The sequence below is a fragment of the Sphingopyxis sp. EU05-FHT14B03 genome (assembly GCF_058790875.1).
On sequence record NZ_JBYTDC010000004.1, the window covers coordinates 1 to 57671 of the forward strand.

51 protein-coding genes and 1 tRNA gene (1 of these 52 running past the window's edge) are annotated in these 57671 nt (G+C 63.9%); 23 read left to right on the plus strand and 29 right to left on the minus strand.

Annotated features, from left to right (window positions below):
- Window positions 1-217: 217 nt before the first annotated feature.
- From AC3WS4_RS21455 to AC3WS4_RS21525, 15 genes are all read right to left on the minus strand, one after another.
- Window positions 218-505, minus strand: a complete 288-nt coding sequence (locus tag AC3WS4_RS21455; RefSeq protein WP_039575639.1) for a DUF5983 family protein — start codon at window positions 503-505, stop codon at window positions 218-220.
- A gap of 95 nt (window positions 506-600) precedes the next feature.
- Window positions 601-1476, minus strand: a complete 876-nt coding sequence (locus AC3WS4_RS21460; RefSeq protein WP_228383923.1) for a hypothetical protein — start codon at window positions 1474-1476, stop codon at window positions 601-603.
- Between the two features lie 235 nt (window positions 1477-1711).
- Complete coding sequence (locus tag AC3WS4_RS21465) at window positions 1712-1918, minus strand: hypothetical protein (protein WP_039575641.1); 207 nt, start codon at window positions 1916-1918, stop codon at window positions 1712-1714.
- Between the two features lie 39 nt (window positions 1919-1957).
- Window positions 1958-2389: a hypothetical protein gene (locus AC3WS4_RS21470; protein ID WP_039575644.1), complete on the minus strand. Its 432-nt coding sequence runs from the start codon at window positions 2387-2389 to the stop codon at window positions 1958-1960.
- Window positions 2390-2463: 74 nt separating this feature from the next.
- Complete coding sequence (locus tag AC3WS4_RS21475; RefSeq protein WP_039575647.1) at window positions 2464-4149, minus strand: ATP-binding protein; 1686 nt, start codon at window positions 4147-4149, stop codon at window positions 2464-2466.
- A gap of 110 nt (window positions 4150-4259) precedes the next feature.
- Entirely contained in the window at window positions 4260-4742 is a 483-nt protein-coding gene (locus AC3WS4_RS21480; protein ID WP_039581098.1) for a hypothetical protein, read from the minus strand.
- 68 nt (window positions 4743-4810) lie between these two features.
- On the minus strand, window positions 4811-5272 hold the full coding sequence (locus AC3WS4_RS21485) for a hypothetical protein (protein WP_039575651.1): 462 nt from the start codon (window positions 5270-5272) through the stop codon (window positions 4811-4813).
- An 11-nt stretch (window positions 5273-5283) separates the two neighbouring features.
- Window positions 5284-5928, minus strand: coding sequence for a hypothetical protein (locus AC3WS4_RS21490; RefSeq protein WP_039575653.1), 645 nt, complete (start codon window positions 5926-5928; stop codon window positions 5284-5286).
- Window positions 5929-5994: 66 nt separating this feature from the next.
- Window positions 5995-6264, minus strand: coding sequence for a hypothetical protein (locus AC3WS4_RS21495; RefSeq protein WP_039575656.1), 270 nt, complete (start codon window positions 6262-6264; stop codon window positions 5995-5997).
- Window positions 6261-6803: a hypothetical protein gene (locus tag AC3WS4_RS21500; RefSeq protein WP_039575658.1), complete on the minus strand. Its 543-nt coding sequence runs from the start codon at window positions 6801-6803 to the stop codon at window positions 6261-6263. Before AC3WS4_RS21500 ends, AC3WS4_RS21495 begins: the two co-directional genes overlap by 4 nt.
- 31 nt (window positions 6804-6834) lie before the next feature.
- Window positions 6835-7344: a hypothetical protein gene (locus tag AC3WS4_RS21505; RefSeq protein WP_310255457.1), complete on the minus strand. Its 510-nt coding sequence runs from the start codon at window positions 7342-7344 to the stop codon at window positions 6835-6837.
- A 99-nt stretch (window positions 7345-7443) separates the two neighbouring features.
- The gene (locus AC3WS4_RS21510; RefSeq protein WP_081997376.1) at window positions 7444-7683 is read right to left on the minus strand and encodes a hypothetical protein; all 240 of its coding nucleotides are present in this window, start codon (window positions 7681-7683) and stop codon (window positions 7444-7446) included.
- Window positions 7684-7744: 61 nt separating this feature from the next.
- A complete protein-coding gene (locus AC3WS4_RS21515) occupies window positions 7745-8599 on the minus strand; it encodes a Mom family adenine methylcarbamoylation protein (RefSeq protein WP_039575664.1) in 855 nt (284 codons plus the stop codon).
- Entirely contained in the window at window positions 8596-8985 is a 390-nt protein-coding gene (locus AC3WS4_RS21520) for a hypothetical protein (RefSeq protein ID WP_052208316.1), read from the minus strand. Before AC3WS4_RS21520 ends, AC3WS4_RS21515 begins: the two co-directional genes overlap by 4 nt.
- Before the next feature lie 56 nt (window positions 8986-9041).
- Window positions 9042-10235, minus strand: a complete 1194-nt coding sequence (locus AC3WS4_RS21525) for a hypothetical protein (RefSeq protein ID WP_039575666.1) — start codon at window positions 10233-10235, stop codon at window positions 9042-9044.
- A gap of 371 nt (window positions 10236-10606) precedes the next feature.
- Here AC3WS4_RS21525 and AC3WS4_RS21530 point away from each other — a divergent pair, with 371 nt between their 5' ends.
- Window positions 10607-11995, plus strand: a complete 1389-nt coding sequence (locus tag AC3WS4_RS21530; protein ID WP_039575668.1) for a hypothetical protein — start codon at window positions 10607-10609, stop codon at window positions 11993-11995.
- Here the strand turns inward: AC3WS4_RS21530 and AC3WS4_RS21535 are convergent, their stop codons facing one another.
- Complete coding sequence (locus tag AC3WS4_RS21535) at window positions 11996-12265, minus strand: hypothetical protein (protein ID WP_148309134.1); 270 nt, start codon at window positions 12263-12265, stop codon at window positions 11996-11998. It lies immediately after the preceding gene.
- A 254-nt stretch (window positions 12266-12519) separates the two neighbouring features.
- Between AC3WS4_RS21535 and AC3WS4_RS21540 the strand changes: the two genes are divergently transcribed.
- The 5 genes from AC3WS4_RS21540 (at window position 12520) to AC3WS4_RS21560 (ending at window position 19311) form a co-directional block, all read left to right on the plus strand.
- Window positions 12520-12714, plus strand: coding sequence for a hypothetical protein (locus AC3WS4_RS21540; RefSeq protein ID WP_039575676.1), 195 nt, complete (start codon window positions 12520-12522; stop codon window positions 12712-12714).
- A gap of 164 nt (window positions 12715-12878) precedes the next feature.
- Window positions 12879-14645, plus strand: a complete 1767-nt coding sequence (locus tag AC3WS4_RS21545) for a PIN-like domain-containing protein (protein WP_039575678.1) — start codon at window positions 12879-12881, stop codon at window positions 14643-14645.
- A gap of 107 nt (window positions 14646-14752) precedes the next feature.
- A complete protein-coding gene (locus tag AC3WS4_RS21550) occupies window positions 14753-16249 on the plus strand; it encodes an ATP-binding protein (RefSeq protein WP_492740581.1) in 1497 nt (498 codons plus the stop codon).
- 36 nt (window positions 16250-16285) lie between these two features.
- A complete protein-coding gene (locus AC3WS4_RS21555; RefSeq protein ID WP_039575682.1) occupies window positions 16286-17908 on the plus strand; it encodes a radical SAM protein in 1623 nt (540 codons plus the stop codon).
- A complete protein-coding gene (locus AC3WS4_RS21560; RefSeq protein WP_052208318.1) occupies window positions 17905-19311 on the plus strand; it encodes an ATP-binding protein in 1407 nt (468 codons plus the stop codon). The genes AC3WS4_RS21555 and AC3WS4_RS21560 overlap by 4 nt, the downstream gene beginning before the upstream one ends.
- A gap of 223 nt (window positions 19312-19534) precedes the next feature.
- Here AC3WS4_RS21560 and AC3WS4_RS21565 read toward each other — a convergent pair whose 3' ends face one another.
- Window positions 19535-22198, minus strand: coding sequence for a TonB-dependent receptor (locus AC3WS4_RS21565; protein WP_081997377.1), 2664 nt, complete (start codon window positions 22196-22198; stop codon window positions 19535-19537).
- Here AC3WS4_RS21565 and AC3WS4_RS21570 point away from each other — a divergent pair.
- From AC3WS4_RS21570 to AC3WS4_RS21580, 3 genes are all read left to right on the plus strand, one after another.
- The gene (locus tag AC3WS4_RS21570) at window positions 22100-22699 is read left to right on the plus strand and encodes a Crp/Fnr family transcriptional regulator (protein ID WP_310255448.1); all 600 of its coding nucleotides are present in this window, start codon (window positions 22100-22102) and stop codon (window positions 22697-22699) included. The genes AC3WS4_RS21565 and AC3WS4_RS21570 overlap by 99 nt on opposite strands.
- Before the next feature lie 299 nt (window positions 22700-22998).
- A complete protein-coding gene (locus AC3WS4_RS21575) occupies window positions 22999-23835 on the plus strand; it encodes a dienelactone hydrolase family protein (protein ID WP_158514389.1) in 837 nt (278 codons plus the stop codon).
- Between the two features lie 5 nt (window positions 23836-23840).
- Window positions 23841-24854, plus strand: a complete 1014-nt coding sequence (locus AC3WS4_RS21580; RefSeq protein ID WP_158514388.1) for a taurine ABC transporter substrate-binding protein — start codon at window positions 23841-23843, stop codon at window positions 24852-24854.
- A gap of 553 nt (window positions 24855-25407) precedes the next feature.
- Here the strand turns inward: AC3WS4_RS21580 and AC3WS4_RS21585 are convergent.
- The 3 genes from AC3WS4_RS21585 to AC3WS4_RS21595 form a co-directional block, all read right to left on the minus strand.
- The gene (locus AC3WS4_RS21585; protein WP_039575694.1) at window positions 25408-29703 is read right to left on the minus strand and encodes a strawberry notch family protein; all 4296 of its coding nucleotides are present in this window, start codon (window positions 29701-29703) and stop codon (window positions 25408-25410) included.
- A 133-nt stretch (window positions 29704-29836) separates the two neighbouring features.
- Window positions 29837-31855, minus strand: a complete 2019-nt coding sequence (locus AC3WS4_RS21590) for a ParB/RepB/Spo0J family partition protein (RefSeq protein ID WP_039575697.1) — start codon at window positions 31853-31855, stop codon at window positions 29837-29839.
- 32 nt (window positions 31856-31887) lie between these two features.
- A complete protein-coding gene (locus tag AC3WS4_RS21595; protein WP_456114829.1) occupies window positions 31888-32877 on the minus strand; it encodes a DUF7146 domain-containing protein in 990 nt (329 codons plus the stop codon).
- Between the two features lie 150 nt (window positions 32878-33027).
- Between AC3WS4_RS21595 and AC3WS4_RS21600 the strand changes: the two genes are divergently transcribed.
- Window positions 33028-33228, plus strand: a complete 201-nt coding sequence (locus AC3WS4_RS21600) for a helix-turn-helix domain-containing protein (RefSeq protein WP_039575699.1) — start codon at window positions 33028-33030, stop codon at window positions 33226-33228.
- On the opposite strand, the gene AC3WS4_RS21605 is transcribed toward AC3WS4_RS21600, so the two are convergent.
- Both AC3WS4_RS21605 and AC3WS4_RS21610 read right to left on the minus strand, forming a co-directional pair.
- Window positions 33225-34460: a tyrosine-type recombinase/integrase gene (locus AC3WS4_RS21605; protein ID WP_039575702.1), complete on the minus strand. Its 1236-nt coding sequence runs from the start codon at window positions 34458-34460 to the stop codon at window positions 33225-33227. The two genes, AC3WS4_RS21600 and AC3WS4_RS21605, sit on opposite strands and share 4 nt — an antisense overlap.
- A gap of 173 nt (window positions 34461-34633) precedes the next feature.
- Window positions 34634-34720: transfer RNA gene (locus AC3WS4_RS21610), tRNA-Leu, on the minus strand.
- Between the two features lie 195 nt (window positions 34721-34915).
- Here AC3WS4_RS21610 and AC3WS4_RS21615 point away from each other — a divergent pair.
- The 8 genes from AC3WS4_RS21615 to AC3WS4_RS21650 all read left to right on the plus strand — a co-directional run bounded on the left by AC3WS4_RS21615 (window position 34916) and on the right by AC3WS4_RS21650 (window position 46525).
- The gene (locus AC3WS4_RS21615) at window positions 34916-35854 is read left to right on the plus strand and encodes a complex I NDUFA9 subunit family protein (protein ID WP_492740582.1); all 939 of its coding nucleotides are present in this window, start codon (window positions 34916-34918) and stop codon (window positions 35852-35854) included.
- 82 nt (window positions 35855-35936) lie between these two features.
- Window positions 35937-36827 carry a hypothetical protein gene (locus AC3WS4_RS21620; RefSeq protein ID WP_492740353.1) on the plus strand — a complete coding sequence of 297 codons (891 nt, stop codon included), beginning with the start codon at window positions 35937-35939 and terminating at the stop codon, window positions 36825-36827.
- A gap of 106 nt (window positions 36828-36933) precedes the next feature.
- Window positions 36934-37734 (plus strand): undecaprenyl-diphosphate phosphatase, encoded by an 801-nt coding sequence (locus AC3WS4_RS21625; RefSeq protein WP_492740354.1) that lies wholly within the window; start codon window positions 36934-36936, stop codon window positions 37732-37734.
- A 158-nt stretch (window positions 37735-37892) separates the two neighbouring features.
- Window positions 37893-39335, plus strand: coding sequence for an NAD(P)-dependent oxidoreductase (locus AC3WS4_RS21630; RefSeq protein WP_492740355.1), 1443 nt, complete (start codon window positions 37893-37895; stop codon window positions 39333-39335).
- Between the two features lie 23 nt (window positions 39336-39358).
- Window positions 39359-40519, plus strand: a complete 1161-nt coding sequence (locus AC3WS4_RS21635; RefSeq protein WP_492740356.1) for a DUF2059 domain-containing protein — start codon at window positions 39359-39361, stop codon at window positions 40517-40519.
- Between the two features lie 31 nt (window positions 40520-40550).
- Window positions 40551-45080, plus strand: a complete 4530-nt coding sequence (gltB, locus tag AC3WS4_RS21640) for a glutamate synthase large subunit (RefSeq protein WP_492740357.1) — start codon at window positions 40551-40553, stop codon at window positions 45078-45080.
- Between the two features lie 264 nt (window positions 45081-45344).
- Window positions 45345-45782, plus strand: coding sequence for a hypothetical protein (locus tag AC3WS4_RS21645; protein ID WP_492740358.1), 438 nt, complete (start codon window positions 45345-45347; stop codon window positions 45780-45782).
- Window positions 45783-45853: 71 nt separating this feature from the next.
- Entirely contained in the window at window positions 45854-46525 is a 672-nt protein-coding gene (locus AC3WS4_RS21650) for a glutathione S-transferase family protein (RefSeq protein WP_187140240.1), read from the plus strand.
- 96 nt (window positions 46526-46621) lie between these two features.
- Here the strand turns inward: AC3WS4_RS21650 and AC3WS4_RS21655 are convergent, their stop codons facing one another.
- A complete protein-coding gene (locus tag AC3WS4_RS21655) occupies window positions 46622-47215 on the minus strand; it encodes a YdeI/OmpD-associated family protein (protein WP_492740359.1) in 594 nt (197 codons plus the stop codon).
- Window positions 47212-47937, minus strand: coding sequence for a bifunctional 2-polyprenyl-6-hydroxyphenol methylase/3-demethylubiquinol 3-O-methyltransferase UbiG (gene ubiG, locus AC3WS4_RS21660; RefSeq protein WP_492740360.1), 726 nt, complete (start codon window positions 47935-47937; stop codon window positions 47212-47214). Before ubiG ends, AC3WS4_RS21655 begins: the two co-directional genes overlap by 4 nt.
- 158 nt (window positions 47938-48095) lie before the next feature.
- On the opposite strand from ubiG, the gene AC3WS4_RS21665 reads away from it, so the two are divergent.
- Window positions 48096-49343, plus strand: a complete 1248-nt coding sequence (locus tag AC3WS4_RS21665) for an aspartate kinase (RefSeq protein ID WP_492740361.1) — start codon at window positions 48096-48098, stop codon at window positions 49341-49343.
- A 6-nt stretch (window positions 49344-49349) separates the two neighbouring features.
- On the opposite strand, the gene AC3WS4_RS21670 is transcribed toward AC3WS4_RS21665, so the two are convergent.
- Entirely contained in the window at window positions 49350-49928 is a 579-nt protein-coding gene (locus AC3WS4_RS21670; protein ID WP_492740362.1) for an inner membrane-spanning protein YciB, read from the minus strand.
- 98 nt (window positions 49929-50026) lie between these two features.
- On the opposite strand from AC3WS4_RS21670, the gene AC3WS4_RS21675 reads away from it, so the two are divergent.
- Both AC3WS4_RS21675 and AC3WS4_RS21680 read left to right on the plus strand, forming a co-directional pair.
- Entirely contained in the window at window positions 50027-50614 is a 588-nt protein-coding gene (locus tag AC3WS4_RS21675) for a TetR/AcrR family transcriptional regulator (RefSeq protein ID WP_492740363.1), read from the plus strand.
- An 86-nt stretch (window positions 50615-50700) separates the two neighbouring features.
- Window positions 50701-51624 (plus strand): alpha/beta fold hydrolase, encoded by a 924-nt coding sequence (locus tag AC3WS4_RS21680; RefSeq protein ID WP_492740364.1) that lies wholly within the window; start codon window positions 50701-50703, stop codon window positions 51622-51624.
- Here AC3WS4_RS21680 and AC3WS4_RS21685 read toward each other — a convergent pair.
- From AC3WS4_RS21685 to AC3WS4_RS21695, 3 genes are read right to left on the minus strand one after another with little or no spacing between them, the layout of a single operon-like run.
- Window positions 51621-52730, minus strand: a complete 1110-nt coding sequence (locus AC3WS4_RS21685) for an HlyD family secretion protein (RefSeq protein WP_492740365.1) — start codon at window positions 52728-52730, stop codon at window positions 51621-51623. The genes AC3WS4_RS21680 and AC3WS4_RS21685 overlap by 4 nt on opposite strands.
- Window positions 52727-53143, minus strand: a complete 417-nt coding sequence (locus tag AC3WS4_RS21690) for a PaaI family thioesterase (protein ID WP_187140232.1) — start codon at window positions 53141-53143, stop codon at window positions 52727-52729. The genes AC3WS4_RS21685 and AC3WS4_RS21690 overlap by 4 nt, the downstream gene beginning before the upstream one ends.
- The gene (locus AC3WS4_RS21695; protein WP_492740366.1) at window positions 53140-53733 is read right to left on the minus strand and encodes a TetR/AcrR family transcriptional regulator; all 594 of its coding nucleotides are present in this window, start codon (window positions 53731-53733) and stop codon (window positions 53140-53142) included. The genes AC3WS4_RS21690 and AC3WS4_RS21695 overlap by 4 nt, the downstream gene beginning before the upstream one ends.
- A 55-nt stretch (window positions 53734-53788) precedes the next feature.
- Between AC3WS4_RS21695 and AC3WS4_RS21700 the strand changes: the two genes are divergently transcribed.
- Entirely contained in the window at window positions 53789-55402 is a 1614-nt protein-coding gene (locus AC3WS4_RS21700; RefSeq protein ID WP_492740367.1) for a DHA2 family efflux MFS transporter permease subunit, read from the plus strand.
- Between the two features lie 376 nt (window positions 55403-55778).
- Window positions 55779-56204: a hypothetical protein gene (locus AC3WS4_RS21705; protein WP_492740368.1), complete on the plus strand. Its 426-nt coding sequence runs from the start codon at window positions 55779-55781 to the stop codon at window positions 56202-56204.
- 101 nt (window positions 56205-56305) lie between these two features.
- Here AC3WS4_RS21705 and katG read toward each other — a convergent pair whose 3' ends face one another.
- Window positions 56306-57671: the 3' portion of a catalase/peroxidase HPI gene (gene katG, locus AC3WS4_RS21710; protein ID WP_492740369.1), read on the minus strand. Its footprint extends 827 nt past the window's final position; only the last 1366 of its 2193 coding nucleotides appear in the window; its start codon lies beyond the right edge, outside the window; the stop codon is at window positions 56306-56308.

Sequence of the window (57671 nt, forward strand, 5' to 3'; positions counted from 1 at the left end):
TCGCCGCCAACTTCCTGTCAGCCGTCGCGCTGGTCACTACCTTGGCCTTCTGGCTCTGAATGAGTCTCAGCCCTAGCGTTTCGGAATCGTCCATGAGTTCACCCTTCAGAATACCAAGCTATCTAACTTGTCCAATAGCAGGCATTTTGCCGGGAACAAATGCAAGTAAAACCGCAGTCCGATGCTGAACCGTAACGAGGCTGCCAATTTCTGTGCCCTACCACGGGAAAGTCGGGAGCAAGTCTTCGGTCGGGCCGTCGCTGTCGAGCAGCACATAATCGCAGCCGTTGTCGCGGCCGAACGCAAGGATCGGGGGCAATTCTTTGGGGAGGCGGCGCTGCGCTTCGGGCGGCGGCGTCATCGTATGAAGGAACCAGCCATATTGCGTCGGCGCCACTGGCAACGGTTGCTTGTGTGGCGGATAATCCGCCCAGGCGGTGAGTATCTGCCCGGTCGCACAGCGAATATGTGCGGTACTGAGCACAAGATATTGTCCAGTTTCCATAGTGAGTTCCTTGGGTGGTGAGCTCGGATCAGAAACCATCCGATGAACAGAGTCTGCGGTTCGGGCGACGAAGTCGGGTCCGCGGTTCTCGACGGTCACGCAGCGAGCCGCATGACACCTTCGTTGAACCGGTCGATCCATTCGCGCAGCGGCGGGCGCGCTTCGACTGGAAACTGTGCCGCGACGGCTTGGAATTCGACGAGGGCGACGGGGGCGCCGTTCACGATCGCGGCAATCTCGAGGGGCGGCAAAAGGCCGCGTCCCCGGATAAATTCGGTCATCGTACCGGGACGCGCACCAGTGGACCGTCGCCACAGGCCTTCGACATTGATCAGTCGGGGTGCCGCGCGCGCTTCCATGAGAACGATCAGTCGCAGACACCAGGCGGGCAAGGTCTGCACTTCGTGCGGCTTCATGGCCGCACAGAAGAAGCAGCTCGACTTGACGGGAACGGGAAGACCTTCGGCTTTGATGCGAGCCGTGCATTGATGCCGGTCCCAGCCCCAGTCGCGTAAGGGGTAACAATAGTCATAGCGCGGGTCGACATGTCCCTCGCGGTGCGCATACCGGCGGCTGTCCGCTGGCGAAGCGTCGTAGCCGATGAGCTTGATCACCTTGTCACCGCGCGCCCAAGCCTGTTTCGCGAGATCCCAGCTCTCGACCCATTTGTCCTGCGGCTGGATCTTCCATTTCTGGCTGCAACTGTGCCGTCCGAAACTGATCGAGGGTAACGTCGCGTTGGTCAGGCAGTTTTCAAGCAACGAGAAATAGGGTGGCCAATGCTTGAAGCGCTTCGGCGCGTAGCGGACGATCTCGTGCGCGATGCCGCGGACGTCCATCCAGCGCTGGAATATCGGGAGATAGTCATAGGTTTCCGGACGCTCGCTGCCGGTATCGGCCGTCAATACGAGGTCGAGGGGCCTGCCGCGCGCGACCCACTCGATGATCATCGCCGTGCTGTCGAGTCCCATACCCCACGCGGCGATGACCGGCGTGCGTGGCAGCGCAGGATCGTCCGTAAGGCAGGGGCGTAGCCAGACACCAGACGCGAGGCGGGCGAGCGCGGCAGCCATATCAGCGGTTCCGGCAGTCGAGCGATCGCCGCAAGAAGTGGTGCGAATGATGTGGGCGTGAAGATGTCATCGGCGAAAACCCTTCAGAGGATCGTGCCAATGACCCCGCCTTCCCTCCTCCGCTTCGGGCCGGTCAGGCTACGAGGGTTGTCAAGTTTTCGCCCTTTTCGGGCGGCCGCGACGAAACCCTGAAGGGCCGCAGCGCCTCCCCGGTGCTCACGATGAACTGGATACAGCCGCTGGCGAGGCGGTTCCTGACAGCGACCGCATAGCAGCGCTCGAACGAGGCGAGTTCCGCGCGCCGCGGCGACAATTGGGTCGATGGTTCAGCGTTCGCCATGACAAGGTCCAGTCGAAGGGAATGAAGGGAGGCCCGCCTTCAGGCGCCGACGCGTTCGATCTTGAGCCGGAAGGCATCGCCGCCTTCGAGCACGATATGAATATGCGCGGCATCGATCCTCGAACTGGTCGCGATGCTGGCGATCTGGGCCTGCGTACCGAATGTCTCGGACACGATGTGCGCCGGGCGCTCGTCCGGACCGCACCCGACGTCTTCGCATTTGTCGACATGCGTCTCGATCAGTTCGGAAATGAAGGTGGCCATCGTCGAAAGGCGCGTCCTCGCGGAGCCAGCGTCGCCACCCTCGGGAGGACCGAGGTCGCGCAAGATGGGCGCAAGGGCATCGTTGATCAGGATCAAGAGATTCGACCGCCCCTCGGCATCCATTCCGGCGAGCAGCGAGGATGGGATCAAATTGTTGACCGCATGGGTCGCGTTGTCGATGAGATTGTCGAATTCATCTTCCGCCACGGGAGTGACTCCTCGGGAATCGGGCCGAGCGGGCGACCACCGGTTCGCCCGCTCGGATCAGGGTTTGGGCATGGTCATGCCGTGGTGATTTCAGGGTCAGCGTCATTGGCCGTCAGCGCGACCCGCACATCGCCTTGGTGGGCCTCGAGCGTGAGCCGCCGCCCGATCGGGATCATCCATTGAACCTCTTCGGCGAAGACGGCGCGGATATTCTCCGCCAGCGCTTCATCGGCTCCAAGAAGCAGTTCATTTGCAAATTTTCGGGCATCGCGCTCGAAATCGCGTTGCTGGGTGCGCCAGCTGTCGCTGATGCAATCCTCGTCGTAGGCGAAACAACAGTCCTCGATCTTCTGCGCAAGCGCCGCCGGTGCGATAGAGGCTCCTTCGCGAACGAAGACATGGGTTTCATCAAGACTCGTTCCGCCATTCGCGCAGACCAGCATATCGACCGGGAAGCACAGCGTCACGATCGGCTCGTCGGAGGCGGCGCAGCGGACGACTGGAACTTCGAGCGTGATCATTGGAACGCGTCCGGACAAAATGTCCGGGAAAATCACATCGCCGTCGGCGTAGTGAATCTGCCGCCCGTCAATCTCGGTCGCAAAGGACAGGCCCGTGACGCGGGGAAGGCCATCATACCATGTGTAGCCCGAGAAAGCGTCCTCGGCGCGGACGGCACGCAAGCCGAGCCGATCTTCGGTCAGCAGCGGCGCCGCGCATTGCTCGATATCGGCGTCATGATCGGGAACCAGGATCATCGGGACGGCCTCGATGCGGGCGCCCTCGGCGCCGCCACGATCGTCCGCGGTGCACGGGCGCCATTCGTAGAGCCAGGCGCTGGCTTCGGGAAGTTCGATGCCGAGGTCCGCGGCGCGCTGCCAGTTCTGGAATGAGAGACGATGGCTGCCCTCGGATCCAATCGTTCGATAGATGGCGGTCTGAACGGCGGCCCGCAGCGCGCCCAGTGCGGCATTGTCGACCACTTCCTTGCGCGCGGGGAGCACGAGCTGCAACGATGGGGCGTCGACGATATCAATCCGGGCGGTCCACGGATACGAAGCATCGACTTCTTTGACCGACGGCAATCGACAGGCGACCTTGACGCCGTGAAAATTGATGCGCGGCTCATTCACGAGGTCATAGCTGCCCCGAAAGATGCCGATCCGGCAACCATTCCATTCCTCGACGCGATGGGCTCCCTCGAGGAAATCTTCGCGCGGCAGAAGTTCGCCGTGAAAATGGATCGGAAGCGGGAAATGCCGCGCAGCGGCCTCGACCTGGGCGCGAAGATTGCAGAGCCATTCCTTGGGCATGGCGATGATGATCTCTGTCCCCGCCCGGATCCGACAGCTTTCAACAGCCAGAGGCTGCGTTCCTTCCCAGGCGTCCGCTGGGATGGTCATTGCCCAGCCCTCGTCTGCGACCCGCGAGAAGGACCGCACGGTCACGGTCCTGCCGGCAAGGCTGAACACACCCATGCCGGCCGGGTCCTCGCGCTGCGCGATCTCGTCACTCCAGCCAGAGCGCCCAAGCGTGACGAAGGAAGCAGGGTCGTCGACACCGCGGCCATCGTCGGCGATGTGGAGGCTCGAGCCGCCCTCATGATCGCGCACATGAACTTCGATCCGTCCGGCGCCCGCGCGGCGGGCATTCTGGAACAGCTCGTTGAGGACATCGGTGATCGTCCCGTTGAACAGGCGCGATACCTTCGTGATGAGTTCATCGCCGACTGATGGACGAATCTCGCTGGGAAGCGCCATGTCAGGATCTCCGGTTGCCCGGCAACATCATTGCTGCCGCATCGATCCGCTCCCCCCTTCCCTCCCGGCATTCGGGAAGCAGGCGCATAGGCCCGCCAAGATGGCGCCCGTTATCGGCTGCGGCGAATGGCTCGCTCGGCTTCGGTTTCGACATAGACCTGTTGTGAGCGACCGCGGCGGCGCTTGCGGATGCGGCCATCGACATGGGCCTCGGCCCAGCGCCGCGCCTCGGCGGCGCGCATGCCCGCCGCGCATTCGTCGGCCTGCTCGAAGATCGTATAGGCAAGCGCATATTGCTCGCGCTCGGGAAGAGCGAGCAGGGCCGAAGCGACCGGCAAAAGCCCCTCGTAGAATTCGAGAACATGGCGGCCGCCGCCATGGTGCATCAATATGGCGAGGCGGCCCTTCTTGCCGATGCCGGTCGGCCTTGCGACCATCACATCGTGCGAGGCATAGGTGACGCCTGCGCTGCAGCTGTCCGGTTCCGTCGGATAATAGACGCGTTCATCGCGTGCCGGTAGCGGGTGCGCGATAATATCGTAGCCGTCGAACGTTTCGACCTTTCGTATGTGATTATGTCCGATAACGGTCATTTCAGACCCTTTCTTTTTGAGTGACTTCATGACGAGGTTGCAGGTTTCGTGGACTCGGCCGGCCGACATCAGGCGGCGCGCAGATTGTCGCCCTGACGCAGACCGAGGTCGAAGGCCGTGAGAATGTCGAGGTTGGACTCAAGGCGATCGAATGCGGCCGTGAGGTCCGCGATTTGGATCCAGACGCACGCATCGCCTGGGTCATGGTCGAGCTCGAATATGATCGGCACCGAGTCCGCGGTCATCTCGGGGAAGATCGAGCGGATGATCAGCAATTCGATCCTGCGGCTGAGCGCCCCGATGCGCGGCGCGAGGGCCGCACGTTCGACGGGGCTCATCATCAAATAGCGCTCGGGCGCCACGACGGGCGCCACGCGAACACATGCGATCCGCCCCGCGACCCTGGGCGCTACCGAAACGCCGCCCATTGCGCGGCGTTCAGCCGCCACGCCGTCGACGGGGACCAGGACGCGGTAGACATAATGGGGCGGCGTCCCCGCGAGGCGGGAACGGGAGACAAGGATTTCCATCGATTTACTCCTCAGGCGACGAGCCGCAGGGGCGGCGTTCCGGGATTGGGGAGATGGAGGTCGCGGCGGATGCGGACGGCGAGGCGATCGGGCTCGAGCAGTTCGCCAATGGCAGCCCAATGATTGCGGTCGCCGCAATAGTCGCGTCGTCCTGCAACACGGCGGAACATCACCTCGCGGCCCGACCCGATGCCGAGGCCGAGCTGGACATAGATGTCTTCGCCATGAAGGATGATCTCGCCGCTGACGGCGATGCCGCCCTTGTTCGAGCGCAGGTCATAGCTTCCGTCGGCGAGGCAAAGGGCGTCGCCGAGTCGCTTCAACGCCTTGCGGCCATCGCTATGGAAGAGCTTCTTGGCCTGCTCGTCATAGCTGACGCCCTTCTGCGCGAGCACCGCAAGGGCGGATTTGCCTCGCATGTCGGCAATCCGGTCCATGCAGACGCGGCGAAGCAGACTGTCATTCTCTCCCAAGTCTCTCGCTACGGCGCCGAGATGGCGCGCGAGCAAAATCACGGCCGGATCGAGATCGTCGGACTTACCGGCGTTCCGGCAATCTTTGATCGCGGTGGTCAGCGCGTGGAGACAGGCCGGAAGCGTCGACAAGCCCGAAGGATCGAGCGCTTGCTGGAATCGGAACGCGATATCGTAGGCCATGGAATAGGCTCCTGCCTCCGGACGCCCCATCGCGCCCGCCCACGCCCATCCCCCTCTCCTCCCGCTTCATTCGGTCAGCTCCGGTCCGCTATTCTCGATCAGCTCGGCGCAGCAATCCTCGTTCTGGACGCCCATCGGGCTGGTGCCGGGATCGAAGATCATCTGGAGGCAGGCGCAGATATCGGGCTTGTGCTGCGTCCCACACATCAGTTCGAAATCGGGCTGGTCGGCGATTCCGTTCGTCTTTTCATAGGCGGAAAAGGCCGATTGCCACATGATTTGCTCGTCCCACACATCGACATAGTGCGTCACGCTCGCGCTGGCGATGCCGGTCACGTCCTCACTCCCGGGCGGAGCGATCGAAGGGTTTCGTCCATCATCTCGCGGGTCGAGGCGCCGAGAATTTGCGTGTCGCTGATCACGAAATATCCGCCGCCATGCTGGCCCGGCCTGAACTTGTCGCAGGTTGAGGCCCACTCGAAACCGAATGGCAGCGCGCTTTTGCAGACCTTCTGGATCAGCGATGCGATCGCCTGAACATCGGCTTCATGTCCGCGAATGAACGCGACGAGGCCCGTATCGTCGCGCTCTTCGTCGATTGTAATGTCCGCATCGAAAGTAGGAACATCAGGATCGAGCCAGAGTTCGAGGAAGGACGCGAACGGATTTTCCTCCTGATCTTGCTTTGGGAATGTTTTGCGGAAGGCATCGCTGCAAGCGGCGCAGAGTGACTCGAGCGCCTGCATCGCCGCGCGCGATGATTTGCTGAAACCGGGGGACAGTTTCTCGGCGACAAGAAAGCATTCCTCGAGCAGCGATGCTTCTTCGGGCGTGACGGGCACATTGAAGGCCGTCTCGACATAGTTGTTGGCCATGTTCGGATTCCTTGGGGTTCGTGGCGACAGGTCATTTCTGTGAGAGGAGAACCTCGACGGCCTGGGCGAGCACATCGCCGCTCGCGCCATTGACGATGACCGCATCGGGATTGGTCGCCCGGACCGCGCTGATGATCGTGTCCACCGGGCGCTTGCGAAGCGGGAACTGGTAGATCTGACCGCGCTCGATCGTGACGAGACAGGTCCGCATCAGCCGCTTCAACCGGCGGCGTTCGAGTTCGCGGGCCAGGAGATCGCCGACTTCGACCTCGAGGTCGTGATCATAGCTGAACCTGCCGAAGGATCGCGGCGGCCGGTTCGCGAGCAACCACTGGTTGACTTCCATCTCGGTCCAGCGGCCGATCTTGTGGAAGAAGTCAGCGCCGCCCTTCCCCTGGTTGCGGGCATGGAAGGCCAGTTCGCCATCGATATAGACGTCAGCCGTGTAGGCGCTGGTTTCCTGAGACAGAGCGGAATTATAGGTGATGCGGCGAAGTTCGATTTTCATGGGTGGCGCCTCCTGAATTGGACGATCACCCAAGCCCCATCCCCCTCTTCTCCATGCAGCTGCCACGATGGCTGCGCTATCGGTCGCTGTTTGCCGAGAATTTCAGGCCGTGCTGGATTGTCGAGCCTGAGCTCAATTCGATGTGCGGAGAGTCGCTGTTCGATCGTACAGGTCGAGGAGGATTCCCATGCTTGCGGCTTCCGAATAGGTGAGATCGCGGTGGTCATCCGTATCGGGACCGATTGCCAGTTCGATTACAGGGTGAACTGAGGCAATTTGTCCTGAAGGAAGCCGAAACTGGTTCTCGATGCCTGGTATTGGAGTGGTGCCGTCAGGCACGTCGATCCGACCTTGAATCTGGATGATGTGCATTCGCTTTCTCCCTGAACGAACGGATTTTGGGGCCGCCAGCACCGATCGCTGAAGGGACCGCCTAGGCAGCGAGGTCGAGGAGCGGGAGCTTCGTGACGTCGCCTTCTGTCGCCGCCCGGTCGAGAATGGGATACGGCAGGCTCGGCACCGCCGCCTTCGTCAAAGGAAAGAGATAGGCGTGGCAGCCAGGATGGCGCCGCCGTGTCAAAAGGCCGGTGCGTTCGAGGCTGGCCAGCCATTCGCCGCGGTCCTCGCCGAAGCGCGGCGCGCGGGCACCGGCTCGGATCAAATCCTCCATCGCATATCTCTGACCGCATTCGGCATTGCGGATCTTGGATATTGCCCGCGACGATATGGGGCGGCCATCGGGCAGGATGAGGTCGGTGCACGCGCTCGATCGGCCGATATAGCGGCTTCCCATCACCGAATAGAGGCCGCCGACATGGCCAGGAAGGAACACGTGTCCGTCTGCATCGACGCGCCTGACCGGGTCGGCATAGGATATGACCGACAGAATTTCGGGTTTCTCACGGCGGAGCAGCCGGAACGCCCGTGCCACCAGGAACGATTCCGAATTGGCGCCCTGACTGTCGAGTATGACGAGACGTCCAAGATCGCACGCCGCGCGCGGATCGCCGAGACCCGCCGTTTTCGGAACGCTTGCATTATTGACCGGGTGCGAGAAGACGCAAACGCCCACGAGTTCCGATCGTCCACCGCGGCCATTGGCGAAGAGGCCGACCGAGAGCCGTGCGACCGGCATCGACCCCGCATAATGATGTTCCCTGACGAACGGCGCGGCCTCGCGCCGGGTATCGATTATATCGACGGACAGGGTTGCGGGGTCGATTTCCGCAGTGCCCGGCACCCAGCGGCACCGGCGCTTGCGCCACCGCTGGGTCCGGTCGGTGATCATTCCGGGCTGCCCGCGCCGTCATCGGTGGACTGGGCCGAAGCCCTCCTTGAAAGGTCAGGAACGCGCGGGTCATTGTAGATGCTATCGAGCGACAGATCGAGCGCGCGGTGCTGGGCGCCATTGGGCGTCGAAGCGTCGATCGTGAAGACCTCGGTCGCGAAGCAGTCATCGCCGCTGTAGAAATCGACGTCGACGACATAGGTGATGATATCTGCCGGAGCGGTCGGCGACAGCAACTTGTCGAGCAGGTCGATGACGGTGGATCGCAGACCGTCGATATCGGGATCGAAATCTTCCCACGTCACATGATCGGGGCATTCGTCGACGAGATAGTTGGACATGAGGTCCTGCATCGTCGCAAGCAGGATGTGGCGTGCGTCGGCCATAGTTTTCCTCATTCGAAGGGGGACCGCCGGACAATCGCGCCCGGCGGCGCTGGATGTCAGTGGACGGCTTCGAGGAGCTTGCGGGCCTTGCCCTCGGTATCGAGCCTGCTGTCCTGGTGGGTCTTGGTGCGGGCGAAGGCGGTGATGCCCTGCACGAAGTCGTAGATGCTCTCGGGCGGACGGCCTTCCTCGCTGAGCACGGTTGCGACGATCTTGGCGGACTCGGCCTTGGAAAAGCCCCGCTTGCGCAGGAAATCCTCGCGATCTTCGTCCTTCCTGGCGACGATGCGCTCGCGCGCCGCCTTGATGCCGTTCACGAAGCGCATCGGCGAGGAATCCGCGAAATTCTCGAGCGCCGGTGCGGCCTCGTGCGCGAAGCGGTTGGCCGCGAATTTCGAGTGGCGAATTTTGACCTCCTCGAAATTCTCGACGCCCCAGAGGTTCCGGTTCATGCAGACGGCGCGGAGATAGAAGGTCGCCATACCGAGCGTTTTGGCGCCGACCTCGGAGTTCCAGCTGTAGAAGCCGCGAAAGTAGAGATCGGGTTCGCCGTTCGGAAGCTTGCCCGCCTCAATCGGGTGCGTGTCGTCGACGAGGAACAGGAAGACGTCGCGATCGGACGCATAGAGCGTCGTCGTGTCGCGGCTGACGTCGACATAGGGATTATAGTGCATGTTCGACCAGTCGAGCACGCCTGGAACCTTCCACCGGGTCTGCCCGACGCCATCTCCGGCGATCTTCATCACCGCAGCGACGAGTTCGTGATCGAAGATCCGGCCATAGTCGGGACCGGTGGCAGCGCGCAGTTCGGTCCGTCCATCGTGGGTCTGGTAGAGTTTGACCTGTTCGGCCCGGTGCGCGACGAGCCCGTGCTGAAGGTTGATCCCCGCGAGCGCCGCGGGCAGTTCGCGCAGATAGGATGCGGGTGCGCTGACCAGGCTGCAAAGCTGGCCGAACGACCAGTTGGTTGGAGCAACGGGTCGTTCCTCGCCGGGGACGATGAGCGAGAGGCGTTCGGGCCTGTCGCTGCGCGCCTCGACGCGGATTTCCTTGCTATCGACGACGCGTGCGGTGGAGCGGTCGGCGCGGGCACGAACGGCCGCGTAAAGCTCGGTCAGCGAAAGATAGCGCTCATCGTCGGGGCGCGAGAACCATTCGGAAGATACGCGCCCGATATTTCGGCCGCGGGAGATATCGACGCGATAGGCGCCTGAAACGGGATTTCCAGTTGTGGGTGCGAGCGTGGCCACGGTGGCTCTCCTTGGTGGGATGGGTTGCGCGGAAGGCCGATCAGCCTTTGGACGCACTCCGCCCTCACCCCCCTTCCTCCTCTGAACGAGGGAAGCCGACGATCAGTCCAGACGGTCGAGATCATTCCGAATTCAGGCTAGAGCGTCATTCGCAGCCGGGCCGCTAAAGCGGCCATTCCCGCTGCCACGGCCAAACAGTCAAACTGGTCAACCGCTCACGAGTCTGTTTTGAAGCAGTTCTGGCCGAAACCGGACAGACGGGTTTTGGAGCAGAGGTGATCATAGCCGACAGGCAATTCATTGATCGACTGCAATTGAATTAATCGGTCGATTGCCGATATGGCTGCGCAATCAGTCGCAGGAGCAAGTCGTTGGCGAATTTTCTTGATACGCGGCGCGTGGTGAAAGCCGAGGAGCTCCGTGGGCCTCGCATCTATTCGACCGATTTGCTGCCGTCACACTTCAATCCGGAGCAACCGGAAGAAAGCGTCGAGCTTGCCGCACGCGCGCTCAAGGTGAAGATGATCACCAAGGGCATCGTCACGCTTAACAGCGCCTATCTCGTTTCGCCGCTCGGCGTGCTGCTGATGGACAAGCACCCCGACCTTTTCTCCGGCGAAGCGATCGTGCCAGCGTTTCGTACCGACAAGGAAAGCCTCGCTGACCTGATCGCGTCGAATGAAGGTCTCAGCGAGGCAGGCATTACGGACCGCCGCCTCGACGATCATATCGCTCGTCTTGATTCCAGCATTGTTTCCGCCATGCCATGGGCGCTGGCGGATGTCGGCGAGAAATTCCGAACACTTCTTCTGGCCGGGCTGAGGCAAGGGAATTCGCATGTCGTCGCTATGCTCCGCGCTGCGGGCCTGTCAGGCGAAGACGTCGAGAAGGTCGCTGAGGAGGTTGCAGCGCTCGATCTCAGCAATAGCGTTACGCTGAGAAGCTATATCGGCGGCCTGCCAGCCGCGGCGCGGGATTCCATGCTTCAGTTCGCGGCTACCTGCTATCATCTCGTCGGCACCGGCGTAGTGAGATGCGAGGCCGGGACCGACCTCCATCCCCTATCAGCCTTCCGAGCAGTCGATGGCATGCTGGCTGGCCGCGACAGCAGCGCCGAACAATTGTCGGAGACCGCCATATTCATTGAAGCTTTCATGGGGTTCGCGCTCGATTCGATTCACGCCATGGCCGCACCATCGCAGATCATCGACTCGCTTGACTTCGCGACCGTACACAAGCTCGGCGACGCCCTGAGGGAAACCGGGTTCCAGGACAAATATGACGGCATAATCCGCGACTACCGAAATGCGGCGGCGCTTCCGGACGGTGAAGAGGCGCTTCACGCGCTCGACGCCGAAGGCATTGCCGAGGTTGCTGCCGGCCTGGCCCGGGAATTCGAGGATCATGTCCTGACCGAACTAATCGCCTATCAACCGAGGATCGTAGAAACCGCTAAGGCTACGCTCATCGAGACGAGGAACGACATCATCAAGGATATCGGGCAAGCGACACCGGGCCTTGGAACCGTCATCTCGGTGGCGGAAGCCACCCGCGACGCCGCCCGCTTGGGCACCGCCTATAAGGAGGTCCGCGAGCTTCGCGACAAGAATGCCGCATTCGCAGCTGCAAAGGTCCGGCGGCGCGAAAATATCGAAGCAGCCATCAAGACCCTGAAGGCCGACGACACGAAGAAGGCTGTCCTGTTGAAGGCCGTCGCCTTGCTAAGCGATATCCACGGAATCCGGATCCAGCGGAGCTGATCAGTCTCCCAGGAGCTTCGCACGGATAGGCGCAGGAGCCTGTTCTTCCAGCCGAAGATAGCGCGTCGCCCACAGGAGAAAGTTCTCGTAATATGCCGCAGTCTCCCCGGACGCATTGCGGCGCTCGTCCGTAGAATCGAGCGGAGCCGTCCCGGTATCAGCCTCAAAAGTCTGTCGCATCTGTCGCGAACGCCAGGCACGATCGACGGAAATCCGCCACCCGCCTTGACGGGCATAGGCTTTCGGCACTTCTCCGGTCGCAACTTGCATGACCTACTCCGTTCCCCTTTTGATCTAGTCGATCTCCAGGAAATGTCAAGGTGCCCGTAACGGCAAGGGCTTAGATCGCGGCTTCGTCCTCGGTCGACGAATATTGGGAGGTCCTCGAAAGTTATTCGCAGCGGCTGCTCCCCGAAATCAACTGGCGGCGCACGAACCAGGGCAATGTCGACGCCCTCAACGAAACGGCCAAATATTACCGTTACATCGACTGCAGCCGCCACGCCGAGTTCCTATACGAATGCGTGGAACAGACTCTCGAGCACGACCTTCCCGAGGAGGTCCGTTTCCTCAAGGCGTTCGACGCCTTCAACGGAGCAGTGCAGCAGCTGGTCGACATGCCGTCCACCAAGGTCGAGCTCCTGCGCAAATTCCTCGCCCAAAATGAGGGGCGCCTCTCTGCGCGCGCGCGACAAGGAGTTCGAAGCGCTGACGGATGACGAGACCGAACGGATCGAGGGGATGTACGCGGACAATTTCGGCGCGCCGCTACGGCTTGACGGTGCCGGGCCCCTACATCCGAGAAAATTATCAGCAGAATTGAACCCAGTTCCCCCTTGACTCGGCACAGCCAAGCAGCCGAACAAATCGAGAGGGGGGAATTATGCTGCAGTCCCGTTCGGTAAAACGCGCCGAACTCAACGAACAATTGCGAACGGCATTGACGGCGAAGGATAACCATTTCTTCGCCGACACTTCGTTTCTGATTACGGCAGCATCGCTTAACCCCGTTGCGCGCAGCGACCTCGACCGCTGGATTGCGGGTCTCGGAAACAGATTTCACGTACCAGCCTGGGTAGGGCATGAAGTCTTTGGCAAGATATCGGCCAAGCCCGAGCTGTTCATCCCAATGGCCAAAGCGGCCGAACAGGCCATTCAAGCCGTCGAGACACTGCAGGTCGAGGCTCGGCGATACGTCGACGACGGCCGCGCCAAGGCGACGGACGAGCAGTCCGACCGGCTAAGCTATCTGGGCAATCTCGACTCGCTTGCGCGGCCGCTGCTTCGGCAGGCGGGACTTTTGCGCCAGGCAAGGCAAACGGTCGAAGACTGTAGCGACTGGATCGTCGAGGTCGTGAACAAGTCGGTTCTGCAGAGCGACATCTACCGCGGCATCGCGAATCTGGATGCGGAATTCGCCGCTCGGGCGATCGGTGGCCACCCGCCCGGCTTCCTTGACAAGGGAAAGGCGGACAAGCAGCGAGCGGCCGACAATCGATACGGCGACCTCATCATATGGCGCGAGATACTCGATCATGTGCGAACACTCGAAAGTGGAAGCGTGGTCTTGTTGACCAACGACAACAAGCAGGACTGGGTTTATACGCCGCCAACCGTCATCGAGGAAAACGGTCGCCCGCAAGGAAATGATGGCCGCAATGGCTTGAAGGTAATTCTCCCTCTTCCGCTGCTCGTCCACGAAATGAAACAGGCGCGGGAGGATGCGGGGCTCGCGATCCTCAACCTCGGCATGCTCGCTCAGACCTTGCATAGTTTTCAGGGTGACGCCGAGCATCTGTTCAACGCATATCAGCCGATTGCCTTTACCCCGACCGAACCGGTCAGCCCCTTGCCCACGACCCCTGATGGCGCCGAAACTGACGCACCCGCAGCGCCCGAGCCTGCGGAACCTGTGTCCAGCATTGATGTAGGCCAGCTCGTCGAAGCGCTCGCCAGCAGCGATCCCGCAGCCGCCACGGAAGCCGTCGCGGGGCTGCGCGACGCGCTGATGAAGAACGCCGCCATCGATGATGTCAGGGCCTTCGTGCAGCGTTTGATGATGGCTGCCGAGAGGGATGTCGAAGCCGCCAGCATCCTGCTTCGGGAAATCATCACCGAATCGTTCGGGATCAACCGCGAGGCGCGCGTGGCCATCCTACGCGCTTCGATCGAGGCGCTCTATTATGATGCGCAAGGGAAGCTCCGCGACCGGCCGCTCCGCGAGCCTCTGGAGGATGTTTTCGCACTGCAAACCGTCCCGCAAATGCGGGATGCGGTCACCAGCCTTGCAGAACGCATCGGCCCGAGCCGCAGATTCTTTATGGTGACGCCGGATCCGGCCGCGCCACAGCTCAGCCTGTCGCCCGTTGCCGAGCGGGACGCTGAAGGCGTGCGCGAACTCAAGGGTCTTTACTTCGGCGAACTTGCGCTGCTCGAAGATGTCGCGCGCGACAGCCCGCGGTCGCTCACCAGAATCATGGGCGGAGTGACGCAGGCGCGCGTGGCGGATCTGCGCCATGCACTCGCTGGCTATTTCTGCGTTCCGGAGAGCCAACTCGACGTGGGTCTGTCTCGATTTGACAGCGTCTGCTGGGACGGGCTTACCGGGTTGATCGATTGGGGCACCAGCACCGGACTGCAGTTGCGGTGATGGAGAAGGGATGAAAGATGACGAACGAAAGCGAAGCCCAGCCCAAGACGGATGAGGAACCGAAATTTCTGATCGGTTCCTATGTCCTCGAGACCTTGACGACGGGCATGTATGTCGAGCCGCGCGACGCGATCCGCGAATATGTGCAAAATGCGTTCGACGCGATAAGGAGTTCTCGTGACGGGTCGGTCGCGCTCCAGGCTCCGCCCCGCATCGATATCGTAGTTTCCGAGAGCGGCGACGGCTTCATTCAAATCCGCGACAATGGTGCGAGCATCACGGCTGAAAGGGTCTGGGAGACGCTGACCTCGATCGGATCGTCGCGAAAGACCGCGCGTCGCCAAGCCGGTTTTCGCGGAATCGGAAGGCTCGCGGGCATAGCCTATTGCGACAGGCTCGAATTTACCTGCAAGGCCCCCGGAGAAGCCGTTACCAGCATCGTCTCCTATAACTGCTCTGAAATCCGCAAGGCCCTGCGCGAAGGAAATGAAGAGCTCGAGCCCGTCTTCAGACGCAGTATTTCGCACGAGACGCGGGATGGCGAGGCCCTCGACGATCACTACACGCTCGTCACGCTCCACGGCCTCTCGGAAACGCCGGCCGAGATGAAAGACATCGCCTCGTTGGGGGACTATCTGCGCATGGTCGCGCCCGTCGACTATAAATCGCACTGGGCACCGGGCGAGGAAATCAAGCGGCACGCCGAGAATATCGGCCAGACCATTCCGACGGTTCCGGTCTTTCTGGGTCCGCCGGACGAACCGGGCGAGGAACTGCGAAAGCCTTACCAGCAGACCATCCATGCCGGTTCGAAACCCGCGACCATACGCCGCATCAATTTCTTCAACGGCGGCGAGGCTTCGGGTTCGCGCTGGTGGGGGTGGCACGCCGAGACTGCATTATACGGGATCGTCAAGGACGACTTCGGAGGCTTCCGCCTGCGCACGAAAAATATCCAGCTCGGCGACGCGGAGATATTGAGCCGCACCCTCGCAAAGCACGGCAAATCCTATTCGCGCTTCAGTGCCTGGCACATTGGCGAGATTTTCATCGAAGGCGACACCGTCTTTCCGAATGCGCGTCGCGACGGGCTCGAGGACTCGACGGCCTGGCGCGAGATAGAAGGTCAGATTCTCGCTGAAATCGTACCGCTCGCCCGCGAGGCCTACAAGGCGAGCCGGGAGCGGAAATCGAAGGATTTCGACAAGGTCAAACTGCAGACCGATACGGAAATCAAGGAGGTCGAGGAATCGCTGAAGCCGAAGGCAAATCCTCAGGCCGACGAGCCCCCACCGGATCGCAAGGCAACCGAGCGCAAATTGAATGCGGCCTTGAAGCGCCTCGAGAATCTCAACCTCGACGATTATACTGAGGAACAACAGACCGATATCCGCGAGTCCGGGGTTCGCCTTCGCGCGCTCGCCCAAGAGGCATCGGTTGTCCTGAAGCCGACGATCACGTCACGCCGGTCGTCGCCCAACAACGGCGACGTGCCCCACCGCGATATTCTCGACATCGTCTTCGACGTGCTCCAGTCGCTCCTCGATACCCGGACCTTCAACAAGGCGCGGCAATTGCTCCTGAAGCGGTTCCGGGATCTATGACCATGAAGGTAAAATTGACCGCCACAGGAGACCGTCATGGCCGGTCGTAGGATTCTGCTGATCGAGCCGGGCTACAAGAATAAATATCCGCCGCTCGGCCTGATGAAGATCGCGGCCTATCACGGCCCCCATGGCAAGGGCGACCATGTCACCTTCATCAAGGGGCAAGACCCGCGTGCCGAAGCGAGCGTGTGGGACCGCGTCTATGTCACCACGCTATTTTCCTTCGAGTACCGCAAGATCGGCGAGACGATCGACTATGCGCTGAAGCTGGTCGGCGGGCGCGCCGACCGCGTTTTCGTCGGCGGCATTGCGGCGTCGCTGATGACCGAGCGGTTCAAGACAGAGGCGCGCTGGCGGGGGGTGCGGTTCATCTCGGGCCTGCTGACACAGCCCCCGGCAACCGCCCTCCAGCTCGACGAATTTTACGGCGACCTCTACGCGGACGACCTTGGCGGAACGCCGATCGAGGATCTGATCCCGGACTATGCGATCCTCGACCAGATCGAATATGTTTACCCGGTCAAGGATGCCTATTTCGCCTATGCGTCCCGGGGCTGCATCCGCAAATGTCATTTCTGCGGGGTACCGAAGCTCGAAGGTGCGCAGCGCGACGCAGCTTCCCTCACCCACTATGTGAACGGCATTCGCGAGCGCCACGGCGAGAAGCGCGACCTTACCTTGATGGACAATAATGTCGTCGCGTCGCCGCGCTTCCGCGAGATTATCGCCGAGATTCGCGACCTCGGTTTCGAAGCAGGCGCGACGCTGAAGCGCCCGGGCGAACGCACGGCATCGAAGCGCCGGGTCGATTTCAACCAGGGCGTCGACGCCCGTATCCTGTGCAAAGATCCGATGTATCTGCAGGAACTTGCGACGATTTGCCTGAAACCGCTACGCATCGCCTTCGATCATCTCGGGCTGAAGAAGCCCTATGAACAGGCGATCCGATACTCGGCCGATGCGGGCCTTCGCGAATTGTCGAACTACATGCTCTACAATTTCCGCGACGACCCCGCAGATCTCTTCGAGCGGATGTGGCTCAACGTCCAGCTCAACGAAGAACTCGATATTCGAATCTGGTCGTTTCCCATGCGCTACCAGCCGACCGACCTGCCCGAGCGCAGCTTCGTCAGCGACGGCTGGACCCGCTATGAGCTGCGCTCGCTTCAGCTCGTCCTGCAGGCAACCCATGGTGTGGTCAGCGGCGCGCCAGAGTTTTTTCGCCGTGCCTTCGGCGCCGACGTCGATGCATTCCGGCGTATCTTGCTCCTGCCCCAGCATTTCATTTTCAATCGCGAATGGTTCGAAGCGGAAGGCGGACGAGGGCAGCTCGACGATTATGAAGCGGCGATCCGCCGACTTTCACCCTCGCAGAAGGGGGAGTTGCTCGCTAAGCTCTCGTCGCGGCATCCCAGCCGCTTCCGCGACCTTCGCGACGAGGAGGAGGATGACCTCCTCCGCCATGTTCTCGATTTCTACATCCCTTTGAGCAAGGATGCGGAGCGCGCGATTTGGGACAAGCGGGCGCGGACAACGAAGATTCCGGCCGACGCCCCTGCCCCAGATGAATTTGTCGAGGACGCCGGCCTAGAGGAAGAAGACATGTTCGTTCCATCACACACTCGCGCCGTCGGCTCCGAAAGGCTCGGTCTGTGAAGCGGGCCGCGCGCCAACCGTCGGCCTCGCCAGCCATCACCGGAACGGGCGCCTCGGCCTCGCCGGGCGACCTTGTCGTCATCGGAAAGGACATCTTGGAGCTGCTCAGCAGCGCTATGTACACTGACCCGCTGACGATCTACCGCGAATATGTACAAAACTCAGCCGATGCCATCGAGGCACGACGGCTCGACGGACCGCGAGGCAGAGGCCGGGTAGATATCCGCATCGACCATGATGCACGCTCGGTCCGCATTACGGATGATGGCACGGGCATACCCGTCAGCGAGGCTCCCCGGAGACTTCTGGCGATCGGAGGAAGCCGCAAGCGCGGAACGGATGCGCGCGGTTTCCGGGGCATCGGCCGCCTCGCGGGCCTCGCCTACTGTCGCCAGCTCCTGTTCCGGACCCGCGCCGCAGGCGACACCGAGGTTGTAGAGCTCAGCTGGGACTGTATGCGGCTGCGAGCGGCGCTGCGCGCACTCGGACAGAATGATGATCTGCCAGGCGTCGTCGACGATATTGTCACGTTAACGGTGCAGCCTGCAGATCCCTCCGACCCGCCACATTTCTTTGAGGTCGAGCTGCGCGACATCGTCCGACACCATCGACGGGATGCCTTGCTTAATGAGGAACTTATCGCTGATTATCTCGCCGAGGTCGCACCCGTCCCGTTCGACCGCGCCTTCTCCTTCGCGTCGGCTATCGAGCATCATATCAAGGCGCACGCACCGCTGCCCGAACTAGAGATCCGGATCAACGACGGCGAACCGTTGCGGCGCCCCCACCGCGACCAATTCCCGGCAAAGGCCAATGAGGACGGGCATATCTCGGAATGCGAACTTCTAACCTTCGAAGACCGCGACGGCGGTGTCGCCGCAGTCGGCTGGATCGTTCATCACGATTATCTCGGCGCCCTGCCGCGTCGTGCGCGCATCGGAGGAATCCGGCTGAGGGCCGGCGACATCCAAGTCGGCGACCACCAAGTCCTGATCGATTATTTCGCGGAACCCCGGTTCAATTCTTGGGCAGTCGCTGAAATCCACGTTCTGGACCGCCGGATCATCCCCAACGCTCGGCGCGACTTTTTCGAGCATAATGTCCATTTCAACGATCTGACCGCCCAGCTCGAGCCGCTGACCCGGAAGATAGCGAAATGCTGCCGCTCTGCTTCTGTTGATCGAAATCGAGCGAAGGCACTTCAGCAGACTGCGTCGGCGCTAGGGCAAGACATCCAGCTGCGAGACCTAAATGCCATCAACAGCGACATAAGACCCAAGCTGGAAAAATGCGTCAACGCGATGCGTGCCTTCGCCCGAAGGCACTCCAAAGGAGACAGTGTGGACGAGCCAGTTTTCGCCGCACTCAGTGAGTTGGAAGAGGCGTTGGGAAAGCAACCATAATTTTCTCGCCCCTAGCGACGAGCTTGTGCACTTTCTTGCCCGCTCCCGAAAGTCAGCTTTCAGGTATTATGCAACATCCGTTCGAATGACCAATATTGGGCGCATTTCTGCCGCATACCAAGGTGAGGTCGCGGTGATCGCGCCAAGCTTTTGACGGAGCGTGAAGGGATAAAGATGACCATATGCTGGTCGAAACCCATCGTGACGTCTATGTCAGACCCAATCAGAAGCGCCCCTTCACGGTCAGGCCGAACGTGCGGCGATCGCCCGGTATCTTGAAGAAGGGTGCCACGGGATTGGCCGACTGGATGCCGACGGCATAGATCTTGTCGAGCAGGTTGCGGCCCCAGATCTGCACCGACCAGCGATCGTCGGGATCCTTGATGCCCAGTCCGGCATTGGTCAGCCCATATCCCTCCTGCTCGCCATAGACGGACAGCGGATTGAGGAGGTTGGTCCGGCTGCGATAGCTCTGGTTCACGAATGCCGAAATGTTGAGGTTCGACGTGACCGGGGCTTCATAGTTGAGGCTGGCTTGCCCCGACCATTTCGGCGCGCCGGTTCGTTGTCCGGACAGGTCGAGGATGCCGGAACCATATTCGATCGGTGCCGGCGCGTTGGCATAGGATTTGTAAATCGCATCGTTATAGGCGCCGCTCAGCGACAGGTTGAAATGCCGATCGATGCGGTAAGCCGCATCGAATTCCACACCCCGCATACGAACCGAGCCGGCATTGCCGAGATAGGTGCCTAGTGCGAGGCGGTCCGGATCGATCTGTCCCGCCTGATAATCCTTGATGTCGTTCCAGTAGAGGTCGACGTTGAACGTGCCGCGGCGATCGGCGAAGCTGGTCTTGATACCAATCTCATAGGCCGTCGATTTTTCCGGATCGATCAAAAGCGGCCGGCCCGGCAGGGCAGAGAGATTGGCCGCACCCGATTTTTCACCATAGCTGACCGAGGCATAAGCAAGAATATCGTCGGTCAGCTTGTAGGACGGATTGATCAGCCAGGAGAAGGAGCGGTAGGTCCGTTTGCCTTCGACAAGGAAAGGACCGCCAAAAGCACTGACCAGCGCGGCGCGGTAGGGTTCCAGCCCGGCGGGGAGCGTCTCTCCGCCGAAGCTGCTGCCCGTATTGGAGGCTTCCTTGGTCTCGATGGTGTAGCGCAGGCCGCCGGTCAGCGTCGCGCGATCGGTGACGTGCCAACTCGCCTGGCCGAACGCGGCGTAACTGGTGATCCTGGCGCGGCCGAACTGGTCATATTCCACGCCGTCGAGCACCGACGCCGGTAAAAGCGGGCTGAGAAAATAGGTGGTCGCGTCCTTCTGGAACCGCGAGCGGTTGTTGCTGTCGATCTTCTCGCGCAGAAAATAACCGCCGACCTGATAATCGAACGCGCCGCCGGTGGGCGAGGCCAGGCGGATTTCCTGCGACAGCTGCGATACGTCGAGGTCGAACCCCGCCTTCAGGATCGAGAAGGGCGACAGGTCCGAGTCATGATCGGGCCGATAGCTATAGTCCCGCCAGGCCGAGACCGAGGTCAGCGTATGATCGCCGATTTCCACATCGAGCTGGTTCGACAGACCGTTGGTCTTCGATTTCATCAGGCCGAGCTGATCGGAATTGGCATTGTTGGGGAAATCATAGTTCGGGTCATAACCGAACAGGGTCCGCATCTTCCGCTCCCAGCCATTGCGGACGGTGCCGTCATTCAGCGTATTGACGTCGGCGAAGGGCGAATAGAAGTTGTTATATTCCGACGTTTCATAATGTTCGGCGATGACCCGATTGGTCACGTTGCCATTTTCGAACAGCAATTGGCCGCGCACCGCCCAGCGGTTGAGGTCCAGCAGCTTGCGGCCATTATATGCGTTGCGGGCCCAGCCATCCCCCTTCGTGTTATAGAAAGTGACCCGGTAGGCCAGCGTGTCGCCTGCAATCGGCCCTGTCGCATTGGCCCGGATTTCATAGCGATTGCGGTTGGCGACCGTGCCTTCCAGCTCAAGGCCCGGATCGAAGCTGGGCTTCTTGGTGGTAACGACCAGCGCACCGATGGTCGTGTTTTTGCCAAGCAGCGTTCCCTGCGGCCCGCGCACCAGCTCGACATGATCGAGATCGACGAAGTCCAGCCAGCTGAAGCCCACATGGGTGAAGAAGACATTGTCGACGATGAGCCCGACGCCCGGTTCCGCGCCGTCATTGTTGGCGTTGCCGCCCACGCCCCGGATATAGAGGCCGGACGTACGTGTATTTTGCTGAAGCGCGGAGAAGTTCGGTATTTTTCCAGCATAGTCGCTGATGCGGAACAACCGCTCATTGGCCACAGTGTCGCCGGAAATTGCCGATATGGACAGCGGCACATCCTGAAGCCGCTCTTCCCGCTTTCGCGCCATGACCACGATGTCACCCGGGGCGGAGCCATCCTCTTCCGACACGGCCGTGGCGGGCGCCTCGTTCTGCTGTGCCATGACAGGCGGGCAAAGCGCCAGCCAGGAAATCCCTGACAGGGCGGCAAACAGGTTGCGGTTCGGTCGGTTCATCTTATCCCCCTTGATGCTGCACGGACGGCCTCCTGCGAACCGGGATGCCTGATGCGTCCGCGCGCTTCGGGTCATCGACTTGTGCTTGTATGGCGCTACATGGCAGCATCGCCGGCGACTGTTCCTGGGGAGACAATTGGTTCGATGGTGAACAAAGCCGCTGTATTCGAAGCGATGCTGCGCAGCGGCGGCTGGCTTGCGACCCTGCCCGAAGCGGTGCGTCAGGCCGTTTTCAAAGCGAGCAGCGTGCGCACGATCGCGCCCGGCGCGGCGCTGTTCGAACAAGACGGCCCGCCGACCGGCCTGCACGGCGTTTTCTCCGGCGACATTCGTGTCGTCGGCCATTCGCGCGATGGCCGGGCGGTCATCATGGGCGTCATCCATCCCGGTGAGTGGGTCGGCTATCTGAGCTGCCTCGACGGCCTGCCGCACGCCTATTCAGGCATTGCGAGATATGGCGCCCGGACCTTGTCGCTGGCTCCTGCCGACGTGGCGCGTATCTTCGAGCGCGACGTCGCCACATACCGCTTGCTGCTGGCGCCCGAACTGGCGGCGGAGCGAAAGCTGGCTCAGTTCATCATCGAAGGCATGGGCCTGCCGCTCGTCCAGCGAGTCGCCGCGCGTCTCTGCGATCTCGGTCGATGGCCCTATGGCGAGGATGCGGGGCCGGTGTCGCCGCTGGACCATATCAGTCAGGAGGAGTTGGCGATGTCGGTCGGTGCCACGCGCCCCCGGATCAACGAGATACTGCGCGATCTCGCAAGCCGGGGCATGGTAGAGCTGGGCTATGGGCGCATCGTCGTCCGGGATGTAGCCGCGCTCGAACAATTTGCGCGTGGCGAGTGATCCAATTGTTCCCCTGAAGACAGACCCCGGCAGGCCATGCGCCAATATTCGCCTTCTTGCATGCGCGAATGGGGAGATACTCGATGTTTGTACGATTACTGGCCGCAACCTTGCTGGCAAGCCTCAGCCCGACGTCGGGCGCCGCCGGGGCGGACGCCCCCTTACCGACCGTCAGCGGCGCAAGCTTTGCTTCCGCGCCAGTCACGCTTTCGAACGGTATCAAAGGAACGATCATCTCGTTCGAAAGTCGCACGCCCACCGAGTGGGCGGCCACGATTCAAGGGGAAACAGGACCGGCGGTGACACTCAATGCGCAGATATTCCTCCCGGTCCGCCGCGAGAAGGAACTGCCCGCGATCATCATGGTGCCGGGCAGTGGAAATATCGGCACGCACCATCTGGCCGAGGCAGCCGCACTCAATTCGGCAGGCTATGCGGTACTGCTCATCGATCCGTTCCGCGCGCGCGGAATCGCGGACACCATCGCCGATCAGGGACGGCTGACCTGGGTCGCCAGCACTTATGACGTGCTGGCGGCGGTCCGCTATCTCCAGTCCAGAGGCGACATCGATCCGGCGCGGATCGGCGCGCTCGGCGGAAGCCGTGGCGGCACGGCCGTGATGATGGCCGCCGCCGCGCCCTTTGCCGAGGCGGTGCTGGGGCCAGGCAAGGGGCTGCGCGCGGTGGTCGCCGGCTATCCCTGGTGCGGGACGCAGTTCCAGTCGGCGCGCCTGTCCGGAGGGGCGGCGTTGCTCGTCCTTCAGGGCGACCGCGACGACTGGGTGTCGCTTCAGCAATGCCAGGATGCGGTTCACGCGATGATCGTCGGCGGCCAGGCGGCGTCGATGCGGATCGTGCCCGGCGCTCTCCACGCCTTCGACAGGGCAGACGTCCCGCCGACGCCGATCCCCGGGGCGATCACCTCCACGACCTTTCCGACCATCTACATGACCGATACGGGCATCTATATCGATCCACGCACTGGACAAGCCGACCCGGCGCTGACGGCGAAGGATTTCACGAGCTATGCCGCCAAGGCCGGTTTTGGGCGCAAGGGCGTGACGATCGGCAGCCGGCCCGGCGATGCCGAGGCCTTCATGAGCGAAATGACCGCCTTCTTCGCGAGGGAGCTGTGAAGCGCGTGTCTGCTGCGATCCTGATCGCCGCAATCGCCCTTGCATCACCGATAGCGGCAGCGCCCGAGGCGCCTTCCGGAACGATCCGCGTCGGCTATCTGCGCCTTGCCAACGCGCAACTGGTCAGCAAGGCGCTCGGCCTCCACGAGCGGGCCGGGCTAAAAGTCGAATGGGTGCCGTTCGAAACGGGCGGACAGGTCAACGCCGCCATTGCCGCCGGCCGGATCGACTTCGGAGCCGTTGGCACACCCCCCGCTGCGGCGGGCATATCGGCCGGACTTCCTTATCGCGGCCTCTTCATCCTCAACATGCTGGGCAGCGTCGAAGGCTTGGTCGTGCGGGCCGACCTCCCCATTTCCGCACCCACCGATCTTTCGGGTAAGCGGATCGCGGTTCCGTTCGGGTCGACGTCCTACTATCTCCTGCTGTCATTGTTGCGGCTGGAACATATTCCCGAAAATGCCGTCACGCTGGTCGACATGACACCATCGCAAGCGCGGACCGCATGGGACCGGCGAGAGATCGATGGCGCCTGGCTTTGGGAGACGGCACTTCATCAGATGGTAGCAGATGGCGGCCGTATCCTGATAGACAATCGCGACATGGCAAAACATGGCCTGGCTGTTGGCGACATCGCCGTAGTAACCAAGGCGCTAGCCGAGGCGCGGCCGGAACTGGTCGCCCGCTATGTACAAGCGGAATGCGCTGCGATCACGTTCTGGCATGACCACCCCGAGGAAACGGCGCAAATCGTCGAGCGCGAGCTGGGTGTCGATCCACAGGAGGCTGCGCGAATGATGCGCGGCACGGGAGTCCTGCCCTGCCGCCAGCAATTGACGTCGGCATATCTGGGACAAGACGGAAATGCAGGTGCCTTTGCACGATCACTCCATCCGATCGCGCGGTTTCTCTCAGGGCGGGGCAGAATCAGAGAGGTGCCGGACGACCGCAACTTTGACAATTTCTTTGACCTACGGTTCCTGAATAACGCCTACGCCGTTGAAACGACACAAAAATAGACACTTCCGGCTTCCGCCCGGCATACAAGCTGTTCCTCTTGGACCCGATGCGCTCATCGGCAACGCCGGCCTGAATTCGATGCTCGAAACTTTCTGTCCGATTTCAGAATTCTGCGACGACCGCCAGAGCAACCGATATCCGGCGCGAAGCCGACTGGTCGCTTCTCCGTTTGGAATGCTCGTTATCGCAACCGGCGCTCCTGAAGGGAGGCACTCCGGTTCGTCCGCAAAATAGATCACGACATCGACCGATTCCACGGGTTAGGTCGGCTTTCAGAATTAGTTGGGTCGGATCTGCGAGGCGAAGATCGAGACCGGCGTGGATAGAAACGAGCGTTTGCCGGAACGAAAGGGACTCGAATGGTCGCAGATGCACAGTCTGTCATGCGAACCTGCATCGTCTCGATGGCCCTGCGGACAATTCCGCCGCCACACCCGGCTCCGATTGCCTCGCTCCGGAGCGCGATGAGGGCCGTGTTGAAGCGGTCGACAAAGTCCTGATCGACCGGCAGACCCGAGCCAGACATGGCGTTCTCCTTCTTCGATTTTGGATTCACTGCGGCCGCTGGTCGATGATTGCTGCGAGGATTTCGTCGGCCTTTTCAGCCGGAAGGAAGAGCCGCGTCTTGTACTGGATCACCTCGCTGAACGCGCCGCGAGCCTTGAGCCATTCGCGATCCTGCGGCTGGAAATCCCGGACCTCAAAGCGCCGGCTACTGTTCACCATCGTGGAAACGAGGCGCGCGCCGTGGAGGCCCGGGATCAGTGTGCCATCGCCGCCACGCGCCGCCTCGATCAATTCAGCAGGGGTAAGCTTGATGGACGATTCAAGACCAAATGCGGTTTCCAGTTTCTCGAGCGCCGCGGGCATCACGATGCGTCCGAGTATCGAGGTTCCCGCTGCGTCATCGATCCGCCAGACGCGAACATCATCTTGCGGCAGCTTGTTCCAGACGGGCAGTAGGAGGCCGGTCGCAACGCTGATCGTATGAATATCGACCTTCTCGAGCGCCTCGGACACCTCTACGTCCCAGAAGGCCTTGAAGCTGTCGCGATCAATTTCCTTCCAGAAGGTCTGCCAAAGCTCGGCGAGTTGGATGCGCTTGGAACCCGTCGGTCGGACAAACTCCAGCATCTTGACTGGGCGCCCCTCGTCGTCGGTAATCGACCAGGATGGAACGCAAAGGGCGACGCGTCCCGAACGATTGTTGCGGAGATACTGGACATCTGTGGTGCCGCCCCAGATTCTGTCGAGGCGCGCCCATCCTGTAACGTGCGGCTTCAGATGAAGCTCGAGGCGGAGCAGCCGGGTTTCGGCGCCGGACACCGGGTCCTTCTTGAGCACCCGCTCCGAGATCGGGACGATGTGCTCGGCGCGGATCGCCTCGACGCCGAGATCGAGCGTTCCGGCTTCGCGCGCGGCGTCGACCCGGGCCTGTATTAGACCCATATACTCCTCGAAGATCGCATTCTGAGTCGCGATCCGCAGCGCGAGGATGCGGTTGAGCCATCGCTGGATCGGCGGCAGCTTGTCGAGCAAGGTGCCGTGCTCATCGACGAGCTTCAGACCGGTGATGATCTGGAGCTTCTCGAGGCTGACGCTCGCGAGCTTGCCCGCGTGGAGAAGGTGATACCACTGGGTCAGGGCCTCGCGGGCGTAGCAGCTTTCGAGATTATCGGCCGGATCGAACAGGTTCTGGCCGCCCGTCTGGCGTTGGCCGCGCGTGAGCGCGCCGAGCATGTCGAGGCGGCGAGCGATGGTGCTGATGAACCGACGTTCGCCCTTGCAGTTGGTCGTGACGGGGCGGAACACCGGCGGCATCGATTGGTAGGTGCGGTGGGTGCGGCCGAGGCCCTGGATCGCGATGTCGGCGCGCCACCCGGGCTCGAGCAAGAAATGGATGCGCCGCTTGTGCGCTGTGGGGCAACCCAAGTCGGCATGATAAGAGCGTCCGGTGCCGCCCGCCTCGGAAAAGACGAGGATAGGCTTTCGCCCCGACATGAAATTGTCGGTCTCGGCGATGTTGGAACTGGACGTGCGACGCTCGACCTTCTGCCGGCCTTGCCCGTCGACGACGATGCGCCGCGTGCGTCCCGTGACTTCCGCGACCATGTCGGTCCCGAAATGCGCGAGCAGGAAGTCGAGCGCAGCCGGAACCGGCGGTATCGAGCAGAGCCGCTCGATCAGCTCGTCGCGCGCGTCGACCGCTTCCTGGCACAGGACACCGTTGCCCTCGTCGTCAAGCATCGGCTCGGAGCGCATCGATCCATCGGTCGCGCGAAAGGCGCGCATCTGGCGCGTCGGGAAGGCCGTTCTCAGATAATCGATCAGCGTGTCGAGCGGCGAGACATCGATCGACAGGTTCGCGCGTTCTTCGGGCGAAAGATCTGCAAGGCGGCGGCCGAGAATTGCCTCGGCCGTGCTGGTGAGTTGGACGACGGCGACATGGCCCGTGGCGAGTTCATCCTCGATAGCGCGAACGACCGTCGGCATCTTCATCGAGATCAGGACCTGCGAGAAGAACCGCTGCTTCGCGCTCTCGAACCGGCTGAGCGCCGATCCCTTGGCCTGGGCGTTCATCGTCTGGCCCGACATGCGGTCGACGATGTTCGATGCCATAAGGACCTCGTCGAGGTTCTGGTGGATGATGGCCCACGCGTCGGCATAGGCGTCGTAGATGTCGATCTGGTCGGGCGTGAGCTGATGCTCGAGTGGGTCATATTCGACGCCGGCGAAACTGAGGGCGCGGGCCGTATAGAGGCCCATGGACTTGAGATCGCGGGCGACGATTTCCATCGCGGCGATGCCGCCATCCGTCATCGCAGCGAGAAAGCTGTCACGGTTGGCAAAGGCGGTGCCCGGACCCCAGAGGCCGAGCCGCGAGGCGTAGCTCAAATTTTCGGGCTTCGTCGCACCGGTGGCCGATTCATAGACGACGCGGGCGCGCGGCAGCGCATTTTGCAGGCGGACCCCGGCAAGGCCCTGTTCGGAACCCTTGGCCCGCCGATACTCGTCCTTGGTGCCCGCGGCGTTGCCCATCGAATGGGATTCATCGAACAGGATCACGCCTTCGAAGTTTGCGCCAGTCCACTCGAGAATCTGCTGCAGGCGCGAGCATTGGTCGTGGCGCTGGGACCGGAGCGTCGCATAGGTGAGGAAAAGGATGCCGCTCGCCATGCCGATCGGCTGGCCGAGCGGAAAGGCGTCGAGCGGCTGGACATCGATCGGAAGTCCGCCAAGCGCGCTCCAGTCGCGCCGGGCATCTTCAAGGAGCGTCGCGCCCCTAGATATCCAGATCGCGCGCTGGTTGCCGCAGTTCCATTGGTCCCGAATGATCGCAGCGCCTTCGCGGCCCTTGCCCACGCCCGTCCCGTCGCCGATGAAGAAACCCATGCGATAGGCGGGGCCTTCGGAATCCTCGATCAGCAGGTCGCCGGCGGTGTTGGTGACGAACCGGCTCGGCAGGTCGCGCGAGAAGGCATCGCCTGCGTAGATGATCGCTTCGAGTTGGGCGTCGGACAGCGACTCGCTCGCCCGCTTCTGGAAGAGCGGACGATATTGGGGGATCGGCGGCAGAACCGACGCCATGGCGAGCGATTCCACGAGATTGTCGGGGTGTGGCTTCGCGCCCGGAATATCGATGCGGGCGAGCCGCCAGGGCGCGTAGATGCCGACCGGATCGCCGACCGGCAACGGCGTATCGCGAACCGAATAGGCGAGCGGCCGCGCCGAATCATCCTTGGCGGCAATCCGTGAAGGCGCAATGATCCTGGGGCCAGCGAGGCCGGAGAAGAGCGAAGACGACGAAGGCCCCAGCGCGGGCCGCATCGGGATCACCGCCGGGGACGCGGGCGGCGGTTCGTCGGACGGGTCAAGCCGCGGCGGAAGCGCGAGCACGATCGGCAGCGCCGCCTCGATCGTGTCGACCGTGTGTCGCTCAGTTTGGCCGATCCAGCCCTTGTCGAAGACGATCAGGCGGATAGCGACGCTGGTACCATGCTTCGCATAGGGGCGGCCGAGAATCGTGATCTCGACGCGCGGGCGGGCAATTTCGGCGACGGAGACATAGCCGCTCGCACCGCTCGCATCGTGCGCGAAGGTCGGCGACATGATCGCGACGCAGCGTCCGCCCTCGGCAAGACGCAGCAGCGCGGAGCGAAGATGGCGAGCCCCGGCATGACGGTCCTGGCCGCGCGCCTCGCTACGGCTGAAGGGCGGGTTGATCAGGACGACGGTGGGCCGAACATCCGCCGGCAGTCGGTCGTTGATAAATTCGGCGTCATGGGTCGTGACCGCGCGGCTCGTCACGAGGGAAAGCAGCGCCGCCCGGCAGGGATCGCGCTCGTTGAGCGAGACGCTCGCGCCGGCGGCAATCGCGTGCGCCGCGAGCATGCCCGTGCCCGCCGACGGTTCGAGCACATGATCGTCGGTCATGATCGCCGCCGTTCGGGCCGCTAGCCAGGACAGCGCGGCGGGCGTGCTGAACTGCTGCATGTCGATCTGGTGCTCGCTGCGGTAGGTCTGGGTCGGCAGCGCCTTCTCAAACGCGAGGATATCCGCGAAATCATCTTCGGGCGCGCAGTCCGGGTTCGGTTCATTGTCGGGCGCGAGCGTGTCAGAAGCCTGCGCGGCTTCGAGCGCGTCATAGGCATCGCGCATCGACCAGCGCCCGTCGGCATCGGACCCGCCGAACGCTTCGGTCATCAACCGCTTGAGCAGGGAGCGAGTCACCGATTGCGGAACAGCAAGCCGGTCGCGCAGTGCGCGCGCGACGCCATAGAGGCGTTCGGCGTTTTCTCGGGCCGCGGTATCCGGGATTTCGGCAAGCCTCAGAAGCGGAAGGGTCATGGCAATTCTCCTGAAGAAGTTCGGGAGCAACACGCCCCCGCTGCCATCGCCCTTCCCCCTCTCCTCCCGACGCGAATGGCAGGAAAAGAGGGGCCGCGGCGTGTGGCCGCGACCCAATAGGCCGGACGGAGAATCAGGCCGCGTCGGAGAGCTGCTCGTCCTCGTCGACATCATCGGCAGGATCGCCCGCCGCCTCGGGATCGACGGCGTCGGTCATTTCGTCATCGCGATCATCGTTCACCGGTTCGGCGACCGGGTGCTCGAAGCGCATGGCGTCAGGGAGCCACGCAAGCGCCTTTTCCTTGACGTCCGCCTCGACGATGATGTTCCCGGCGAAGAGCTGTTCAGCCGAGGACGCGAGCAAGTCCTTCTTCGATGCCCCGTAGCGCTGGCTGAGTTCGCTGCCACCGATGTCCTGGAAGAGGTCGATGATGGAGCTCTTGGTCAGCCGCTTGAAGTAATTCGCGGCCGTCGGGCGCCACCAGGCGGCGACGTCGATCTCGAGCTTGCGACCGAGATGATCGACGAAACCGCTGGCGGAATCTTTCATGGGCACCGCATGGATCGTCCGGGCAATCGCCCAGGCGAGCCAAGCCGCACGCGCTTCTTCGCCGAGCGCGCAGAAGGCATCGTAGCGCCCGGCGACGCCGATGTTCGGCTGGACCCAGCTTCGATCGAGCCCCTCTTCGAGCTTCGTCCATTCGTCAGCCGCGAGCGATCCGCTCTCGAAGCCAATGACGCGCGACGGCGCAGAGTCGGCGCGAAGGTCGCTCGCGAGATCGGAGGCGTAGCGCCGCAAAGCCGCATCGACCATCACGAACGTGCCGAGATCGAGCGCGAAGCGCGGATCGCTTGCGACATGGACCCGGAGCAGCTCGGCTTTCATCGTCGCGAGTTCGTCGATGAGCCGCTGGCTCATCGACGGTTTCGCCGAAACAGAGCCTTCGGTGTCGCCGTCGTCATCTTCGTCGCCATCGATGTCTTCGTCGGCCTCGTTCGGGACCATGTAGGCCTGATGATGAACGCGGGGCTGGCCGTCTTCGCCGATGACGAGGAAGGCGAGGGCCGCGGCTTTCTGGTCTTCGGTGAGGACTGCCGGTCGATTCTGGATGCCGCTCAGTTCGGATTCGAGTTCGCGATACCGCTGTTCCTCGTCCTCGGTGATGCCGTCATCACTCTCGTCAGCGGATTCGGCGATGGAGTTCATCTCGGCCTCGATCTCGGCGCACCGCGCTTCCTCCTCTGCCGTCGGTTCGGGGATCTCGCCGCGGACCGGGCGGAGGCCGTCATAATCCGCGAACGAGATGCGCGTCATTGGGACCGCGCGAATTTCCGCGTAGCCCTCGCGCGCGCGGATCGATTCAGCTTCCGCCGCAAGCTTCTCATCGGCGAGCCGGTCGAGGACGTCGCCGTCGATCCAGTTTTCGGACGCGCTGTCGGAGAAGAGGTCGGAGTCGATCCGCCCGCCCGCTTCGACATAGGCTTCGCGTCCAACGAGCAAAGCCTTCGGGTCGTTGCCTCGATAGTTGCCGGCGGCGAGCTCACGCCGGATGGTGAACGGGTCATTACGGTAATAGCTCTCGCGATATTGCTCGAAGACACGGGCCTGTCGGGCTGTGTCCGACGTGCTGCCATAGGCTTTCGCGATTTCGAGGGTGATTTCGCCCTTGCGCAGCGCATCGAAGACTGTCTCGTGCAGGTCCGCGAGACGGACGCGACCGAGAACAAAACGCTCGGTTTTGCCGAAGCGCGCCGCTACCTGGGCCGCAGTCTTGTCCTCTTTCTCGATCATATTCTTGAACGCCATGCATTCGTCCGCAGCGCTCATCGGCAGCTTGCGATTTTCAGCATAGCTGAGTTCGATCGCGTCCTTGGTGTCGGGCCGAACCATGACCGGTACTTTGAAATCTTCCGGAAGCTCGCCCTTCTCGATCAGCGCGTGCACCCTCGTGAGACGGCGCCCGCCGCCGAAGATGCTGTACTGATCCTTCTTGCGCTTGACAGCGGTGCCAATCAGATTCTGGATGATGAAGCCGGCCTGGCCGATCATAGCTTCCAGTTCGGCATCGGCATCCGGGTCGCTTTCGGTTCGGACATTGAGCGGCGACACGACGCAATTGCGCGCGAGAGCGTATATGATGGGAAATGTCATAGTCTGTCTCCTGGCGGCGATGGCCCGACCATTCAGGCCGCTCGGCGCCGCCAGTCCCTCGCTCCCTTCCCTCCATGTCGTAGGACGTCGTTCCAGTCGTTCCGATCGTTCCATGGCCAGATCGTCTCGATACGCCGTCCGGAGACCGCCTGCGCCTTCATGGCGAGCGGCACGGCGAGGCGGCCGGCACGGTCGTTGTCGGGCAACAGGATGAGACGCGACACCGAATCTGGCGTAGCAATACGTGGGATGCGCTCATTGCCGAGCGCAGCCCAGACCGGAATGCCGAGGAGGATCATCGCCGAGATCGCTGTCTCGATGCCCTCGGCAATTCCGAGTGTATCAGTGGCGGGCGCGAGTCGAACCGCACCTGTGCGGGGGTGACCGAGCAATCTGCGAGGATGCTGGAGGTCGCGCGCGCGTCGGCCCTTGCGATCCAGGAAGGTCCGGTGGACGGCCACCAATCCCGAATCATCTGTTACCGCGGCGAGCATCGCCGGTCGGAACACGGCCAGTCGCCCCCTGCCAAGCGGCGTTCGCGGAGCGAAGCGCAGGCAGTCAGGTGCAATATCGATCGACCTATTCCGCAAATAGGTCTCCGCGATTGTCCAATTTATTGGCCGACCAATGCCCCACAGCTCACGGGCACGCCGCTGTAGCCATTCCTTAGGCAGGCAGGATGGCACACCCCTGCCGTCATGCGCGTCGAGGGCGGTCAGATCGTCGCGACGGAGAGCCCGGAGCACATCGGAAATGTCGCAGCCGGCAAAGCATTTGAACAAAAGTCGTGTTTCGCCAACCCTGACCGACAGGCTCGGCGTTCGATCGTCATGAGCAGGACAGCAGCACATGCCAGAATCGCCTGACCAAGCCCCGCCTAAGCGGCGCACAAGAGCAGCCCCGGCGACCTCGAGTTCTGGCTTTCGAGACGTTGAAAACCCAGCAGGCATGGCAAGCCTCTTCATCAGGACGGACACGCAATCCCCCCCTCTCTTCCTCCTCGCTCGGCTTGGCTGCAGCATTGGTCCGATTGCCCCCGCGGCGCAGGAATGCCGCCGACCGGCAGATTTATGCCCTAACCCTTGTGACGAACGTGGCGCCGGGAATACTCGAGCCGGCGAAAGCTGCGTTGGAACCGCGCGCAAAAATGTCTCGTTGCGAGGACACGAAAGATGCGGGATTCTGATGACGCTCCGGTCGAGATCGTATTTGTCGAGCCCCTAACGGTGCGGATTTCGACCGCCGTCAAGCTTACCGGCATCAGTCGATCACGAATATATGAACTCATCGAGTCCGGCGACCTCGACACCGTCAAGGTCGGCCGGTCCACATTAATTCCATTCAAGAGCCTCAAGGCGCTGACCGGCGGCTAGCCACTTGAGTTCGCCGGTTTCCCGAAAGCGGGTCGCAGAATTTGAGCGCCATCGCGAAGCTCGTTCAGATAGTCGGACCAATGTTGCATCATGCGGACGCGCTCATCCCAATATTCGCCTCGCGTGTAGATACGGCGGGTCGCATTGGCATCGAGATGGGCGAGCTGCCTCTCGATCGCATCAGGGTGCCACATGCCCATCTGGTTGAGGAGCGTGGCTGCTGTCGATCGGAACCCATGCGCCGTCATCTCCTCGCGGCTATAGCCGAGGCGACGCAGTGCCGCGCTCACCGTATTCTCGGACATGCACCGCCGGGAGGTCCGAAACGACGGAAACAGAAATTGCCCATGGCCGGTGAGGCCGTGCAGTACTTCAAGCATTTCGAGAACCTGCCTCGACAGGGGAACACAGTGCTGGCGACGCATTTTCATTTTGTCGGCCGGGATCGTCCACACCGCGTCCTCGACATCGATCTCTGTCCATTCCGCCTGTCGCAATTCCCCCGGCCTGACGAAGACATGCGGAGTCAGTCGCAGCGCAATCGCCGTGATTTCGTGACCGGTATATCCTTCGATAGCGCGCAAGAGCGCCCCTGTTTCCTTGCGGGTCGTGATCGCGGCGTGGTGCTTTACCTTGGGTGCCGTGAGCGCGCCGCGCAGGTCAGCCGCGAGATCACGGTCGGCCCTTGCGGTGGCGATTGCATAGCGGAAGACTCTGCTAATAACGCTGCGCATTCGACGGGCACTTTCATACCGGCCATTTGCTTCGACCTTTCGGAGAACGGCCAGAACTTCCTGGGGCGTGATTTTTGAGATCGGCCGGCTGCCGATCAATGGATTGGCGATATCGAGAAGCCAGCGAATTTTGCGAAGCGTGACGGCCGCGCGCTCTTCCCGTTCGTTTTTCGCCAGCCATTCCGCCGCAATCGTCTTGAACGTGTTGTCCTCGGCGATCTTTCGGGTGATCCGTTCGACCTTCTTTTCCGCGGCCGGGTCGAGACCGGAGACGATTTTCTTGCGGGCCGCGTCTCGCAACTCACGGGCGGCGGAAATCCCGACGTCCGGCCAAGACCCGAAGTAGAGCGTCTTTTGCCGTTCGAGGTGCCGATAGTTCATTCGCCAGAGTTTGGCCCCGTTCGGCCTTACCAAGAGGTACAGCGCATCCGAATCGGCCATTTTATAGGCCTTTTCCATGGGCTTGGCGTTCGAGATCTGGATGTGGGTAAGCGTCATGATGGTTTCACCTGCAAGAGGCTGACCGGAACCATCAAAAACACCATCAAAGCTGATGGTATGCTGATGGTTCCGGCTGGATCAGCCTGGATTCCATTCAGCGATTCTCATCGAAAAAACGGTGGAAAACCAGCCGCTTGCTGGACATTCCCGGACGTTGCCGGAAAGGTCACTGGTGCCCAGAAGAGGACTCGAACCTCCACGACCTTGCGATCGCCAGCACCTGAAGCTGGTGCGTCTACCAATTCCGCCATCTGGGCACGGGGTAGGAGCGGGCGCTTAGCGGCGCGGCACGCGCCTTGTCAACCGCGCTGCAACCGGCTCGCTGCATTTTATCGAAAAGTGGCGCTTTCCGGTGCAGCCGTCCCGCTCTCCCCTTGCCCGCATCATCGCTTCGCGGCATGGGGAAGCGGACGGCGGACGGTGCCGGGACAGAATCACCACGGGCTGATATGATGCGAAATCTCGACGGACAATTGATCACGGTGCTCGGCGGCGGCGGCTTCATCGGCCGTTATGTCGTGCAGAAGCTGCTCGCGCGCGGCGCGCGGGTGCGCATCGCCGAGCGTGAGCCGCGCAAGGCGGTGTTCCTGAAACCGCTCGGCGGGCTTGGCCAGACGCAGTTCGTTGCTGCCGACGTTCGCGATGCCGCCAGCGTGGCGCGCGCGATCCAGGGCAGCGACGCGGTGATCAACCTCGTCGGCAGCTTCGACGACATGGCTGCGGTCCATGCCGAAGGCGCCGGCCATATCGCGAAGGCGGCCGCAGCCGCCGGCATCGCGGCGCTGGTGCATGTCTCGGCGATCGGCGCCGACCCGGGCGCCGCCTCGGCCTATGGCCGCAGCAAGGGCGATGGCGAGGCGCTGGTCCGCGCCGCCTTCCCCGCCGCGGCGATCCTGCGTCCCTCGATCGTCTTCGGCCGCGAGGACCGCTTCATCAATCGCTTCGCGGGGATGATCCGCATGCTTCCGGTCGTCCCGGTGATCGCGCCGGGTGCGAAGTTCCAGCCGGTCCATGTCGCCGACGTCGCCGATGCGGTGGTCGCGGCGCTCGACGCAGGCGCGGCGGGCCGGACGTTCGAGCTTGGCGGGCCGCAGGTGCTGACAATGGCTGAATTGCAGCGCTGGATCGCCGAAGCGACGGCGCGCAGCCCGCTGTTCGTCGAGGTGCCCGACGCCGTCGCCGCGGCGCTCGCCAACGGTTTCGGCTGGGCGCCGGGCGCGCCGATCACCAAGGACCAATGGCTGATGCTGCAGCACGACAATGTCGTCGCCGCGGACGCGGCGGGGCTTGGCGACCTCGGCATCGTGCCGGCGTCGCTCGCCTCGGTCGCCGACGGTTGGCTGGTGCAATATCGCCGCAACGGCCGCTTCGCCGAACTCGCCGCACGCTAACCCCTGCCCGCGCGCCCTCTGGCGCCAATCGCAAAAGCTGTTACTCTGAGCCGGGGTCGCTTCTGCTTTGCGGGGGTGTACGATGAAATATGGGGGGATGGCCGCGCTGCTGACGGCGGCGCTGGTTCTGGCTGGCTGCGACAATACGCCGGCCGATTTGCATGGATTGCCGAAGGATGCCGCCGAGCGCGCGACCATATGCGGTCGTTCGGCGCTGGCCTATGCCGCGGCGGGCAGCGGCAAGGGGGTGGCCGAGGAAAAAAGGCGGCAGGACCTGCTGCAGACCATCGTCGACAAGACGGGCTTCTTCAGCGCCACCGGCCTCGACGATGAAAAGGGCAAGGCGCTGCTCGGCGATATCCAGGACACGCTGAAGGGCGGCAACTGGCTCGGCACGCTCAACCAGTGCAAGGCGGCCTATGCGCTCGGCGACCCCGAGCCGCTACCGAAATTGCCGACCGAGCCGAAGGAAAAGCCCGCGGCCTGCGCCGCGGTCGCGGTCGCCGCGGCGTTCGGCGACGGATCGAGCGACCTCGCGGCGCTCCAGAAAAACGTCCTGATGAACCCGCAATCCTCCTATTTCCTGATCGCCGCGGCGAACCAGGACGGCGGCATGGCGGCGGCGCAGAATGCGATGGCGGGCAAGGTCGAATGGGCGATCGCGTCGGGCGCGGTCGGGCCGTTGACCGACGCCTGCGTCAAGGAATATCCCAAGGCCGCGGCGACCACCGCGGTGACGCTGCCCGCCGACGAAGGCCAGGCGGTCGCCGCGTGCGGCTTCAACGCCGGACTGCTCGGAACGCTGGAGGGCGAGGAAGGCGCGATGGCGAAGGCCGTCACCAAGAAGCTGCAGGACGGCGGCATGATGCCCGACCTCGCGCTCGCCGGCAGCCCGAAGAAGCTGCTCGAACAGGCGCTCGACCTCGGCCCGCCGGCCAATGTGCTGAAAGCCTGCGGCGCACGGTTCAAATAGCGACTGGCCAAGCCGCGCGGCTGTCCTTAGGGCAGAGACAGGACGGGGGCGTCCGACATCGGTCGGGCGCCCCCGCCTTGTTTCAGAGCCATCGTCGCAGGACCCCATGAACGAAATCATCACCGCCATCATCCTCGGCATCGTCGAGGGGCTGACCGAATTCCTGCCGGTATCGTCGACCGGGCATTTGATCCTCGCGACCGAATTGCTCGGTTATGACGCGTCGCGCTGGGCGATCTTCAACATCGCGATCCAGCCGGGGGCGATCCTCGCGATCGTCGTGCTCTACCGCAAGTTGTTCTGGGAGATGTTCACCGGTTTCTTTCGCCGCGATCCGGTCGCGATCGCCTTTGTCCGCAACCTGGCGCTTGCCTTCGTCCCCGCGGTCGCGCTCGGCCTCGCGCTCGGCGATTATATCGAAGTGCTGCTCGAAAATGCGGTGGTCGTCGCTTGGGCGCTGATTATCGGCGGCTTCGCGATCCTGCTCGTCGAACGTTATGCCAAGCCAAAGGAGAGCGGCGGGGTCGCCAATCTGTCGGTGCGCCAGTCGGTGCTGATCGGCCTCGTCCAGTGCATCGCGATGATCCCCGGGGTCAGCCGCTCGGGCGCGACGATCCTCGGCGCGATGTCGCTGGGCGTCGACCGCAAGACCGCCGCCGAGTTCAGTTTCTTCCTTGCGCTGCCGACGCTCACCGGCGCGACGGCACTGCAATTGTTCAAGCATCGCGACGCGATCACGACGAACGACCTCGGCCTGATCGGGGTCGGCGCCTTTGTCTCGTTCATCGTCGCCTGGGTGGTGATCAAGGCGTTCCTCGCGGTGGTGACGCGCTATGGCTTCACCCCCTTCGCCTGGTACCGAATCATCGTCGGCGCCGCCGCGCTGGTCTGGCTGACCATGAGATAGGGCCGGATCGGACCTTTTAATGTAAGATAGTTGCGCGGGAGACTTTCTTCTGCTCGGCAAGCTCGATATTTAGGTCAGTAAAACTTCCCTATCATGCATTTCTTGCGTGACATGGGGCATTTGACGATGCAATCGCCCCGCAACGAAGGGGAAATTGCATGGCTGCCGATCGCATGCTCCAGTTTGTGGGGCGTGAACAATCCTATCCCGACAAGCGCTCGGCCGAAGAGCGCGCGCGGGATTTCCGCGAAATCGCCGAGCGCTATGCCGCGCCCGACGCCGATGCGCAGGCCGCGCGCTGTTCGCAGTGCGGGGTGCCCTATTGCTCGGTGCATTGCCCGCTCCACAACCACATTCCCGACTGGCTGCGCCTGACCGCCGAGGGGCGGCTGCGCGAGGCCTATGAACTCAGCAACGCGACCTCGACGATGCCCGAGATCTGCGGCCGCATCTGCCCGCAGGACCGGCTGTGCGAGGGCAATTGCGTCATCGAATTTTCGGGGCATGGCGCGGTGACGATCGGCAGCGTCGAGAAATATATCACCGACACCGCCTGGGCCGAGGGCTGGGTCGAACCCGTGCATCCCGGCAAACCCACCGGCCAGTCGGTCGGCATCGTCGGCGCCGGCCCCGCGGGCCTCACCGCCGCCGAATATCTGCGCGTCGCGGGGCATGAGGTTCATGTTTATGACCGCCACGATCGCGCCGGCGGACTGCTGACCTATGGCATCCCGGGCTTCAAGCTCGAAAAGGACGTCGTGATGCGCCGCATCGAGCGGCTCGAAGCCGGCGGCATCCATTTCCATCTGGGGTTCGAGGTCGGCGCCGACGCGACGCTCGACGAACTGCGCCGGAAACATGACGCGATCCTGATCGCCACCGGGGTCTACAAGGCGCGCGAGATCGCGGTCCCCGGCAACGAAGCCGCGGGCGTCATCGCCGCGCTCGACTATCTCGTCGCCTCGAACCGCAAGGGCTTCGGCGACGCGGTTCCCGCGTTCGACGACGGCAGCCTGAATGCTGAGGGCAAGCATGTCGTCGTCATCGGTGGCGGCGACACCGCGATGGATTGCGTCCGCACCGCGGTGCGTCAGGGCGCGAAGTCGGTCAAATGCCTCTATCGCCGCGACCGCGAGAATATGCCGGGGTCGCAGCGCGAGGTCGCCAATGCCGAGGAGGAAGGCGTCGAGTTCGTCTGGCTCTCGGCCCCCGAAAGCTTCACCGCCGACAAGGCGGTCAAAGAGGTCGCGGTCGCGGGCATGCGCCTCGGCGCCCCCGACGCCAGCGGTCGCCGCAGCCCCGAGGCCGATCCCGGCCGCCGGTTCGACATCCCCGCCGACATGGTGATCAAGGCGCTCGGCTTCGATCCCGAGGAACTGCCGCATCTGTTCGGCGCGCCCGACCTCAGCGTCACCCGCTGGGGCACTTTGCGCGTCGATCATCAGACGATGATGACCAGCCTGCCCGGCGTTTTCGCCGCCGGCGACATCGTGCGCGGCGCCAGCCTCGTCGTCTGGGGCATCCGCGACGGCCGCGATGTCAGCGACCAGATGGCGAAATGGTTGAAAGTCCGCGCGGAAAGCGAAATGAAGGCGGCATGACCATCAGGGGAAGGAATCACATTATGTCGACCTGGAAATCCATGCTGCTCGCCGGCACGATCGCTTTTGCGCCGCTGACCGCCCACGCCGCCGCGCCCAAGGAAGCGCCGGCCGCCGAAGTGATCGCGGTCGACGTGCCGGCCGATGATTATGTCGATCCCTCCTCGCCCGAAGGCCTCGCGCAGACCAAGGCCAAGATGCAGAAGGAAATGGATCAGGCCATCGCGATGGTCGAGAAGATCTTCGGCACCGACAAATTGCCGCCGATCGCTCCCGCGCAGCTGGCCATCGCCCAAAAGACGACGGGTGCGCTCGTTCCGACGGGCAGCCTCGAAAAGATGATGGACAATCTTTACGGCAAACTGTTCCGCGGCCTGATGGGCGAGCTTGGCGGCATGTCCGACATCATGCTGTCGTACAAGACCGGCGTGGAAGCCGACAAGATTTCGGCGCTCGACGACGTGACCAAGGAAAAGATCGCCGACATCTTCGACCCGAACCGCAAGGCGCGCGAAGAGCAGATCATGACCAACGTCAAGCCGCTGATCAGCGAAGTGCTCCGCGACCTCGAAGTCCCGATGCGCGAAGGCATGGCGAACGCCTTTGCCCGCAAGTTCAGCGCCGACCAGTTGAACCAGATGAACGCCTTTTTCGCGACCCCGGCGGGCAGCGCCTATGCCAGCGAATGGATGGCGCTTCAGGCCGACCCCGAAATCATCCTCGCCATCATCAAATCGGTGCCGCCGATGGCGAACAAGTGGATCGACCGTGCTCCCGAACTGGAAGGCAAGTTCAAGGACCTGCCGAAAGAGCGGCAGATGGCCGACCTCAGCGACGCCGACCTCACCAGGCTGGCCGGGCTGATGAAGGTCGATGTCCAGACGCTCAAGGACCAGCGTGACCTTTACAAATCGGTCGACGATGCGGCGATGGAGGCGACCGATGCCGCGGCCTATGACGACACTGCCGTCGAGGCCGCTGCCGATGCCGCCGCTGCGGCGGTCGACGCCGCGGGCGACTTCGACGCCGGCTACGACCGCAGCAACTGGTCCGACGCCGATCGCGAAAAGGTCGAGGCGCTCGAAACTGCGGTCAGCGAAGCGACCTCGGCCGCCTATGAAGCCGAGGCCGCCGCCGCTGCCAACGCCCGCAAGAAGCTCGGCCTGCCCGACACCGCCGAATAGGCGCCACAAAACAAGACACCGTCAGGACTGCATGATGACCCACTATCCCACTCCCGAACATGCCCGGCTCGAAGCCGAGGGCATGTACCGCCCCGACATGGAATCCGACGCCTGCGGCGTCGGCATGGTCGCCGCGACCGACGGCAAGGCCTCGCGCCGCGTCGTCGAGGCGGCGATCGAGGCGCTGCGGGCGGTGTGGCATCGCGGCGCGGTCGATGCCGATGGCAAGACGGGCGACGGCGCGGGCATCCACGTCGACCTGCCGGTGCGTTTCTTCGACGATGCGATCGCCGCGTCGGGGCACAAGGCGCTGCCCAATCGGCTCGCGGTCGGGATGATCTTCCTGCCGCGCACCGACCTCGATGCGCAGGAACATTGCCGCACCATCGTCGAATCCGAGATCATCGACGCAGGCTACACCATCTATGGCTGGCGCCAGGTGCCGGTCGACGTGTCGGTGATCGGCGACAAGGCGCAGCGCACGCGGCCCGAGATCGAGCAGATCATGATCGCCGGGCCGCTTCCCGACGCGCAGTCGCTCGCCGAGTTCGAAAAGCGCCTCTACCTCGTCCGCCGCCGGATCGAGAAAAAGGTCGTCGCGGCGCAGATCGCCGATTTCTACATCTGCAGCCTGTCGGCGCGTTCGATCATCTACAAGGGGCTGTTCCTCGCCGAGAGCCTCGCCGATTTCTATCCCGACCTGACGAACAAATTGTTCGAAAGCCGGGTGGCGATCTTCCACCAGCGCTATTCGACCAACACCTTCCCGCAATGGTGGCTGGCCCAGCCCTTCCGCTGCCTCGCCCATAATGGCGAGATCAACACGATCCGCGGCAACAAGAACTGGATGAAGAGCCACGAGATCAAGATGGCGAGCCTCGCCTTCGGCGAGCATAGCGAAGACATCAAACCGGTCATCCCCGCGGGGGCGTCGGACACCGCCGCGCTCGACGCGGTGTTCGAGGCTTTGTGCCGCGCCGGCCGCGACGCGCCGACGACCAAGCTGATCCTCGTCCCCGAAGCCTGGGGTGACGATGCCGAGGTGCCCGATACCCACCGCGCGATGTACTCCTATCTCGCCAGCGTGATGGAGCCGTGGGACGGCCCTGCCGCGCTCGCGATGACCGACGGCCGCTGGGCGGTCGCCGGCATGGACCGCAACGCGCTGCGCCCGCTGCGCTACACGCTCACCGTCGACAATCTGCTCGTCGTCGGCTCCGAAAGCGGGATGGTGCTGCTGCCCGAGGCGAGCATCCGCAAGAAGGGCCGCCTCGGCCCCGGCCAGATGATCGCGGTCGACCTCGACGAAGGCACGCTCTACGAGGACCGCGCGATCAAGGACCGGATCGCCGGCGCACACGACTATGCGTCGCGGGTGAAAGGCTTCCGCAGCATGGCCGACCTGCCCAGGGGCGGCAAATCGACCCTGCCCGCCTTCGACCGCAGCGAGCTTTTGCGGCGCCAGGTCGCCGCCGGGCTGACGATGGAGGATATGGAGCTGATCCTCTCGCCGATGGTCGAGGATGCCAAGGAAGCGATCGGCTCGATGGGCGACGACACCCCGCTCGCGGTCATCTCGGACAAGCCGCGCCACGTTGCGCAATTTTTCCGCCAGAATTTCAGCCAGGTCACCAACCCGCCGATCGACAGCTTGCGCGAACGGCATGTGATGAGCCTCAAGACGCGTTTCGCCAACCTCGCCAACATCCTCGATGAAAAGGGGCAGAGCGATCATGTCCTCGTCATCGACAGCCCCGTGCTGGTCGGCGACGACTGGGACCGGCTGCGCGCCTATTTCGGCGACGCGGTCGCCGACATCGATTGCACCTTCAAGGTCGGCGGCGATGCCTCGACCCTGCGCGAAGCGATCGCGCGCGTCCGCCGCGAAGCCGAGGATGCGGTGCGCGCCGGGCGCAGCGAATTGTTCCTGAGCGACGAAAAGCTGGGCGAAGGCCGCGTCGGCATGGCGATGGTGCTCGCCGCCGCCGCCGTCCACACCCATCTCGTCCGCAAGGGGCTGCGCAGCTATGCCTCGATCAACGTCCGCTCGGCCGAGGTGCTCGACACCCATGCCTTCGCGGTGCTGATCGGTGTCGGCGCGACCACCGTGCAGGCCTATCTGTCCGAAGCCGCGATCGCCGATCGCCAGGCGCGCGGACTGTTCGGCAGCGAACTGGCGCTCGACGACTGCCTGAAGCGCTTCCGCAAGGCGATCGACGACGGTCTGCTCAAGATCCTCGCCAAGATGGGGATCGCGGTGATCTCCTCCTATCGCGGCGGCTATAATTTCGAGGCGGTGGGTCTCAGCCGCGCGCTCGTCAACGACCTCTTCCCCGGCATGCCGGCAAAGATTTCGGGCGAAGGCTATCAATCGCTGTTCATCAACGCGACCGAGAAGCACGAGGCGGCGTATGACAAGCGCGTCACCACCCTGCCCATCGGCGGCTTCTATCGCCAGCGCGCGGGCGGCGAGACCCACGCCTATTCGGCGCAGCTGATGCATTTGCTGCAGACCGCCGTCGCGACTGACAGTTACTCGACCTACCTCCAGTTCGCGCGCGGCGTCGCCGACCTGCCGCCGGTCTATCTGCGCGACCTGATGGAGTTCAACTATCCGGCGCAGGGCGTCGCGCTCGACAGCGTCGAAGCGATCACCGAAATCCGCAAGCGCTTCGTCACCCCCGGCATGTCGCTTGGCGCGCTCTCGCCCGAGGCGCATGAAACGCTGGCGATCGCGATGAACCGCATCGGCGCCAAGGCGGTATCGGGCGAAGGCGGCGAAGCGAGCGAACGCTACCAGCCCTATGCCAATGGCGACAATGCCAACAGCAACATCAAGCAGATCGCGAGCGGGCGCTTCGGCGTCACCGCCGAATATCTCGGCGCCTGCGACGAGATCGAGATCAAGGTCGCACAGGGCGCCAAGCCCGGCGAGGGCGGCCAGCTTCCGGGCTTCAAGGTCACCGAATTCATCGCGCGGCTGCGCCACTCGACCCCCGGCGTGATGTTGATCTCGCCGCCGCCGCATCACGACATCTATTCGATCGAGGATCTGGCGCAGCTCATCTACGACCTCAAGCAGATCAACCCGCGCGCGCGGGTCTGCGTCAAGCTCGTCAGCTCGGCGGGCATCGGCACCGTCGCGGCGGGCGTCGCCAAGGCGCACGCCGACGTCATTCTCGTCTCGGGCAACACCGGCGGCACCGGCGCCAGCCCGCAGACCAGCGTCAAATATGCCGGCACCCCTTGGGAAATGGGCCTCAGCGAGGTCAACCAGGTCCTCACCCTCAACGGCCTGCGCCACCGCATCCGCCTGCGCACCGACGGCGGGCTCAAGACCGGGCGCGATATCGTCATCGCCGCGATCCTCGGCGCCGAGGAATATGGCATCGGGACTTTGAGCCTCGTCGCCATGGGCTGCATCATGGTGCGCCAGTGCCACAGCAACACCTGCCCCGTCGGCGTCTGCACGCAGGACGAAAAGATGCGCGCCAAGTTCACCGGCAGCCCCGAGAAGGTCATCAACCTGATGACCTTCATTGCCGAGGAGGTGCGCGAAATCCTCGCCAAGCTCGGCTACCGCAGCCTCGACGAGGTGATCGGCCGCACCGAATTGCTGCGTCAGGTCAGCCGCGGCGCCGAGCATCTCGACGACCTCGACCTCAACCCGATCCTCGCCAAGGTCGATGCCCCCGACAACGAGCGCCGCTCGCACGGCCTGCTCCGCAACCCGGTGCCCGACAGCCTCGACGCGCAGATATTGAGCGACGCCAAGCCCTTGTTCGAGCGCGGCGAGCGGATGCAGCTGACCTACAATGTCCGCAACACCCACCGCGCCGTCGGCACCCGCCTGTCGGCCGAAGTCACCGCGCGCTTCGGGATGAAGGGTCTCGCCGACAATCATGTCCAGGTCCGCCTGCGCGGCACCGCGGGCCAGTCGCTCGGCGCCTTCCTGTGCCAGGGCATCAGCCTCGAAGTGTTCGGCGACGCCAACGACTATGTCGGCAAGGGCTTGTCGGGCGGCCGCATCATCGTGCGCCCGACCGTGTCGAGCCCGCTGGTCAGCCAGCACAACACGATCGTCGGCAACACCGTCCTCTATGGCGCGACCGCAGGCACCCTGCTCGCGGCGGGGCAGGCGGGCGAACGCTTCGCGGTGCGCAACTCGGGCGCCAACGTCGTCGTCGAGGGCTGCGGCGCCAACGGCCTCGAATATATGACCGGCGGCATCGCGGTGATCCTCGGCACCGTAGGCTCGAACTTCGGCGCCGGCATGACCGGCGGCATGGCCTTCGTGCTCGACGCCGACGACCATTTCGAACGCCGCGCCAACCCCGAATCGATCGTCTGGCAGCGCATCGAAAGCCGCCATTGGGAAGGCGTGCTCAAGGCGCTGGTCGAGGATCATGCCAAGGCCACCGGCAGCAAATGGTCGAACGAGGTGCTCGCCGACTGGGACCGCTGGCTCGGGCAATTCTGGCAGGTCTGTCCCAAGGAAATGGTCAGCCGCCTGTCGCACCCGCTGCGCGACGAGGAAATGGCGGTTGTGGCGGCGGAATAGCCAAATAGTCCTCCCTGTCGCGAAGCGATGGGGAGGGGGACCGCCGCGAAGCGGTGGTGGAGGGGCCGCGACGTTGCGTTATCGCCCCTCCGTCAGCGCTCCGCGCTGCCACCTCCCCACGGCTTCGCCGCAGGGAGGATCGCTTTGCCCCACCCCCGCATCGTCCCACCGCATCTCCTGCCATGTTCAGCCCAGCGAAAGCGTTGTGTCTCCATACACCCCGCTTTCGCTGACCCCGCACCCTTCCCGGAAAGGAAGATGCCGATGACCCGCTGGACCCCCAAACTCGCCCTGGCCGCCCTTCCCCTGCTCGCCATCGCCGCGCCGCTTCCGGCGCAGGCCGCCGATGTGCGCGATGCCGCCGCGACGCTGACCGATCCTGTCGAGGCCGATCGCATGGCCGACTCCGTGACGATCCTCGTCGATGCGCTGATGCGCACCAACATCGGCCCCCTTGCCGAGGCGATCGCGCGCGTCGATCCGGAGTCGGACGCAGCTTATATTCCCCATGATGCAACTTTGGGCGAGGTGACGGGCAGCAACCCCGACGCCGGCCGGCGCATGGGCGACGACGTCCGCGCCACCTCGCGCATGGCGGGCCAGCTCGCGACGACCGCTGCTGCTTATGCCCCGGTTCTCAAGGATATGGCGCGCGATCTAGCGGCGCAATGGCAACGCGAACGCGACGCCGCGCGCCGCTGATCCACAGCCTGCGGCGCCGCAACGCACCATAGCCGTTGCGCGCCGCGCCCCCCTGCCGCTATGCCCACGCCATGTGGCAACTTTACCAATATCCGCTCTGCCCCTTTTCGCGCAAAATCCGCCTGCTGCTCGGTGAAAAGGGCGTCGGTTACGATCTGGTGCGCGAATCGCCATGGGAGCGCCGAGACGAATTCATCGACCTGAATCCGGCCGGGCGGACCCCGGTGATGGTCGACAATGCGCGCGGGCAGGTGCTGATCGACAGCATGGCGATCGCTGAATATTTCGAGGAGACGGTCGAAGGCAAGGCGATGATCAACGGCACCGCCGCCAATCGCGCCGAAATCCGTCGTCTGTCGGCCTGGTTCGATCAGGATTTCTATTATGAGGTCACCGGACCTTTGCTGTTCGAACGGATGCAGAAGCGCATCGTCCACCGCCAGCCCCCCGACGGCGGCGCGCTGCGCGAGGCGATGAAGGCCGCGAACCAGCATCTCGACTATGTCGACTATCTCATCGACCACCGCACCTGGCTCGCCGGCGCGACGATGAGCCTCGCCGACCTCACCGCCGCCGCGCATATCTCGGTCGCCGACTATCTCGGCGGCATCGACTGGACCGGGCATGAGCAGACGAAGGGATGGTATTCAGGGCTGAAATCCCGGCCCTCCTTCCGCCCCCTGCTGGCGGAGCGGATGGAAATCGTGACGCCGCCGAAATATTATGAGGATGTGGACTTCTGACGCGGCGAGGAAGTCGCTGTTCCCCGGCGAAAGCCGGGGTCCATGCGATGTAGCGCTGTGCGATCCGGGCCCCGGCTTTTGCCGGGGAACACGAACTCAGCAGCTCTTATACTTCCAGTTGCGGTCCTTGCCCTCGGCGACCTGCGCGACGATCGTTTCGATGCGCTTGATGCGCGTTTCCTCGCGCTTCGCCTCAAGCACCCATTCGATATAGTCGCGGCGCTTGCCCGGCGAAAAGGCATCCCAATGCCCCTGCGCTGCGGCATTGGCCCCCAGCGCCGCGCCAAGGTCGTCGGGCAGGTCGAGCGCCGCCTTGGGTTTCGGCGCCGGACGCTTGGCCTTGCCCTCGGCGCATAGCGCCGCCGCCTTGGCGATATAGGCCGCCATCACCTCGTCCGACGGCAAGTCGGCCAGCGTCGCCAGCCGCCCCATGCTCCCCATCGCATCGGTATCGCGCGGCGATCCGGTGACCTCTTCGTCGCGCCAGAAACCGAAGGTCGCATGGCCCTTGAACGCCGCCATGCCGGCGAGGTTCTGCCCGCCAAGCGTGAAATGCGGAACGCCCCATTTCAGCGTCTCTTCGGCGCCGGGTGCGTGCGCGTGCACCAGTTCGCGCAAATGGTTCAGGATAGGCTGCGCGAAAGCCTGCCGCGCGGCGATATAAGCATCGACGCGCGGATCGCGGCTCATCCCGGCCACCGCGCGGTGACGAGGTAATTGAGCGCCTCGCTGCCGCCGAGCTTGAAGCCTTTCGCCGGCGACGGCGACAGCCCGGTCCGGTCGATGACCTCCAGCCCCGCACCTTCCATCAGTTTCGTCAATTCCTCGGGCTTCAGGAACTGGTCCCAGTCGTGCGTCCCGCGCGGCACCGCGCCGACGCGCTCGGCCGCCTCGACGAGCAGCAGTTTCGACAGCATCGTCCGGTTCGGGGTCGACAGGATCATCAGCCCGCCGGGCGCAAGCCGCGCCGCGAGTTCGCCGATGAACGCCGCGGGATCGGTGACATGCTCGACGACCTCCATCGAGGTGACGAGGTCGAAGGTCGCCGCCGGCAGCGCCGCCAGTTCGCCAGCGAAGTAATTGATCGCCAGCCCCTGCCCCGCCGCATGCTCCTGCGCCGCCGCAATATTCTCGGGCGCCGCATCCACCCCCGTTACCCCGGCGCCCATCCGCGCCAATGGTTCGGCGAGCAGCCCGGCGCCGCACCCAACGTCGATCGCACTTTTTCCGGTGAGCGGGTGCCGCTCGCGCGTGTCGCCGTGCCAATGCGCGTCGATCTGGCTGCGGATATAGGACAGCCGCACCGGGTTCAGTTTGTGCAGCATCGCCGACGACCCATGCGGGTCCCACCAGTCGGCGGCGAGCGCCCCGAAATGCGCGGCTTCGTTCGGGTTGATCGTAGCGGTGCTCATGGCCGTTGATGTGGCACCGGGGCATCACCGGCGCAAGAAATTCTATCCGCCGTGTGCGTTGCCGGTCTTGCCTTCCCCCGCCCCCTTCCCTAACAGCCGAGCGCCGCAAAATTGTACGAATGTTGCGGTGGAAACCAGTTTCTTGAAAGCGGGGCGAGATGGCGCGGATCGTGATGAAATTCGGGGGCACGTCGATGGCGGGCACCGAACGAATTCGCACCGTGGCGAAGCTCGTCGCGCGCGAAGTCGCCAACGGCAACGAGGTCGCGGTCGTCGTTTCCGCCATGGCCGGCGAAACCGACCGCCTCGTCAATTTCTGCCGCGAGGCAAACCCGCGGTACGACCCCGCCGAATATGACGTCGTCGTTGCCGCAGGCGAACAGGTGACCTCGGGCCTGCTCGCACTGACGCTGCAGGCGATGGGCACCCCGGCGCGCAGCTGGCTCGGCTGGCAACTGCCGATCCGCACCGAGGAAGCGCATGCCCGCGCGCGCATCATCGATATCGACACCGGCGCACTCGGCGCCGCGATGGCGCGCGGCGAGGTCGCTGTGATCCCCGGCTTCCAGGGCATGATGGACGACGGCCGGATCTCGACGCTCGGCCGTGGTGGCTCGGACACCAGCGCGGTCGCGGTCGCCGCGGCGCTCAAGGCCGACCGCTGCGACATCTACACCGACGTCGACGGCGTCTACACCACCGACCCGCGCATCGTCGCGCGCGCGCGCAAGCTCGATTATGTGACCTATGAGGAAATGCTAGAACTCGCGAGCGTCGGCGCCAAGGTGCTGCAAACGCGCTCGGTCGGGCTCGCGATGAAGATGGGCGTGCGCGTGCAGGTGCTGTCGAGCTTCGTCGAAGGCGATGAGGCTCCCAAAAAAGGCACGATGATCGTCAGCGACCAGGAAATAGAGGAACATCAGATGGAACGGCAGCTGATCACCGGCATCGCCCACGACAAGAATGAAGCGAAGATCATCGTCACCCGCGTGCCCGACAAGCCGGGCGCGGTGGCGAACATCTTCGGCCCGCTCGCCGCCGCCGGGATCAACGTCGACATGATCATCCAGAATGTCGGCCGCGAAAAGGGCGAGACCGACGTGACCTTCACCGTCCCGGGCACAGACCTCCTCCGCTCGATCGACCTGCTAGAAGCGTCGAAGGACAAGATCGGCTTCAACCGCATCATCAGCGACGACAAGGTCGCCAAGATCAGCGTCGTCGGCGTCGGCATGAAGAGCCACGCCGGGGTCGCGAGCACGATGTTCCGTGCGCTCGCCGACCGCGGCATCAACATCCAGGCGATCTCGACCAGCGAGATCAAGGTCAGCGTGCTGATCGACGAGGATGAAACCGAACTCGCGGTGCGCGTGCTGCACACCGCCTACGGACTCGACGCCGACTGACCCTGTCTATTCGGCCGGCTGCAACCCCGCCGCGCGGCGACGCAGCCGCGCCTGACCAATCAGATAGACGACAGCGACGTGGATCGCGAACAGGCCGAACTTCGAAGCCAGCGGGAATATCCCGATGAACAGCGGCCACCCGGTCGTGAAGAAGATCGCAACGATCAGGTTGAGGCCGGCGCTCAAGAACATCAGCGCGGCCCAGATCATGCCGAAACGATCCATCACGTCGCCGACCAGTGCCAGTTGCTCGGGCGGGATATAGCGATTGAGCCAGCCTTTCCGTAGCATCACCGTCCCGACGATCAGATAGACGATCGTCGGCTTGGCCATCACGAAGCGCGGGTCGCCGGTCAGCAGGGTCGCGGCGGCGGTGAACAGCACCGATGCGAGGCTGATCCATTGCAGCGCCGCGACCTTGTGGCCGCTTGCCAATTCGTACCCGACGACCGCGAGCGCGACGATCGTCCCCGCGACGGTCGCCGGAACGATCCCCGCGCCGAGGCCGAGCAACACCGCGAAAACGATAATGCCGAGGGAATCGAACAGCATCGGCCCGAGCGCATAGAAAAGCTGTCTGGACATATCGCACCTCCAATGTTTCCACTGTCAATATCGAGCGGGCGGATCGTCGAGTCAAGCATAAATTGACACCGTAAACATTGACGCGCTAATCGGCGGCCATGACCAAACCCTATCATCACGGCGACCTGCGCGCGGCGCTGCTCGCGGCGGCCGAGGAAATCGTGAACCGCGATGGCGTCGCCGGCCTCACCCTGCGCGGGGTCGCGCGCGAGGTCGGTGCCTCGCACGCCGCCCCAAAAAATCATTTCGACGACCTGACCGGCCTGCTCAGCGAACTCGCGGCGATCGGCTTCACGCGCTTCGCCGATCGCATGCAGGCCGCCGCCGCCGCGCAAACCGCGCCCGCCGACAAGCTCAACGCGATCGGCCGCGCCTATGTCGAATTCGCGCTCGCCGAGCCCGGCCTGTTCCAGCTGATGTTCCGCGGCGAACGCCTCGACAAATCGCGCCCGGCGCTGAACGCCGCGATGGAGCGCGCCTTCGGCACGCTGACCGGCTCGGTCGCCGCCACCCATGAAGGCGACCCCGACGTCGCGCGCGCCACCCGCGCCCATGCGGCGCGGGCGTGGAGCATGGTCCATGGCTATGCGATCCTGCTGCTCGACGATCGCCTCAACCCGTTGCTCGATGCGGGCGCCCCGCGCGAGGATGCGCTCGCATTGCTCGACGACATGCTGAAGGGCTGAGGCCGGCCTTGCGCGGGCCCGGCATCCGGCGCATGCCCGCCCGCAGAGGCGGTGCACTCGCTTCCGTCGACGGAGGGGCAAGGGCGATGAGATTTCCCGGCAGTTTCTTGGCGGCATTGGCGCTCACGCTGACCGCCGTTCCCGCGGCTGCGCAGGTTCCGCCCTTCCCGACCGCCTTCACGACGCAGGAGATCGCGGCCAATGGCACGACGCTGCATGTCCGTGTCGGCGGCAAGGGACCCGCGGTCGTCCTGCTCCACGGCTATGGCGAGACGGGCGACATGTGGGCGCCGCTCGCCGCCGCGCTGATGAAGGATCATACCGTCGTCGTTCCCGACCTGCGCGGCATGGGGCTGTCGGCGCATCCCGACGGCGGTTATGACAAGGCGACGCAGGGCCGCGATATCGCCGCCGTGCTCGACAGCCTCAAGATCGGCAAGTTCGCGCTGGTCACCCACGACATCGGCAACATGGTCGGCTTCGCGCTCGCGACGCAGCAGCCCGATCGCGTCACCCGCTTCGCGCTGCTCGACGCGCCGGTTCCCGGGGTCGGGCCGTGGGACGAAATATTGAAGAACCCGCTGCTCTGGCATTTCCGCTTCGGCGGCCCCGACATGGAACGGCTCGTCGCCGGGCGCGAACGCATCTATCTCGACCGCTTCTGGAACGAGTTTTCGGCCGATCCCAAGCGGTTCGACGAAGCCTCGCGCGATCATTATGCCAGGCTCTATGCGCTGCCCGGCGGCATGCATTCGGGGTTCGCGCAGTTCGCCGCCTTCGATCAGGACGCCATCGACAACCGCGCCTGGCTCGCCAAGGGCCAGAAACTGACGATGCCGGTGCTGGGGATCGGCGGCGCCAAATCCTTCGGCCCGACGATGGCGCTCGTCATGCGCTTTGCCGCAACCGACGTCAGCGAAGGCGTGATCCCCGACGCCGGGCACTGGCTGATGGAAGAACAGCCCGACGCGACGGTGAAGATGGTCGCCGCCTTCCTGAACGCCCCCTAGCGCAGCCGCACCGTCGCGGTGACCGACAGGCCGGGGCGCAATTGCGCCAGCGCCGCCTGTTCCGGATCGAGCCGGATCCGTACCCCGACACGCTGAACGATCTTGGTGAAATTGCCCGATCCGGGCTCGAACGGCAGCAAAGTGAACTCGCTCGCCGAACCGGGCGCGAGGCTTTCAACGGTACCGGTCAGCGGATCGCCGCCGAGCGCATCGACATGGACCTCGGCCTTTTGCCCGGACCGCATCTCGCGCGTCTGGGTCTCCTTGAAATTGGCGACGACATAGAGCGACCGCGTCGGCACGAGGGTCAGCAGCCGCGAGCCCGGCTGGACATAGTCGCCGACCTGCACTTGGCGGTTGCCGACCACGCCGGCGATCGGCGCCCGGACCAGCGCATGCCCTTTGTCCTGCCGCGCCAGCGCCAGCGCGGCGCGGGCCTTTAGCGCTGCCGCCTCGGCCGCCTGGATCTGCGCGAGCAACACCGGGCGCCGCGCCCTGGTCACCGCCGCCTGTTCGTAGCTGGTGCCGAGGTCGGCGCGCGAGCGCTGCGCCGCCGATGCCGCGCCGACCGCAGTCGCGCGCACCTGGTCGGCATCGCGGCGCGTGACGAAGCCATCGACGAGCAGGCTGTCGTACCGCTTGAGGTCGGCCGACGCCCGCACGGATTCGGCGTCGGCAGCGGCGATCTGCGTTCCCACCGCCCGGATCTGCGCCGCCGCAAGCCGTTCGTCGGCGCCAAGCGCGGCCAGCGCCGCGCGCGCCGTCGCGACCCGCGCATCGGCGTCGGCGACCGCGGCGACCGCCGCCTGCAGCCGCGCGTCATAATCCTCCGCGTCGATGCGGACGAGCGGGTCGCCCGCTTTCACCGCCTGGTTATCCTGCACCAGCACCGCCGCGACCAGCCCGCCGACCTTTGGCGCCACCGTGCTCGAATCGGCCTGCAGATAGGCGTTGTCGGTCGATTCCGCGGTGCGCGGCGCGGTCAGCCACCAGATGCCCGCGGCGGCAACCAGCAGCGCGATCAGGCCGACCTTCCAAGCCTTTTTCGGGAAGGCGAAACGCCTCGCCACGGGGGCTTCGGCCTCGATCACCGTCGGCGCGTTCATGGCGTGATCACCAGCAGGGTCGACGTCGCCGTGGCATAGAGCCGCCCCTCCGCATCGGTTAGCTTCGCCTCGACATAAGCGACGCGGCGACCGATCGAGATCACCCGCCCCTCGGCGCGCACCGTGCCGGTCTTGTCGGTCATCGCCTTCAGATAGCTGGTCTTGAGTTCGAGCGTCGTCATCGCCTGATCGTCGGCGAGCCTGGTCACCACCGCGATGCCGCAGGCCGAGTCGAGCAGGGTCGCGGCATAGCCGCCATGGACCGTTCCCATCGGATTATAATGTTCGGGTCCCGGCACCCCCTCGAACGCCGCCCAACCCTCGCCCGCATCGACGAGCTGAAACCCCAGCGTATGCCCGATCGGCGGGCGCCCGCCCGCGGCGATCAGCCCCTGCACCTTGGCAAGCGTCATGGCGCGATCTCCAGTCCATAGCGCGCGACGATGCTGGCGTGGGTGTCGGCCAGCAGCGCGTCGGAGAGCGCGGGATCGCCGACCGCGCGCGCCAGTGCGACCCCGCCGACAAGCTGCGCGAGCAGCGCATGCGATTCCGCCTCGGCATCGGTGCAACCGAGCGTCGCCAGCGGCACGGCAAGGCGCGAAGCAATGCCGACCACCCCGGCGCCGAACCGGTCGCGCGTCGCGGGTTCGGACCGCGCGAAATCGCCCGACAGCGTCGGCAGTGGACACCCCCGGTCGCGACTGTCGCGATGCGCGGGCGAGAGGTAGAAATCGACATAGGCGCGCAACACGGCTTTCGGATCGCCGGCGGCATCGATCCGCTCGGTCCGCGCCCGCGCATCGGCGAACATCGTCCCGATCGCCTCGCCGACCAGCGCGTCCTTCGATGGGAAATGGGCATAAAAGCCGCCGTGGGTCAGTCCCGCGCGCGCCATGATGCCCGCGACCGCGACATTGTCGGGACCCTTGGCGCGAATTTCCTTCGCCGCTTCCTTCAACACCCGTTCGCGCGTTTCGGCGCGATGCCCACTCGAATAGCGCACTTGCGATCTCCTTTATATGATGCATATAATATAAAGGCAGCAGGACACAAGCCCGATGGCATCGATTCCCCTCTCCGCCGGGTCAGGCCCCGCTCCCGCCGACACGCCGTTCAACCCGGCGGCGATGCCCAATTCGCGCAAATATCTGATCTTCGCGGTGATGGCGTTCGGCCAGTTCATGGCGCTGATCGACATCCAGATCGTCGCCGCCTCGCTCAACGAGGTGCAAGCGGGGCTCAGCGCCGCCCCCGACGAGATCAGCTGGGTGCAGACCGCCTATCTGATGGCCGAACTGGTGATGATCCCCTTCGCCGCCTTCCTCGCGCAGGCGATGTCGACGCGCTGGCTGTTCGCGGCGTCGGCGGGGCTGTTCACCATCGCCAGCATGGCGTGCGGGCTCGCGTGGAACATCGAATCGATGATCCTGTTCCGCGCGATCCAGGGCTTTGTCGGCGGCGCGATGGTGCCGACGGTGTTCGCCACCGGCTATATGCTGTTCGAGGGCAAGCAGCGCGCGATGATCCCCGCGATCCTCGGCATGGTGTCGGTGCTCGCGCCCACGCTCGGCCCGACGGTCGGCGGCTGGATCACCGATGCGCTGGGATGGCGCTGGGTGTTCTTCATCAATGTCGCGCCGGGGATCGCGGTTACGATCGCGATCCTCGCCTTGGTACGCGTCGACAAGGCGGATTGGTCGATGCTGCGCCGGATCGACTGGGTGCATCTTGGGTCGATGGCGGTTTTCCTCGCCGGGCTCGAATATGTGCTCGAGGAAGGGCCGAAGCACGACTGGTTCAGCGAGCCGTCGATCGCGATCGCCGCCTGGCTGTCGCTCGTCGCCTTCGCGCTGTTCCTCGAACGCTCCTTCCGCTCCGATGGGCCGATCGTCAAACTCACGCCCTTCCGCAAGCCGACTTTCGCCTTTGCCTGCGTCTTCAACCTCGTGATCGGTTTCGGCCTCTATGCCGGCACCTATCTCGTCCCGATCTTCCTCGGCCGGGTGCGCGGCTATAATGCCGCCGAAATCGGGACGACGGTGTTCGTCTCAGGGCTGGCGCAATTGCTCGGCGTGCCGATTGCCGCCGCGCTATCGCAGCGCGTCGACCCGCGCATCATCATCACCTTCGGACTCAGCCTGTTCGCGCTCGGCCTATGGATGTTCAGCTTCATGACCCCCGACTGGGGTTTCGCCGCGCTGTTCTGGCCGCAGGTCGTGCGCAGCTTTGCGATCATGCTGTGCATCGTCCCCTCGGTCGGCCTCGCGCTCGGCAATTTCGAGGGCGCCGAGCTGCGCTATGCCTCGGGCCTGTTCAACCTGATGCGCAATCTCGGCGGCGCCATCGGCATCGCGCTGGTCAACACCTGGCTCGGCGACAATGCGCGCCTCCACGCGCTGCGCATTTCGGAAGCGCTCGGCCAGTCGGCGCAGGGCGCGCAGCAAGCGGCCGCGCAATTGACCCACTATATCGGCACCTGGGTGTCGGACCCGCAGCAGGCCGCGCTGATGGCCGACGCGACGATGGCCCGGCTCGTCGGCCGCCACGCGCTGACGCTGGCGTTCGACGATGTCTTCCGCCTGATGTCCTATATCTTCCTCGCCGCGCTGGTCATGATCCCCTTCTGCAAGCCGCCGCCAATCGGCGGCCCGGCGCCGAGGGACGCGCACTAGGGTGGAGACCGGCCACAAAAAATCCTCCGTGTGGCGCAGCCATGGGGAGGGGGACCGTCCGCGAAGCGGATGGTGGAGGGGCCCAGCGACGCTGGCGCCATCGCCCCTCCGTCAGCGCTTCGCGCTGCCACCTCCCCATCGCTTCGCGACAGGGAGGAATGAAATGGCCGGTAACGACCGAAACAAGACGTCGCCCCCGCGAAAGCGGGGGCCGCTGTCGGTTTACGCAGCGATTCGGAAATAGGCCGTTAGCGGCCCCCGCCTTCGCGGGGGCGACGGTTTAAAAAACGTCCTCTCTCCACCCCAAACCAGTCCTCCAGTCCCCCACCCAAAAAACTTCTTTCCTAAAATATCCCGCTATGTTCCAAACTGGCAGATGGAACAGACCGACTCACCCGCCGCGCTCCTCGCCGGCACCTGCCTCGCCTTCGCAGCCGTCCCCGCGCAGCGCCATCGCGCCGACGGCTGGACGCCCGAAACCCAGGCCAATTTCATCCGCGCGCTCGAAGCGATGAGTTCGGTGGGCAAGGCGGCACGCGCCGTCGGCATGGGCCGGGCGTCCGCCTATCGCCTCCGCGAACGGGCGGAGGCGGCAAGCTTCGCCGCCGCGTGGGACCGCGCCATCGTGATGGGCCGCACGCACCAGTTCAGCATCGCGATGGACCGCGCGCTCAACGGCGTCACCACCGTCCGCGTCCTGAAGGGCGGAGCCATCGACGTCAGCGGCGGTCCCGACATGGCGGTCGTCCACGCCGTACTGCGTGACGAAGGCTTCGCTAAAGCGACAAAGGAGACATTTTGAACGCGTGCGTGCGTATCCTTTGTCGCTTTAAGCCAAAAGAAAACCCGCCCCCGGGTCGATATCCCCGGGGGCGGGTTCCTGCGACCCGTCGCTATTACCGATCAGGCAAGGTCGAAACGGTCGGCGTTCATCACCTTGGTCCAGGCCTTGACGAAGTCCTTCACGAACTTCTCCTCATGGCCGGTCTCGGCATAGACCTCGGCAACCGCGCGCAGTTCGGAGTTGGAACCGAACACCAGGTCGGCGCGGGTGGCGCGCCAGGTTTCGCCACCGCTCTTGCGGTCGGTCGCGACATATTCCTCGTCGCCCGATCCATCGACGGCCTTCCACACATTGGTCATGTCGAGCAGGTTGACGAAATAGTCGTTGGTCAACTGGCCCGAACGCTTGGTGAAATGGCCATGACCGCGATCGCCGTGATTGGCGCCGAGGACGCGCAGGCCACCGACCAGCACCGTCATTTCGGGAACCGACAGACCCAGCAAGGACGCCCGGTCGAGCATCATTTCCTCGGTCTTCACCGCCAGCTTCTTCTTGCCGAGATAATTGCGGAAGGCGTCGGCCTCGGGTTCCATCACCGCGAAGCTGTCGGCGTCGGTCTGTTCGGCGCTCGCATCGCCGCGGCCGCCGGTGAAGGGCACCGTCACGCCGAAGCCCGCATCCTTGATCGCCTTTTCCAGGCCGACCACGCCGCCCAGCACGATCGTGTCGGCCAGCGACAGATTGCCGCGCAGGCCGTCGAGCGTGCCCAGCACCTTGCCGAGGATCGCCGGTTCATTGACCTCCCAGTCCTTTTGCGGCGCCAGCCGCACGCGCGCGCCATTGGCGCCGCCACGAAAGTCCGACTTGCGATAGGTGCTCGCCGAGGCCCACGCCGCCTTGACCAGTTCGCTGACGGTCAGGCCGCTGGCGGCGATCTTGTCCTTCACCGCCTTGACGTCGGCGTCGGAGGGTGCAGCGCCGGCAGGGATCGGATCCTGCCAGATCAGGTCTTCGGCGGGCACTTCGGGCCCGAGATAGCGGACCTTCGGCCCCATGTCGCGGTGGGTCAGCTTGAACCATGCACGAGCGAAGGCGTCCTTGAACGCGTCATGGTCGTTACGGAATTTCTCGCTGATCACGCGGAATTCGGGGTCGACCTTCAGCGCCATGTCGGCGGTGGTCATCATGGTCGGAACCTTGATGTTCGGGTCCCACGCGGCGGGCGCCTTGTCCTCTTCCTTCTGGTTCACCGGCTGCCACTGCTGCGCACCGGCGGGCGAGTGGACCAGCTCATAATCATAGTCGAGCAGCAGGCGGAAATAATTCTCCGACCACTCGGTCGGGGTATTCACCCACGCGCCTTCGATGCCGCTGGTGACGCTATGCTCGCCGAGGCCGCCGCTTTCGTGGCTGCTGACCCAGCCGAAGCCCTGCGCCGCCAGGTCGCCGCCCGAGGGCGCCGCGCCGAGCAGCGAGGCATCGCCA

Excerpts from the sequence above, each read along its gene's own strand:
- AC3WS4_RS21670 (WP_492740362.1), bottom strand. The coding sequence starts at position 49,928 with ATGTCCAGACAGCTTTTCTATGCGCTCGGGCCGATGCTGTTCGATTCC.
- AC3WS4_RS21490 (WP_039575653.1), bottom strand. The coding sequence starts at position 5,928 with ATGGCCTACGATATCGCGTTCCGATTCCAGCAAGCGCTCGATCCTTCG.
- AC3WS4_RS21485 (WP_039575651.1), bottom strand. The coding sequence starts at position 5,272 with ATGGAAATCCTTGTCTCCCGTTCCCGCCTCGCGGGGACGCCGCCCCAT.
- AC3WS4_RS21545 (WP_039575678.1), top strand. The coding sequence starts at position 12,879 with ATGCTGCAGTCCCGTTCGGTAAAACGCGCCGAACTCAACGAACAATTG.
- AC3WS4_RS21565 (WP_081997377.1), bottom strand. The coding sequence starts at position 22,198 with ATGGCCGACGACACGAATGTCGCCGGAGAAAACGCCGTGCAGGCCGGT.
- AC3WS4_RS21605 (WP_039575702.1), bottom strand. The coding sequence starts at position 34,460 with ATGACGCTTACCCACATCCAGATCTCGAACGCCAAGCCCATGGAAAAG.
- AC3WS4_RS21630 (WP_492740355.1), top strand. The coding sequence starts at position 37,893 with ATGGCTGCCGATCGCATGCTCCAGTTTGTGGGGCGTGAACAATCCTAT.
- AC3WS4_RS21690 (WP_187140232.1), bottom strand. The coding sequence starts at position 53,143 with ATGACGCTTGCCAAGGTGCAGGGGCTGATCGCCGCGGGCGGGCGCCCG.
- AC3WS4_RS21465 (WP_039575641.1), bottom strand. The coding sequence starts at position 1,918 with ATGGCGAACGCTGAACCATCGACCCAATTGTCGCCGCGGCGCGCGGAA.
- AC3WS4_RS21665 (WP_492740361.1), top strand. The coding sequence starts at position 48,096 with ATGGCGCGGATCGTGATGAAATTCGGGGGCACGTCGATGGCGGGCACC.
- AC3WS4_RS21675 (WP_492740363.1), top strand. The coding sequence starts at position 50,027 with ATGACCAAACCCTATCATCACGGCGACCTGCGCGCGGCGCTGCTCGCG.
- AC3WS4_RS21510 (WP_081997376.1), bottom strand. The coding sequence starts at position 7,683 with ATGCACATCATCCAGATTCAAGGTCGGATCGACGTGCCTGACGGCACC.
- AC3WS4_RS21650 (WP_187140240.1), top strand. The coding sequence starts at position 45,854 with ATGTGGCAACTTTACCAATATCCGCTCTGCCCCTTTTCGCGCAAAATC.
- AC3WS4_RS21635 (WP_492740356.1), top strand. The coding sequence starts at position 39,359 with ATGTCGACCTGGAAATCCATGCTGCTCGCCGGCACGATCGCTTTTGCG.
- ubiG (WP_492740360.1), bottom strand. The coding sequence starts at position 47,937 with ATGAGCACCGCTACGATCAACCCGAACGAAGCCGCGCATTTCGGGGCG.
- AC3WS4_RS21615 (WP_492740582.1), top strand. The coding sequence starts at position 34,916 with ATGCGAAATCTCGACGGACAATTGATCACGGTGCTCGGCGGCGGCGGC.
- AC3WS4_RS21595 (WP_456114829.1), bottom strand. The coding sequence starts at position 32,877 with ATGCTGCAGCCAAGCCGAGCGAGGAGGAAGAGAGGGGGGGATTGCGTG.
- AC3WS4_RS21625 (WP_492740354.1), top strand. The coding sequence starts at position 36,934 with ATGAACGAAATCATCACCGCCATCATCCTCGGCATCGTCGAGGGGCTG.
- AC3WS4_RS21475 (WP_039575647.1), bottom strand. The coding sequence starts at position 4,149 with ATGGCGCTTCCCAGCGAGATTCGTCCATCAGTCGGCGATGAACTCATC.
- AC3WS4_RS21700 (WP_492740367.1), top strand. The coding sequence starts at position 53,789 with ATGGCATCGATTCCCCTCTCCGCCGGGTCAGGCCCCGCTCCCGCCGAC.
- AC3WS4_RS21455 (WP_039575639.1), bottom strand. The coding sequence starts at position 505 with ATGGAAACTGGACAATATCTTGTGCTCAGTACCGCACATATTCGCTGT.
- AC3WS4_RS21555 (WP_039575682.1), top strand. The coding sequence starts at position 16,286 with ATGGCCGGTCGTAGGATTCTGCTGATCGAGCCGGGCTACAAGAATAAA.
- AC3WS4_RS21515 (WP_039575664.1), bottom strand. The coding sequence starts at position 8,599 with ATGATCACCGACCGGACCCAGCGGTGGCGCAAGCGCCGGTGCCGCTGG.
- AC3WS4_RS21590 (WP_039575697.1), bottom strand. The coding sequence starts at position 31,855 with ATGACATTTCCCATCATATACGCTCTCGCGCGCAATTGCGTCGTGTCG.
- AC3WS4_RS21550 (WP_492740581.1), top strand. The coding sequence starts at position 14,753 with ATGTATGTCGAGCCGCGCGACGCGATCCGCGAATATGTGCAAAATGCG.
- AC3WS4_RS21620 (WP_492740353.1), top strand. The coding sequence starts at position 35,937 with ATGAAATATGGGGGGATGGCCGCGCTGCTGACGGCGGCGCTGGTTCTG.
- AC3WS4_RS21460 (WP_228383923.1), bottom strand. The coding sequence starts at position 1,476 with ATGGGACTCGACAGCACGGCGATGATCATCGAGTGGGTCGCGCGCGGC.
- AC3WS4_RS21680 (WP_492740364.1), top strand. The coding sequence starts at position 50,701 with ATGAGATTTCCCGGCAGTTTCTTGGCGGCATTGGCGCTCACGCTGACC.
- AC3WS4_RS21655 (WP_492740359.1), bottom strand. The coding sequence starts at position 47,215 with ATGAGCCGCGATCCGCGCGTCGATGCTTATATCGCCGCGCGGCAGGCT.
- gltB (WP_492740357.1), top strand. The coding sequence starts at position 40,551 with ATGATGACCCACTATCCCACTCCCGAACATGCCCGGCTCGAAGCCGAG.
- AC3WS4_RS21520 (WP_052208316.1), bottom strand. The coding sequence starts at position 8,985 with ATGGCCGACGCACGCCACATCCTGCTTGCGACGATGCAGGACCTCATG.
- AC3WS4_RS21685 (WP_492740365.1), bottom strand. The coding sequence starts at position 52,730 with ATGAACGCGCCGACGGTGATCGAGGCCGAAGCCCCCGTGGCGAGGCGT.
- AC3WS4_RS21645 (WP_492740358.1), top strand. The coding sequence starts at position 45,345 with ATGACCCGCTGGACCCCCAAACTCGCCCTGGCCGCCCTTCCCCTGCTC.
- AC3WS4_RS21600 (WP_039575699.1), top strand. The coding sequence starts at position 33,028 with ATGCGGGATTCTGATGACGCTCCGGTCGAGATCGTATTTGTCGAGCCC.
- AC3WS4_RS21535 (WP_148309134.1), bottom strand. The coding sequence starts at position 12,265 with ATGCAAGTTGCGACCGGAGAAGTGCCGAAAGCCTATGCCCGTCAAGGC.
- AC3WS4_RS21500 (WP_039575658.1), bottom strand. The coding sequence starts at position 6,803 with ATGGCCAACAACTATGTCGAGACGGCCTTCAATGTGCCCGTCACGCCC.
- AC3WS4_RS21585 (WP_039575694.1), bottom strand. The coding sequence starts at position 29,703 with ATGACCCTTCCGCTTCTGAGGCTTGCCGAAATCCCGGATACCGCGGCC.
- AC3WS4_RS21480 (WP_039581098.1), bottom strand. The coding sequence starts at position 4,742 with ATGACCGTTATCGGACATAATCACATACGAAAGGTCGAAACGTTCGAC.
- AC3WS4_RS21705 (WP_492740368.1), top strand. The coding sequence starts at position 55,779 with ATGGAACAGACCGACTCACCCGCCGCGCTCCTCGCCGGCACCTGCCTC.